This is a genomic window from Streptomyces acidicola (genome assembly GCF_009377235.1).
Classification (GTDB): domain Bacteria; phylum Actinomycetota; class Actinomycetes; order Streptomycetales; family Streptomycetaceae; genus Streptomyces; species Streptomyces acidicola.
In genome coordinates this window covers 1-42,432 of sequence record NZ_VMNX01000061.1, presented here as the reverse complement: position 1 = coordinate 42,432, position 42,432 = coordinate 1, and the positions used below count along the sequence as shown (strand labels likewise).

30 protein-coding genes, 1 tRNA gene and 1 pseudogene are annotated in these 42,432 nt (G+C 68.1%); 13 read left to right on the top strand and 19 right to left on the bottom strand.

Going from position 1 to position 42,432, the window contains the following annotated elements; translation table 11 throughout:
* The first annotated feature begins 102 nt into the window (after nt 1-102).
* Nucleotides 103-174: transfer RNA gene (locus FPZ41_RS18360), tRNA-Arg, on the top strand.
* Between the two features lie 314 nt (nt 175-488).
* Here the strand turns inward: FPZ41_RS18360 and FPZ41_RS18355 are convergent.
* Complete coding sequence (locus tag FPZ41_RS18355; RefSeq protein WP_152863952.1) at nt 489-2,174, bottom strand: TIGR04141 family sporadically distributed protein; 1,686 nt, start codon at nt 2,172-2,174, stop codon at nt 489-491.
* A gap of 307 nt (nt 2,175-2,481) precedes the next feature.
* Between FPZ41_RS18355 and FPZ41_RS18350 the strand changes: the two genes are divergently transcribed.
* The 8 genes from FPZ41_RS18350 (at nt 2,482) to FPZ41_RS18315 (ending at nt 16,822) form a co-directional block, all read left to right on the top strand.
* The gene (locus FPZ41_RS18350; protein WP_152863950.1) at nt 2,482-3,381 is read left to right on the top strand and encodes a hypothetical protein; all 900 of its coding nucleotides are present in this window, start codon (nt 2,482-2,484) and stop codon (nt 3,379-3,381) included.
* Between the two features lie 78 nt (nt 3,382-3,459).
* Entirely contained in the window at nt 3,460-4,578 is a 1,119-nt protein-coding gene (locus tag FPZ41_RS18345) for a hypothetical protein (RefSeq protein ID WP_152863948.1), read from the top strand.
* Nucleotides 4,575-6,086 (top strand): hypothetical protein, encoded by a 1,512-nt coding sequence (locus tag FPZ41_RS18340; RefSeq protein ID WP_152863946.1) that lies wholly within the window; start codon nt 4,575-4,577, stop codon nt 6,084-6,086. Before FPZ41_RS18345 ends, FPZ41_RS18340 begins: the two co-directional genes overlap by 4 nt.
* On the top strand, nt 6,083-7,462 hold the full coding sequence (locus FPZ41_RS18335; RefSeq protein ID WP_322620399.1) for an AAA family ATPase: 1,380 nt from the start codon (nt 6,083-6,085) through the stop codon (nt 7,460-7,462). Before FPZ41_RS18340 ends, FPZ41_RS18335 begins: the two co-directional genes overlap by 4 nt.
* Before the next feature lie 280 nt (nt 7,463-7,742).
* On the top strand, nt 7,743-10,919 hold the full coding sequence (locus FPZ41_RS18330; RefSeq protein WP_228022804.1) for a helicase-related protein: 3,177 nt from the start codon (nt 7,743-7,745) through the stop codon (nt 10,917-10,919).
* A gap of 5 nt (nt 10,920-10,924) precedes the next feature.
* On the top strand, nt 10,925-11,686 hold the full coding sequence (locus FPZ41_RS18325) for a DUF4391 domain-containing protein (RefSeq protein WP_194236136.1): 762 nt from the start codon (nt 10,925-10,927) through the stop codon (nt 11,684-11,686).
* A 45-nt stretch (nt 11,687-11,731) separates the two neighbouring features.
* On the top strand, nt 11,732-13,726 hold the full coding sequence (locus tag FPZ41_RS18320; protein WP_152863942.1) for a site-specific DNA-methyltransferase: 1,995 nt from the start codon (nt 11,732-11,734) through the stop codon (nt 13,724-13,726).
* The gene (locus FPZ41_RS18315; protein ID WP_152863940.1) at nt 13,727-16,822 is read left to right on the top strand and encodes a restriction endonuclease; all 3,096 of its coding nucleotides are present in this window, start codon (nt 13,727-13,729) and stop codon (nt 16,820-16,822) included. It begins immediately after the preceding gene.
* A 509-nt stretch (nt 16,823-17,331) separates the two neighbouring features.
* Here the strand turns inward: FPZ41_RS18315 and FPZ41_RS18310 are convergent.
* Together FPZ41_RS18310 and FPZ41_RS18305 are read right to left on the bottom strand one after the other, a co-directional pair.
* Entirely contained in the window at nt 17,332-17,541 is a 210-nt protein-coding gene (locus FPZ41_RS18310; protein ID WP_322620398.1) for a DUF397 domain-containing protein, read from the bottom strand.
* A complete protein-coding gene (locus FPZ41_RS18305) occupies nt 17,538-18,470 on the bottom strand; it encodes a helix-turn-helix domain-containing protein (protein WP_228022803.1) in 933 nt (310 codons plus the stop codon). The genes FPZ41_RS18310 and FPZ41_RS18305 overlap by 4 nt, the downstream gene beginning before the upstream one ends.
* 184 nt (nt 18,471-18,654) lie before the next feature.
* Between FPZ41_RS18305 and FPZ41_RS18300 the strand changes: the two genes are divergently transcribed.
* Nucleotides 18,655-19,080: an ATP-binding protein gene (locus tag FPZ41_RS18300; protein ID WP_228022802.1), complete on the top strand. Its 426-nt coding sequence runs from the start codon at nt 18,655-18,657 to the stop codon at nt 19,078-19,080.
* A gap of 557 nt (nt 19,081-19,637) precedes the next feature.
* Here FPZ41_RS18300 and FPZ41_RS18295 read toward each other — a convergent pair.
* The 10 genes from FPZ41_RS18295 to FPZ41_RS18250 all read right to left on the bottom strand — a co-directional run bounded on the left by FPZ41_RS18295 (nt 19,638) and on the right by FPZ41_RS18250 (nt 29,685).
* The gene (locus FPZ41_RS18295) at nt 19,638-20,918 is read right to left on the bottom strand and encodes a hypothetical protein (RefSeq protein WP_322620397.1); all 1,281 of its coding nucleotides are present in this window, start codon (nt 20,916-20,918) and stop codon (nt 19,638-19,640) included.
* Nucleotides 20,915-21,181, bottom strand: a complete 267-nt coding sequence (locus FPZ41_RS18290) for a hypothetical protein (protein ID WP_152863936.1) — start codon at nt 21,179-21,181, stop codon at nt 20,915-20,917. Before FPZ41_RS18290 ends, FPZ41_RS18295 begins: the two co-directional genes overlap by 4 nt.
* Nucleotides 21,178-23,847, bottom strand: a complete 2,670-nt coding sequence (locus FPZ41_RS18285) for an SUMF1/EgtB/PvdO family nonheme iron enzyme (protein WP_322620396.1) — start codon at nt 23,845-23,847, stop codon at nt 21,178-21,180. Before FPZ41_RS18285 ends, FPZ41_RS18290 begins: the two co-directional genes overlap by 4 nt.
* Entirely contained in the window at nt 23,844-24,605 is a 762-nt protein-coding gene (locus tag FPZ41_RS18280; RefSeq protein ID WP_322620395.1) for a class I SAM-dependent methyltransferase, read from the bottom strand. Before FPZ41_RS18280 ends, FPZ41_RS18285 begins: the two co-directional genes overlap by 4 nt.
* Nucleotides 24,606-24,908: 303 nt before the next feature.
* Nucleotides 24,909-25,394, bottom strand: coding sequence for a PIN domain-containing protein (locus FPZ41_RS18275; protein WP_322620394.1), 486 nt, complete (start codon nt 25,392-25,394; stop codon nt 24,909-24,911).
* Entirely contained in the window at nt 25,391-25,720 is a 330-nt protein-coding gene (locus FPZ41_RS18270; RefSeq protein ID WP_322620393.1) for a plasmid mobilization protein, read from the bottom strand. The genes FPZ41_RS18275 and FPZ41_RS18270 overlap by 4 nt, the downstream gene beginning before the upstream one ends.
* A 128-nt stretch (nt 25,721-25,848) precedes the next feature.
* Nucleotides 25,849-26,517, bottom strand: a complete 669-nt coding sequence (locus tag FPZ41_RS18265; RefSeq protein ID WP_322620392.1) for a response regulator transcription factor — start codon at nt 26,515-26,517, stop codon at nt 25,849-25,851.
* Nucleotides 26,514-27,800, bottom strand: coding sequence for a sensor histidine kinase (locus FPZ41_RS18260; protein WP_322620391.1), 1,287 nt, complete (start codon nt 27,798-27,800; stop codon nt 26,514-26,516). The genes FPZ41_RS18265 and FPZ41_RS18260 overlap by 4 nt, the downstream gene beginning before the upstream one ends.
* Nucleotides 27,801-27,916: 116 nt before the next feature.
* Entirely contained in the window at nt 27,917-28,750 is an 834-nt protein-coding gene (locus tag FPZ41_RS18255) for an ABC transporter permease (RefSeq protein WP_152863931.1), read from the bottom strand.
* Nucleotides 28,747-29,685 carry an ABC transporter ATP-binding protein gene (locus tag FPZ41_RS18250; RefSeq protein WP_152863929.1) on the bottom strand — a complete coding sequence of 313 codons (939 nt, stop codon included), beginning with the start codon at nt 29,683-29,685 and terminating at the stop codon, nt 28,747-28,749. The genes FPZ41_RS18255 and FPZ41_RS18250 overlap by 4 nt, the downstream gene beginning before the upstream one ends.
* Before the next feature lie 149 nt (nt 29,686-29,834).
* On the opposite strand from FPZ41_RS18250, the gene FPZ41_RS47105 reads away from it, so the two are divergent.
* A complete protein-coding gene (locus FPZ41_RS47105; protein WP_194236135.1) occupies nt 29,835-30,194 on the top strand; it encodes a hypothetical protein in 360 nt (119 codons plus the stop codon).
* Nucleotides 30,195-30,665: 471 nt separating this feature from the next.
* On the opposite strand, the gene FPZ41_RS18240 is transcribed toward FPZ41_RS47105, so the two are convergent.
* From FPZ41_RS18240 to FPZ41_RS18225, 4 genes are all read right to left on the bottom strand, one after another.
* Nucleotides 30,666-31,202: an SLAC1 family transporter gene (locus FPZ41_RS18240; protein ID WP_407698792.1), complete on the bottom strand. Its 537-nt coding sequence runs from the start codon at nt 31,200-31,202 to the stop codon at nt 30,666-30,668.
* Between the two features lie 416 nt (nt 31,203-31,618).
* The gene (locus tag FPZ41_RS18235; protein WP_152863927.1) at nt 31,619-34,345 is read right to left on the bottom strand and encodes a tetratricopeptide repeat protein; all 2,727 of its coding nucleotides are present in this window, start codon (nt 34,343-34,345) and stop codon (nt 31,619-31,621) included.
* Nucleotides 34,346-34,416: 71 nt separating this feature from the next.
* Nucleotides 34,417-37,242 (bottom strand): cation-translocating P-type ATPase, encoded by a 2,826-nt coding sequence (locus FPZ41_RS18230; protein WP_152863925.1) that lies wholly within the window; start codon nt 37,240-37,242, stop codon nt 34,417-34,419.
* A gap of 22 nt (nt 37,243-37,264) precedes the next feature.
* Entirely contained in the window at nt 37,265-38,224 is a 960-nt protein-coding gene (locus tag FPZ41_RS18225; RefSeq protein ID WP_152863923.1) for a polyphosphate kinase 2 family protein, read from the bottom strand.
* A gap of 343 nt (nt 38,225-38,567) precedes the next feature.
* Between FPZ41_RS18225 and FPZ41_RS18220 the strand changes: the two genes are divergently transcribed.
* Nucleotides 38,568-39,365, top strand: a complete 798-nt coding sequence (locus tag FPZ41_RS18220; RefSeq protein WP_152863921.1) for a VOC family protein — start codon at nt 38,568-38,570, stop codon at nt 39,363-39,365.
* A 277-nt stretch (nt 39,366-39,642) separates the two neighbouring features.
* Here FPZ41_RS18220 and FPZ41_RS18215 read toward each other — a convergent pair whose 3' ends face one another.
* Together FPZ41_RS18215 and argG are read right to left on the bottom strand one after the other, a co-directional pair.
* Nucleotides 39,643-39,996 carry a hypothetical protein gene (locus FPZ41_RS18215; RefSeq protein ID WP_322620390.1) on the bottom strand — a complete coding sequence of 118 codons (354 nt, stop codon included), beginning with the start codon at nt 39,994-39,996 and terminating at the stop codon, nt 39,643-39,645.
* A 428-nt stretch (nt 39,997-40,424) separates the two neighbouring features.
* Nucleotides 40,425-41,870, bottom strand: a complete 1,446-nt coding sequence (gene argG, locus FPZ41_RS18210; RefSeq protein WP_152863917.1) for an argininosuccinate synthase — start codon at nt 41,868-41,870, stop codon at nt 40,425-40,427.
* A 367-nt stretch (nt 41,871-42,237) separates the two neighbouring features.
* Here argG and FPZ41_RS48335 point away from each other — a divergent pair.
* A pseudogene (locus FPZ41_RS48335) lies at nt 42,238-42,432 on the top strand (DUF3152 domain-containing protein); the annotation flags it as partial.

Sequence of the window (42,432 nt, the reverse complement as noted above, 5' to 3'; positions counted from 1 at the left end):
CCCCCAGGTCAGCCCCACCCTCCACCGGAAACCCGTTCCTGATCTCCCCTCCGAAGCTGGTAGGGTTCTACCCGTCGCCGCGCACACCGCGCCGCCGACACCGCCCCCGTAGCTCAGGGGATAGAGCAACGGCCTCCGGAGCCGTGTGCGCAGGTTCGAATCCTGCCGGGGGCACTCACAGCATGGGAACGGATACGCGGCTTTTGCCGCTTTTGTCCATCCCGAGTGCCATGATCGGGTGCCAACACTTCGGTGGGGCGCCCGATTTTTTATTCCATGGCTGCAGCTCACGGGTGACGGACATCAGTCCATCAATCAGCCAACCCGGGATCGTCACCCGCAAGATCAGTCTTCTCGGGCGCGGCTGTAGCGGACCTCCAGCCCGATGGCGTTGTAGAGCCGCCGTAGGATCTCCTCCAGCTTGACGGCGAGACGACAGACCACAAGCGCCCCCACAACTCGGCACACGGCGTTGTAGTGCGCGGCAGCTACGCCGCCAACCGCCGGATCCCAGTCGAGGTGACTGCCGACGGAGTGGAGGCGATACCGACCACCTCGACCTGAACACCCCATGCTTCGAGCGCCCTGGCCGTCTGTACCAGGGTGACCTGCGAGAACGGGAACAAGGTATCGGCAGTGAGGTCGGTGCCGTCCTTCAGTAGGATCGCGAAGACGACCTTCGAGGGCCGGAAGCCTTCCGGCAGGCCGCGCCCCTTCCGGGCGGCCGCCACCTTCTCGGCGAACCGTTCCCTCGCCTCAGGGGAGTTCCGCAGAGTCTGCACGGCAACGAGCGCCTGGCTGAAGAGATGGCTCAGGGCGTCGGAGCCCTTGGCGCGCTTCACCATGACCAGGACATTCTCCGGGCTCAGCAGATCGCAGATCTCCACACCGTTTCCACGGTGCAGCACGGTCTGCACGTTGTCGCGGTCGAAACAGACGTACCCGGGCCTCTGGTCCGGCACGGACTCGTTGTAGCTGCGCTCGTTCTCTCCAAGGACCCACGGAGGCAGGTCGACCGACAAGGAGTCGGTGATCAGCCGCTCGGTGTGCGAGCGGATCGTCTTCAGATACTCCTGGTCGATCTCGTACCAGTGCTCATCCATCAGGAAGAACCGGCGAGAGTCGAGGAACACTTCCGCCTCGATCCACCGGAGCGCGCTGGACGTCCAGATCTCGTCGGCCCGGTCGGCGCGGCTGTGGCAGTAGAGGGTGACGCTCCCTTCCCGGAGTGCGGCCAGACGCCCGCCGGCGCGCTGGATACGGGCCCGGCAGAGGACGTAGTCGAGGTGGAAGTCGTCGGTCGACCGGCCGGCCGCGTCACTGTTGATCTTGGCCCTGAAGGCCCGGGCGACCGTGTAGTCGTCCCAATGGTCGGCGGGGACTGCGACGCGGATCCTCCCGTCAGGCTCCTGGCCCAGAAGGTCGTCGAGAGCAACCTCCAGGCGGGTAAGAAGGCCGGGATCGTCGACCGGCGCGACGTGCTCGACGAACTCCAGCTCCGGGCTAGGCTTCTCCTCACGCAACACACGGGCGATCGCACGGATGTCGGCAATCAGGTCGGTGCCCTCGACACCGAGCCGCATGCGAAGACCGGCACCACCCTCGGCACTGGAGATCTTCCCCGGGTTGTCCCGGGAGATGGTCAGCGGGATGTCGTCCAGGTGTCCGCCGAGACGGCGCACGATCTGTGCGTGCTCGACGATGCCCAGGCTCCATACAGAGGCCCCGCCCGGGATCAGGGTGATGTCGGTGCGCCCTCCACCGGGGGTGTGCGACACCAGGTCCCGGATCCTCCCAGGGTCCACCCGGCGAGAGGCGAAGCTCAGCCCGAAGCGGTGGTCCTTCAGCCGGTCGGGCACCAGGCGGAAGCCCTGGTCGTAGCCGATGGCGTACACCTCGGTGTCGACGGCAAGCATCAGCAGCCCAGCCGAGCGGTTGACCGGCCGGGACACCTCGATACCCGTCGTACGGAAGATCTCGTCACACCAGCTCGCGACGGGCTGCTCGAAGCTGCCAGTGACCAGAACCGCGGGTACGCCGAGGTTCTCAGGGACTTCGAAATTCGCGCGGACCCTCTCCAACTGGTTCGCATCCAAGGCATCGAACATCGCGTCGACGGTGGGAGTAACGCCCCTGAGCCGGTACAGGGTTCGCTTGGACGTACGGGTTGCCATGGTGCCGCTCCTTGTGCTGGGCGGCGATAACCGCCCTCGTGGTGATTCACGTGCTTCTCCTGTTGGCGGCGGCCCCCGCACCGCAGCGGATCAGGCCACGCCTCCCCTGTGTCCGACCCGACAGCTGCCGTCGGCCGGGCCGTGATCGGTGGGCCGTAGCGCAACGATTGGGTCGTGACAGCCGAGGCAAACAGACGGCCACGCCTCGGACTGACCGGGTGCACCGCCCTATTCGACCGTAGCACAGGAATATTGGAACTCATTGGAACTTCTTGGCTTTGATTGGCGGCCGCGCTAAGCTGCCCCCATGGCGGTATCACTGGAGGAGCTCGAGCGGCGCCTGTCCCACCTGCGCACCGAGCTGCGCGAGGCTGTGCGCGCACGAGACAAGGCCGAAACCACGCGCATCCGTCGCGCGCTGCGTGAGGCCGAGGCCGCGTGGGAACACGCCCTCGAGTCCGAGTCCGAGTCCGAGTCCGAGTCCGAGACCGGACCGGACGACGAGGCACTCCTGACCGAGCCCCCCGCTCCACGGGCGTCGGCAACCGCAGACGCACCACGCCGCAAGGAGCGCCCGACGCACGGCTCCATCCCGATCCGCGAACAGGTTCACCAAGCGCTCACCCTGCTGGGCGCCCCTGCCTCCCCGAAGCTCATCTCGTCCACGTACGAGGCGTTCTTCACCGAGTCGCTGGTCGCCACGAAACTCGCGTCCCTCCGCCGCGACGAGGAGCGCTCCTTCACGGCACAGGGCTATGCCCGCCCGTACTACATCTGCGCGGCGCTGACCCACGACCGCCTCGTCCCCGCACGCGGGCTCCTGGCCCTGTCCACCTGGCCCGTGGAACGGCGGATCATCGGCCCGCTCAGCCCGCGCGCCGACTTCCTCACCCACACGGTGGGAACCGCCGAGCAGATCCAGCGGCTCACCACCGCGGGGCATCCGGCCCCCGACGCGGCCTGGCGGCTGCTGCGCCGATTCGCCCTCACGATCCCGGGCGCCTACGACGCCGCGGCCCCGGAACCCGACCCCGCCCGCGTGATCACCGCCGCCTACGCCGAAGCGACCGTCCACCAGCAGGAGGACGGCCAGCAGCGGCAAGCGGCCGCGCAGCGCGCCCGTACCCAACTCGCGGACGTACAGCAACTGTTCGGTGCGGCACCGATGCGTGACGCCCTGCGCGACGCGAGTGGGACCCTGTCCTGACGACCCCTTCCCGACGGCGCTGACGTCAGACGCCTCGCACGCCGGTGAGCTCCCGACGACGTTCCCGAAGTAGAGACGATGCCCTCGCAGCAGTCCGAACCTCCCGACGCCCGACTCGCGCGGCTGCGCGGACCGCAGCCCCCTCAGCCGTACACCGCCCGCAAGATCACCGCCCTGACCGCCAATCCCGCCTGCGCCCGCCGCGCCGTCCTCGACGCCGCCGGAGTGGACAAGGCGTTACTCGCCCAACATGTCGGATACGAGCCGCGCTTCGGCCAGTCACCCTTCGCCCTCGCCCGCGAAAAGGCGTTCCACGGCCTCGTCAAGTGGGGCGGCTACGCCGAGCTCATCCGGCTGCTGCGCGAGCAGCTCTCCGTCCCTGTGGCAGAGGCCCATGTCACCGACCTCAACGAGGTGGGAGGCAACACGGCCCTGCAGGTGCGCGAGCGGGAGACCCGCCGCCTCATCGCGCACGTGGCCTCCGGTCAGGACGTACGACTCATCCTCGACCGCCCCGTGCTCACCCTCGAAGTCGCCGGTCAGACCGCGTACTTGGAGCCGGACGCGCTCACCCACCGCATCGAGGGAAAGTTCCACGTCGTCCTGATCCGCTCGTTCGCGGCGATCGACGGCCAGGCCAATCCGACCGCCGTCGCCGAGGCGGCCAAGCAGGCTGCGGTGTACGTCCTCGCCCTGCGTCGCGCCTTCGACGCCGCCAGCCTGCCCACCGAGCAGATCTCCCACAGGTTCCTGCTCGTCTGTCCCAAGGACTTCTCCAACCGCCCCTACGGCAGCCTGATCGACCTCCGGCAGGAACTCGACGCCCTCCAGTTCCAGCTCTCGCGGCTGCGGCGCGCCGAGGACCTCACGGCCGGGCTCCCCGAGACAGCGACCCTGGACACGACCCGAAGCACGGACGAACTCTCCTCCTCCATAGAGGCGTTGGACGCGTCGTACACACCTTCCTGCCTGTCCTTCTGCGAGATGGCGCGCTATTGCCGCGACGAGGCCGACGGATGCGCCTCGCCGGCCCGCCTGGGCAACGGCGTGCGCAACGACCTGCCGGGCATCGACTCGACCCGCACCGCGCTCGACTACCTGGACGGCGTCGCCGCCCCGGGAGAGGCCGAGGCGGAAGCCGCCGACCTGCTGCGCGCCGCCGCCCGGCTGCGCCGACTTCGCCGGGGGGCCGCATGAGTGTCCTGTCCACCGTCGCGGCGCTCACGGCGTCCCGCACCGGCCGAGCCGAGCCGCTGACGACCGTCCGCCACCAGCACCTGGACGATAAGCCGTTCGTCCTGGTGCCGCTCACCCTCGCCGGCGAGGCGTGCGCGCCCCTGGCCGCGCTCGCGGGTACGGACCCCGAGCACCCGACCCTCCTCACCGTCCGTCAGCCGCGCAACCGCGCCGAACGCTTCCGGTTCGCCGAGCGCCTCGCCGCGCTGCTGCTCGCGTACATCGACGGGTGCCGGACGGACACGGAGCCCTACACCGTCGGCCGCGGCAAGGAGAAGGAGGAACGCCTACGCTTCCAGCGGGCCCCACAGCTCCTCGTGCCGAACGGCGAGGGCATCGCGTACGTGCGCCTGCTCGGCCGACTGACCAGACTGCGTGCCACCGAGGGGCCGTACGCGGTCGACCCGTCCGTGCCCGCCCTCGGCAAGTGGCTGACCTGGTACGCGGAGCTGGCCGAGTTCCCGGACTCCGGTGTGCTGCTTGCGATGACCCGGCTGCTCGCCGCGCACTGGGCCACGGGCCAGAGCCCTTCCGAGGACTCCCACCTCGCCTCGCTGCTCGCCTGGATCGACCCACCGGAGGGCAGCGACGGCGCGCGGGCGGCGCGGGAGGCGGAGGACCCCGCCGTGTGGCCGCCGGCCGGTCCGTCCACGGACCCGGTCTTCGACCGGACCCTCCACGAACTGATGACGCGCTACGACGAGGCGTCCGACGACTGCGGACGCGAGGCGGTCGGCCGCCAGATCGACCGTGAGCTGAGCGGCCAGATGCTTCCCACCTGGCGGCTGACGTGGCGCGGCGTGGAGTTGCTCCGCGATCTACCGGAGGGCGCCCACGTCCCCGACCGCTGGTCCCGTGACCGGCGCTGGTTCTCCGAGTACGCCGAGTACCTGGACGCCGACGGCCGCCCGCAGGCCCGTCGCGACCAGGCGGTCAGAGCCGCCCGCCGCCTGGCCCGGCTGGAGGACGCGGTCGCCCGCTACGAGGCGGAGCGCGCGTACGACGACCCGCTGGTGATGGCGGAGTACGAGCTGACCGGCGAGGCGTTCACGGGCACGGTGACGGCCAGAGACGAGGACCGCTTCGCACCCGGCGACCGCCCCGGCTCCCAGGTGTGGCGTCCGACGATCACGCTCCGCACCGGCGCCCGCATCGGCCTCGCGGTCGGCACGGAGGTGAAGTCCCCCGCCCGGCCTGGCCAAGGAGCCCGGATCCTCGAAGTACGGCAGGAGAACGACGGCGGCCACACCGTGGTGCTCCAACTCAAGGGCGGCTTCGCGAACAAGCGCAAGCCTCCGGCCCCGCCCGGCACCCTCGCGGAGACCGGCGACGAACTGACGTACACCACGCTCAACCCCACCGCCATGCCGTCCGCCCTGCCCGACGAGGAGAACACCCCCTGGACCCACGGCGGTCCGCCCCAGCCGTACGAGCCCACCGACGAGGACGCAGAGGAGACCTGGGAGTGACCACCCTCCTCCCCGACACCGGGCAGCCCGAAGCCCTCACCCTCACCCCCGGCGAACGCGCGGACCAGGCGGTCGCGGGAATCCTGACCAGCCTCGACACCGCGCCCGGCCGGGGCGTCGTCGTGGACTCGCCTCCCGGAGCCGGCAAGTCGACGCTGGTGGTGAAGGCCGCCGGGCACCTGACGTCCGCGGGCCACCAGCTCATGATCGTCGCGCAGACCAACGAGCAGGTCGACGACCTCGTGGACCGCATCGCGCGGGAGCACCCCGGCCTGGCGCTCGGCCGCCTCCACGCCGGCAGCCACACGCTCCCGCCCCGCGTCACCCGGCACCCCAACGTCACCGGGAGCCGCCAGGTGACGGACCTGCGCGACCTGCCCGTCGTCGTGTCTACCGCGAAGAAGTGGTCGTTCATCACCCCGGACAAATGCGCGCCGTGGCAGTGGGCCATCGTCGACGAGGCGTACCAGATGCGCTCGGACGGGCTCCTGGCGACGGCCCCGCTGTTCGCCCAGGACGACTCGCAGGTCCTCTTCGTCGGCGACCCCGGCCAGCTCGACCCCTTCGCCACCGTGGAGACCGACCGCTGGCACGGCCTGACCTGGGACCCTCTGCGCAACGCGGTCGACGTCACCCTCGCCCACAACCCCGACCTCGTACGCCACCAGCTCCCCGTCTCCTGGCGCCTGCCGGAGACGGCAGCACCCCTGGTCGAGCAGGCCTTCTACCCCTTCTACGAGTTCATCCCCGGCACGACGGCACCGGAGCGCGTCCTCTCGTACGCCATCCTGTCCCACGGCTCCACCCCACTGGACGACGTCCTCGCCCGGGCCGCCAACTCCGGCTGGGGCCACCTGGAACTCCCCGCCCGCCACACCCTCGACCAGGACCCGGAGGTGGCGGACGCCCTCGCGGCGACGGCGGCCCGGCTGCTGGAACGCGGCGCACTGGTCAACGGCGAGCCCTTGACCGCGGACCGCATCGCGATCGGCACGGCACGCACCGTCCAGGCGGAGGCGGTCCGCTCCCGCCTCACCGCCCGCGGCCTGACCGGTATCACCGGCATCACGGTGGATACCGCCAACCGCCTCCAGGGCCGCGAGTTCGACGTCACCCTGGTCTGGCACCCGCTGTCCGGCCGCCAGGACGCCTCCGACTTCCACCTGGAGACGGGCCGCCTGTGCGTCCTGCTCTCCCGCCACCGCTTCGCCTGCATCGTGGTGGCCCGCGCTGGCATCCGCGACCTGCTGGACCGGCATCCTCGGAGCAGTCCTGTGTACCTGGATGTGCCGCCTAAGTTTCCGGATGGGTGGCGGGCTCATCAGGTGGTTATGGGGTGGCTGGAGCGGGGGGAGCACCGGGTGCGGGCGACGTAATCCTGGGACGAATGGGGTCTCAATGTCAGTGGCAGGATGTACGGTCCACGCAGATGTGGCGTGAGGGGGATATCTAGAGCATGGCAGCAGTGATCGGAGCCCGATCATCACCTCCCCACACGCGGAGCCGGCCTGGCACGAGGAACTGGACGAGCGGGGGCAGCCGACGGGGGAACGGCTTGCAGAGTCGCCGCCCGAGCGAGACCTCATGTCGATCACCGGTCATCCGGTGTGACCTACGCCAGTAAATCCACGTCCACACCCCGGAGGTTCCGTTTTCATGGTCCCCAGCGACGCGGGCCGCACGATCGACCGGTTGCGCAAGCATCTGACCGGCGCCACGCGCCTGGACTCACTGTCGGAGTCATTCTCCGTGTTCGTCTACGAGGCGCTCCAGGACGAGTTGGCCGATGTCGACCTGCGCCTGCTCCTGCATGGCCACAGCCTCAACGACTTCGCCCTGAACGGCCTCGAGGAGGAAAACCTCCATCGCGCCCGGCTGGACCAGCACCGCATCGCCCGCGCGTTCCTGACCTGGGCCGAAGAACATCTTCAGGCAAGGGCGCTCAAGCGGCGTACGCGCGGTACCTGGACGAGTGTCGACGGGCCGTTCCCTTATGTCGTCGACGGCGCGGGCCTTGAGGCCGAGAGCCTCGGTCTGGTGGCGTCCCAGGACCTGTACTTCCCTTTGGAGACCACAGAAGCGGATAAGGTGGCGCAGGCCGTGGTCCGCTTGGAGCGGATGTGGCACGACGACGGCACCAGCCGCACCGTCCAGGAGGAGTTCCTCAACGCCGCCCGGGCCCTCTTCACGGACAGGGCCCCCGAGTCCGTCTACCTGCGCATCCTGACGTCCCTGTTCAAGGACTTCGTCGAGGAGGCAGGTGAGGAAACCGCTGAGCGCGGCAGAACGGGCTTCTATGACTCCGTCGTATGGAAGAAGCTGTACAAGTTCCAGCGTGACGGCGTGCTTGGCGCGATCGAGAAGCTCGAGCGCCATAACGGCTGCATCATCGCCGACAGCGTGGGCCTCGGGAAGACCTTCGAAGCACTCGCCGTCATCAAGTACTACGAGCTGCGCAACGACCGTGTCCTCGTCCTGGCGCCCAAGCGGCTGCGAGAGAACTGGACCATCTACCGCGGCAACGACAGGCGGAATCCGCTGGCAGCGGACCGCTTCCACTACGACGTCCTCAACCACACCGACCTCAGCCGGCCCGGCGGGCTGTCGGGGGACATCGACTTGGCGAACGTCAACTGGGGTAACTACGACCTCGTCGTGATCGACGAGTCCCACAACTTCCGTAACAACCCTCAGGTCAAGGGACGGACAACCCGGTACGAGCGCCTCATGGACGAGGTCTTCAGGTCCGGCGTGAGGACCAAGGTCCTCATGCTCAGTGCAACGCCCGTGAACACGCGCCTGGCCGATCTGAAGAACCAGGTTCTGTTCGCCACGGAGGGAAACGACCGGGCACTGGCATCCGACGGGATCAGGAGTATCGAGACCACACTGAACAAGGCGCAGAGGCACTTCAAAGAGTGGCAGCGCCTCCCTGCGGCCACCCGGAGTACGAAATCCCTGGTCGGCACGCTCGGCATGGATTACATCCGGCTGCTGGACCTCGTCACGATCGCTCGCTCCCGCAAGCACATCGAGAAGTACTACGGCACCAAGGACGTCGGGAAGTTCCCCACCCGCCTGGCTCCGGTCAACCTGACGCCGCCCATCGACACGGCCGACAGGATGATCCCGCTGGAGGAGATCAACCGATCGATCCTGCGCCTGAACCTGGCAGCCTACAAACCCACTTCGTACGTCAGCGCGAGGCACGAGAGCAAGTACGCGGCCCTGTACGACCAGAAGGTACGCACGGGCGGCCAGCGCGTGTGGCGGCAGACCGACCGTGAGAACAACGTGGTCCATCTGCTGCGAGTGGGTCTGCTCAAGCGCTTGGAATCGTCGGTGAACTCCCTGGGCAAGACGCTCGGCAAGATCCTCGCCACCTTGGAGGGCGCGATCGCCAGCATCGACGCCTACGAGGCGGCCGGGGCCGAGGGAACGTCCATCGACAGTTTCGCCGACCTGGAGAAGATCGACCTGGACGACCCTCAGTTCGAGGACACCGTCGGCGGCAGCGTCAAGGTCTTCCTCGCCGACATCGACCGGGTGCGGTGGCGGCAGGAACTCGAACAGGACCGGAACACCGTGGCAGCTCTGCTCGCCGAGGTGACAGCGGTCGACGCCGACCGCGACGCCAAACTGGCCGAGCTCAAGCGGTTCCTGCGAGACAAGGTCGAGAACCCCACCAACGACGGCAACCGCAAGGCGCTGGTGTTCACCGCGTTCAGCGACACCGCTGAATACCTCTACGGGCATGTGGCCCGCTGGGCGCGCGACGAACTGGGCGTGCACGTGGCTCTGGCCACGGGACAGAGCACCCGGACTACCCTCCCGATGAAGCGCGTCCACATGGTCGACGTCCTCACCGCGTTCTCACCGCGGTCCAAGGACGGAGACCTGGACGACACCCAGATCGACATCGTGATCGCCACCGACACCATCTCCGAGGGCCAGAACCTCCAGGATTGCGACACAGTGATCAACTACGACATCCACTGGAACCCGGTGCGCATCGTCCAGCGTTTCGGTCGCGTCGACCGCCTGGGCACCACCAACACCAGTGTCCAACTCGTCAACTTCTGGCCCAACATGGACCTGGACGCCTACATCAACCTCGAGGCGCGCGTGTCCAGCCGCATGACCCTGCTGGACGTCTCCGCGACCGGTGAGGAGAACGTCCTGGACGTCACGTCCGGTGACATGAACGACCTCGACTACCGGCGCAAGCAACTGCAGCAGATGCAGCAGGCCGCTCCCACCATGGAGGACCTCGCCGGTGGTCTGAGCATCACCGACCTGACGCTCTCCGACTTCCGGATGGACGCCGCTGCCCGTGCGCGGAAAGAGCTTCAGGAGATCGCCGGGTGGCCCCTGGCCCTCTTCGGCGTCGCCCGCTTCGACAAGATCCTCGCCGACGACGGGCTCGCTCCTGGAGCGGTCTTCCTCCTGCGCGTACGGGACGACGCGTTCGCCTTCTCCGAGGGATACCCGCTGGCGCCGTACGTGCTGGCCTACGTGACCGACGACGGCAACCTCACCCATGAGATCGAGGAACCCAAACTGGCCCTCGACGTCCTGCGCCACCACTGCCTGGGCAACACTGACCCCGACGCCGCCGTTCTCGCGGAGTTCGACCGGGCGACCAGGTCGGGCAGGTCCATGAAGCACTACCGCGACCTTCTGGACGTGGCGGTCCGAGCCGCTTCCGGTAAAGCCGAGGAGAGCATGGTGGCCTCCCTGTTCTCGGCGGGCCCCTCACAACTAGGGACGGAGGCCGCCGCGCCCGGTCTGGAAGCCGTGGACTTGATCGCATGGGTGGCGGTGCTGCCGTGAGTGACATGCCCCACGAATACGCCGGTGCCGACCTGCTGGCTCTGCCCGAGAAGGCGCGGCAGCGGCACCGTGTCGCGAAGAAGATGCTCGCCGCCCAGTTCGAGGATCAGGCCCCTGCCGACGCCCGGCTACTCACCAAGGCGGTGACCTCGGCGCAACTGGTCGGCATTCTGCGCCCGGAGACCATACAGGTGCCCCGGTACCAGGACGGCGAGCGTACTGTCGTCGACGTCCCCGTCCTGGAGGCTTTCCTGGCCGACAAGACCTCGGCATCCGACAGGACCCGCGTGGCCGAACTCGTCCACCGCAGCATGGCCAAGCCGGTGGTACTGCTCCAGCACATGCCTGACGGCATCACGGCCCTCTCGCTGGCGCTCAGCCATGTGAGCCGCACAGACCCCACCAGGTCGACCTCCGTGATAGACGCGCACGTCATGGTGCCGACCGGAGACATCGAACTGGGCGCCCTACACCTCGACCGGCTTGACCGCACGGACATGTGGGCGCTGTACCGCGACCTCGTGCGCACCGCCGCCGCTGACGGCCGCCCTGCCGGCACTTCCCTCCGGGCAGCCGACGCGATCGAGCTGCGCCGACGGCTGACCGACCTGGAGAGCGAACTGATCACGGTCGTGCGGGACGCGAAACGCGCGAAGAACCAGCAGCAGCGCATCGATCTGAACACAACGGCGCGGACGCTACGTGCACAGATCGGACAAGTTAGAGGCACCCTATACAGTGCCGACGGCGACCACGACACCGCCTGAGCAGCCCATAAATCACCACCTATCCACACGAGAAGGACACCACCCGTGAGCCTGGACTTCGAACCGGTCGACGATCTGACCGGCCCCGGCGAGACCAAGTCGAACCTCGATGTACTGGCCCGCCTCTTCCCCGACGCCGTCATCGACGGCACCGTCGACGTCGAGGCCCTCCGGGACTTGCTGGGCGAGAGCGCCACCGCCACGGGTGCCGAGGCGTTCGGCCTTCGCTGGCCCGGCATGGCCGAGGCCCGGCGCCTGTCCACCCTCCCCGCGACAGGCACACTCTTGCCGCAGACCGAACAGTCCGTGGACTGGAACAACACCCGCAACATCGTGATCGAGGGCGACAACCTTGAGGTGCTGCGGCTACTGCGGCGCGGGTATACCAACAAGGTCGACGTGATCTATATCGACCCGCCCTACAACACGGGCAACGACTTCATCTACGACGACAAGCGCATCACCTCGCAGGTCGAGCACGAGACGGTAGCGGGGCACCGGGATGAAGAGGGGGTGCTCCAAACCGGCGCCGGATCTGATCGGGCACAGGACCGTAGGGCCGGTGCGTCCAGGCATTCGGCCTGGTTGTCGATGATGTATCCACGGCTGCTTGTGGCACACCATTTGCTCAAGGAGACGGGGGTCATCATCGTTGCGATTGATGACACCGAGCATGCGCGTCTCAAGCTTTTGATGGATCGGGTGTTCGGAGCCGAGAACTTCGCGGCGAACGTTGCATGGCAGGGGTCGGGACGAAATGACGCCAGGTTCACTTCCGCAGGAATCGACTACATGCTGATTTACGCAAAGTCGAGGATGAAATTGGTTCAGGAGGATGTCCGCTGGACCGAGAAAAAGGCGGGAGGATCGGAGGTCGCCGAGGCGGCACGGAAGGCTTGGGAAGAGAGCGGCCATAACCCGGCGGCAGCAACCGAGGCCTTGAAGAACTGGTGGAGGAACGCCCCGTCAGATATCGCTAAGGGCCTTGGCGGTTCCCGCGGATACAAAGAGATCGACGAGAACGGGCGCGTTTTCGCAAGAGGCGATCTGCGATCCCCAAACCCTCGAGAAAACCTCATGTACGACCTCCCTCATCCTGTGACAGGGCTTCCGGTGCGAATGCACCCGAACGGCTGGGTTTACTCACAAGAAACCATGGCCCGAAAAATTGCGGAAGGTCGAATCCTTTTCGGTCAAGATGAGACCGTGAGCCCTCGATACAAACGCTTCCTTGATGAGCTCGAGGACCAGCCAATCCGACCCGTTTTCGAGCAAGATCGCGCAGCTGCGGGGCTGTACCTTCGCCGCCTCCTCGAGAGCGACGTATTCGAGTACCCGAAGGATCACACCGTACTCGCCAAGTGGATCAATGCCGTGACGGAATCAAATTCCGACGCAGTAGTTCTCGACTTCTTCGCTGGCTCCGGTTCCACCGGCCACGCCGTAATGGACATCAACGCTACCGACGGCGGCAACCGTCGCTACATCCTGGTCCAGCTCGACGAGCCCGTCGACAAGGACGGTTACAACACGATCGCCGACATCACCCGCGAGCGCCTCCGCCGTGCGGGCCGACAGATCCCATCCAAGCAGAGCCCCGACGCCGCACCCATCGACACCGGCTTCCGGTCGTACCGCCTGGCCTCCAGCAATGTAAAGCCCTGGGACGGGACGCCCGACCAGCTGGACCTGCTTGAAGCCGTGGACAACCTCGTGGCCGGGCGTACCGCGGACGATCTGCTGGTCGAGATGATGCTGCGCATGGGGGTTGAGCTGACCACGCCGCTGGAGACACGCGAGGTCGCCAGCGGTCTGTTGTACAACCTGGCAGGCACGCTGTTCGCGTACTTCGATACCGACATCACGATCGACCGGGCGAACGAGGTTGCCAAGGCTCTGGCGGCCTGGCGCGACGAGGACCCGGGCGACGCAGACACCACGGTCGTCGTCCGTGACACCGCCTTCGTCGACTCCGCCACCAAGCTCAATTTCGCCGCCGCGCTCAAGCAGGCTGGCTTCACGACGCTGCGGAGCATCTGAATGAAGTTCTCCTTCGACGCGGACCTCGACTACCAACGTCAGGCCATCGACGCGGTCACAGGCCTGTTCAAGGGCCAGGAGGCCATGACCTCCCAGTTCACCGTGCACGCGCATCCGTCCGCGCACGCCGGCTTCGAGGGGCTGTCCGACCTGGGCTACGGCAACATGCTGCACCTGGACCGGGAGACGATCCTTACCAACCTGCGCGAGGTGCAGATCCGTACCGGTCTCGCCCCGGAGCCGGCACTCGACTCGATGAACTTCACCATCGAGATGGAGACCGGCACCGGCAAGACGTATGTCTACCTCCGCACCATCTACGAGCTCAACCAGTTCTACGGATTCACCAAGTTCATGGTGGTCGTCCCGTCAGTGGCCATCAAGGAGGGCGTCGAGACGTCCATCCGCATGCTGCGTGAACACTTCGCGACCCTGTACGGCAACCCGCCGATGAACTTCTTTCAGTTCGACGGCGGCAACCCGTCCCGGGTCCGCTCCTTCGCCACCTCTCCGAGCGTCGAAATCATGATCGTCACCGTCGCGGCGATCAACAAGAAGACCAACAAGATCTACCAACCTGCCGAGGACCTCGACTTCGAGGTGCCCGCAGATCTGATCCGGGCCACGAACCCGATCATCATCGTCGACGAGCCGCAGAGCGTGTACGGGGACACCGGCAACGGCAGGAAGAAGGGGGCGGGGCGCAGCGCGTTGGAGGACTTCAACACGCTGGCCACGCTGCGCTACTCGGCAACCCACCCGAAGGACGACAAAGCCAACCTCGTCTACCGCCTCGATGCCATCGCCGCCTACGAGAACGAACTGGTCAAGCAGATCGAGGTCGACTCGCTGGTCACGTCTTCCAGTGGGACGACCCCGTACGTCAAGTTCCTCGGGGCAAAGCGTGGCAAGCCTGGAGCGATCACAGCCCGCATCGAGGCGGACGTTGAGGAGGGAAACGAGCTCAAGCGTAAAGCCGTCACCGTCGATACCGGGTCGCGCAGCAACCTCGCAGATGTGACCGGGCGTGACCTGTACAAGAACCTCACGGTAGTCGCCATCAACGTGGCCGAGGGGCAGCAGAGCATCTCCTTCGACACCGTCGCGCATCAGCTCGGTGTGGGCGACAGCATCGGCGCCGAGGTCAGCCTCGGTGAGCGGGCCCGCCAGATGATCGCTCAGACCATCCGGCAGCATCTGCGCAAGGAGCAGGAGTTCGCGATCCACAGACGCGACATAAAGGTACTCAGCCTGATCTTCGTCGACTCCGTGGCCAAGTACCGTGAGTACGGCCCCAACGGGGAGGCCCTTCCCGGCGAGTACGCGCGGACCTTCGAGGAGGAGTACACGCGCATCGCCTCCGAGCCGGAATTCAACACCTTGCTCGGCGACTCCCCCGCGGACAAAGTCGCGAAGGAAGCTCACCAAGGCTATTTCTCCGTGGACCGCCGCAAGGGCGGCGCCGAAGTGCTGGTGGACACCAAAGAGACCACAGACAAGGGGCGCCAGCAGGCCGGTCTGGCCTATGAGCAGATCATGCGGGACAAGGTCGGCTTGACCACTCCCGGCACCCCCATCCGGTTCGTCTTCAGCCACTCCGCGCTGCAGGAGGGCTGGGACAACCCCAACGTCTTCCAGATCTGCGTCCTGAGGAACATGGGCACCGAGCGGTGGCGACGCCAGTCCATCGGCCGCGGCCTGCGCCTGTGCGTGGACGGATCCGGCAACCGCGTGCACGGCTTCGATACCAACCGCCTTACCGTGATCGCGAACGAGTCCTACGAGGAGTTCGCCGAGCGCCTCCAGCGCGAGATGGCCGACGACCTGGGGATCCGGTTTGGCGTCGTCACCGTGGACGGCTTCGCGCGGCTGACCTTCAAGACGGAGGACGGGAGCGTCGTCCCCGTGGGCGCGGCCGCCGCGCAACAGCTGTACCAGGCCCTGTTCTTCGAAGGGTACGTCGATGCGAAGGGGAAGGTACAGGACAGCCTGCGCGAGGCCGTGCAGACCGGTGACGCGAAACTCACGAAGATCGTCGACGACGCCGTGGATTCCGAGGCCGCGACCAAGGCAGTACTCGGGCACATCAAGCGCCTGGCCAAGCCGATCGACGTCAAGAAGGCTGGCGAACGCATCACGGTGCCAGTCGTCCAGGAACGGCTGGACAGCCCCGAGTTCCAGGAGCTGTGGAACCGCATCCGGCACCGCACGGAGTACCGCGTCGAGGTCGACGAAACCGATCTGCGCGCCGCGATGGTCAAGGAGCTGCGGACCATGCTCGCCGTGCCCAAGCGCCGCGGCGAGTGGCTCACGCACCGCGTGCGGCGCATAGACCAGAGCGGTCTGACGGCCGAAGCGGCGGCCGCGCGCCGCACGGACGTCACCTATGCGGACAGTGAAGACCTGCCCGACATCCTGTCCGTCCTAGCGGACCGCACCCAGTTGACCCGTGCCACGCTCGCCCATGTCCTCACCGAGTCGGGCACCCTCGCACAGTTCCGGAACAATCCGCAGGCGTACATCGACCAGGTGGGCCGCCTACTCAACATCACCAAGGAGCAATTCCTTGTTGAAGGGGTGCGCTACGAGCTGGTGGACGCCTCCCGCCCAGAAGCGGACCGCCGTTACCCGATAAGCCTGTTCCACGAAGCCGACCTCGCCGGCTACACCGGCCCCGGAGGAAACATCATCTCGGACGCGGACGGCAACGCGGTCTCGTTCGAGGACAAGTCCGTCTACCGCTACCTGATCATCGACTCGACTCCGGAGAAGGAATTCGCGCTCGCACTCCTACAGCGCCCCGAGGTCAAGAGCTTCGTCAAGCTTCCGCCGTCGTTCGAAATTCCGACCCCTCTGGGGAACTACAACCCCGACTGGGCCCTGACCGTGGAACGGACTGACGGCAGCCGCTACGTCGTTTTCGAGACCAAGGACGTCAACGAGCTGGCACTGCTGCGCCCCAAAGAACAAAAAAAGATCGTTTCCGCCCGCAGACACTTCGCCGCGGTGACGCGGGACACCGGCATCGACGATCTCGAGTACGAAGTAGTCAACGGCATCGGTGCGGCGACCGCCGTGATGGAACGGGACGCTTGAGGTCACGGTGTGTTGCGGGATCAGGCAGCGCCACTCCCGCAGCACACCGCTCGGCACTCGTCGCGCCTGCATGACCGCCCCAAACGTCCGCAGGCGGCTGTCGGAGGGATCGGGCTCCCGGTCCGCCTCGCCGCACGGCACGTCTTCGTCGTCCACCTCACCACCGTCGGTCATCTGATGCACCCCCGGTTCTGTATTCGCGCTGTTCGCCGTCCCTCACCCGACGGTGGAGTACGAATCCTTACCCCACCGGTCGGCAAGGGCGGCGATCAAGAGAACCGGAAGACAGCGCTCCACTGGGGTAAAACGGGGCTTTGAAGTTGGTCGGTGAAGTCGTCGCGCAATTGGCATATCCATCCCGCTCCCGGCCCCTGGACACCCTTGTCACGGCCGTTGGAGCTGGGACAGAAGTGCAAATCGTCGCCTTGGGGCGGGAACGTGGCCGCGGAACAGCCGACCTCGTCGGAGTTCGCGGCGGCGCCGGCCGTCGCCCATGCGAGGTCGGTCCCTCAGATAGAGAATTCCCCGCCCTTGACTCCAATCGTGAACGCCTTCCACTCGGAGGAAGTGAAGAAGAGGACTGGCCCGCTGGGATCCTTGCTGTCGCGTATCGCGCGGCCCCCGTCGGCAGTGTGCGCCACCTCTACGCAGTCCGTGTTCGCCCCCTGTGACGCCGAGGACTTCTTGAAGGCGGTGACAACGTCCCGGTTCTTGCTCACTCTTCCTCTTCTTCCTTAGAGATCTTGCTTATTGCCCTTTGGAGAAACGTGAGGCTGTCTCCGGGGTTCAGTGCAGCTGATCGAAGCGCGTCGAAGACATACGCATAGTTGGCCAGTTCGTCTGCATCCTCGATGATGACCGTGTTGTTCAGGCTGTCGATCGCCACTACCTCGGGCGCAGACTCGTTTCCGAACGAGAAAGTAACGAAGTGTCCCGCGATCCTGGCCGCCCCCCAGTCACTCTGTGGCAGCACTTGAATCGTGGTGTTCTTCTGTTGGGCGATCCGGATGATTTGCTCAAGCTGCTCACGGTGCGCTGAACGATCCGGCATGGGGGATGTCAACGCGGGTTCCCAGATGACGGCCGCGAACAACGCCCCCGTTTCCTCAATCGCCCGTCGGCGCTCTTGCCGGATCTTGACGATCTCTTCGATGTGCTCCTCAGGCACCACCAACGGGCCGGCTTCAATGAGTGCGCGGGTGTACGCCGGAGTCTGCAGGATCCCGGGGACGAACACGTTCTGCCACGTGCGGATGAGGGAGGCATCCTCCTCAAGCGTCACGAAGTCGGCGAACTCGCTTGTGATCGTGGTCTGGTAGTCCACCCACCAACCGCGCTTGTTGCTCTGGCGCGCCAAGTGCTCAAGTTGCGCTCGCCGTTCTGCGTCCTCGACCTGATAGAGGTCCAGGAGAATCCGCACGTCCCCGACGCGTGCCGCGGACTGGCCGGATTCCAGACGGCTGATCTTGGACGCTGAGCATCCGACGGCTTCAGCCGCGTCCTTCAGGTCAAGCCGCAGCCCTTCGCGGAACCTGCGCAGCGCGGAGCCGAGCCGTCGGCTACGGACCGTGGGCCGCCCACCTGATGGCATGTTGCCCCCTCTCTGCTGTGTCCAGTCTGCACGGCAACGAACCGTGGCTGCCAGCATGTTGCCACGTTGAGTAACTTGCAAGTTTGCATTAGAAGTCTCCTTGCGAATGAGTCACATGCCACGCTACGTTCCTTGCATTACGCCCCGTTCTCGTCCGAGTACGGGGAGTGACTCCAGTTCTGCGTGTCCATACACCCAGGGGGACATAATGTCCGGACGCACGCGCACCAGGAGGTTCCGGTTGCGCAGAGACTCAGTACCGATCGCTCGACGTCACGTCCGGGCGGTCCTGACTCAGTGGAAGCTCGCCGCACTCGCTGACGATGCCGAGCTGATCATGGGCGAACTGGCGACCAATGCCGTCCAGCACGCGAAAGGCGTTGGTGAGTTCTTCGAGGTCGAGTTACGGCGCCGAAACGGTGTCCTGATCCTCGAAGTGTCCGACTCGTACGAGTGGCAGATGCCCGAGAAGCGTGACGCGGCCCCCGACGATGTCAGCGGGCGCGGACTGGTCATTGTCGACTGCGTGTCCGACAACTGGGGTGTACGCCCTCGGGAGTCCGGCAAGACGGTGTGGGCTCACCTGGCCATCAACGGCAGAAAAGCGGCGGCCCCGGCCCCAGCCAACCCTGACACGGCACAGGGGGAGTCGTGCGGCGTCGCCTGATCCACCGCCCTGCGTCCGTGGGCCGTGCCGGCTGGTGGTGCGAGTTCGTCGCCTACGCGGCGGTGGGCGACGGCGGTGGTGAGGGCGGGGCGAGGATGCGGACCAGTGCGGTCGGAACCCCGGAGCATGCCTTGGTGTGGATGCGGCTTGCCGTGCGGGTCCTGCTGTCTGCGTTCGATCCGGAGGACACCGAGCGGGCGTTGCGCTGGCTCGAGCATGGCCAGTGGGAAGCGGTCATGCGCCTGAGGGCCGGTGAGCCGTACGCATTCAGCGCGTCCTCGGGGGACACGCGTGTCGAGTGGTCCGCCCGCCCCGTGCTGTTCCTGCCCATGGCCTGTGTTGCAGAGGGCCCGCCGGGGCCGTGCGGCAGACCCGCTCGGTGTCTCGTGGCGTCAGGGCTCAGGTCGGCGCCGCTTCCGTGAACGCGCCAAATGCTCAATCAGGTTGAGGGTGTGCCGCAGCCCCAAGTTCATCGGTGTGGCGGACGCAGAGCGCAGTTCGTCACGGGCGCCGAGGCGTGCCCGTTCGCCTGCCGACGTGGTACTCAAGCCTGTGGGTTACGCCTCACCATCGCCGCCGCGCAGCGACGACAGGACCAGGCGTCCGTACCGAGTCGTCAGGGCCGCCGCCGTGGCCGCGATCGACAGGCCGAGTGCGATCAGCAGATGGGCCACCGAGTCATCACCCAGCACTTGCAGGATGCTGAGGGCGGTGCCGAGTGGCAGGCCGAGAATGGTGAGGACGCCCAGGGCTCCGCTGATCTGCTGGCTCTCCTGAGTCTGTACGAGTCTGCTGTCGTCAGCGGCTTCGGCGAGGATCTCGTTGAAGCGGGCGGGAAGTCGGTGTTGGTTCTGGAAGGCGAGCAGCAAGTTGTTCGCTGGGCCGTGGGCGGTGAGGTGCTGTCGCCAGTAGGTGCTGCGGAAGACGGCGATATTCCGCTCCAAGGCGGCGACGCGGCGTGCCAGCCGTGCGGAGTCGAACACCGCGGAGAGTTCGTCCGTGAGCTCGTCGATGTGGTCGCGCTGGAGGGAGCCGAGGAGCAGGGCGTCGAGATAGACGGTACGGGAGTGCTGGGCGCCGAACTCGAAGAAGTCACCAGCACCTGTGTCCGGCCGGTGGCCCACGAAGGCGGTTCCCTGCCGAAGCACCAGGGCGCTCCAGTCCGCCGAGATCCTTATGACGTCCTTGAGCTGCTCGTCTGCTGTCTCGGGTGGGAGGGGGAAATCCTCCGGTGTGGAGCGTGATGCGAGCTGCCACAGCCAGCGGTCGGCACTGTCAGGCAGGGCTCCTTGAGGGCCGTCGCGGAGCACGGGGGTGTGCCGCTCCGAGGGGGTCATGAAGGCGACGGTGTAGGGCCTGGCGATGGCGAACGGTGCGCCCGTGGCACGGACGTCGGCGACCCCGGCGAGGAGCGCGGCCGGATCGAAGGAGCCGGTGAGCAGTTCGTCGGCTGTGCTCGACCGTCGGCCGGCGAGGGCACGGAGTACTGGCAGGAGTGCTCTCTCCACGCTGAAGTGCAGTACTGCCAAAGCGTGTTCGGGGTTGCGAGCGGTGGCCGCCCGCAGCAGTTCCATGCCGACCAAGTGGAGCCCGTCTTGCTTGGCGTCCTGCGGAAGGTGCCAGCGGCAGGGCCGTCCGGGGGCTCCGTACAGGGCACGCGCGGAGGCAGGGGCGAAGTACGTGGACCGGGTCGCGGCGTCGGTGCGGCGGCTGCCCAGCTCGAACGGGAAGGGACCTTCGGGCCAGTTCGGGGCGCGTTGTAGCCGGGCGGGAAGAACGACGGTCAGCTCCTGGCGTGGCCCCGTGACTTCGTCGAGCAGCGGCACTTCGGCGGTCACCGGTAGTACTCGGCCGGGTCGGGCTGGTCGAGACGGATGACGAACTGGGCCCGGTCGGGGCTCTCGGCACTGATGTGGAAGCGGACGCGTTCGCCGGGGCGGATGGTCCGGAATCCCTCGGTCACAATCTGCCGGTAGTCGAAGCCGTAGTACCGCTCGTCCTCGTCGTCCTGGACGACGTAGGAGCTGAGCGCACCACGTGGTCCGCCGCCGGTCGACCGGGTGTCGACGATGGTTCCGTGGCGCGGACCGCCACCGCTCATGCTGTCGTCTCCTCTGTGCCACTGGTGTCGCTGTCGACGTCCTGCACACATCGGAAGCCGACCGCGTTGCTCCCGCCGTGCTTCCGGTAGACGCCCTTGCTGCTGGCCTGTACCGCGCGCATCGGGTTGTCGTAGCTGCCGCCGGATATGACGGCCGTGGCCGGGTCGGACAAGGTAGTGGATGTCCACTCCCAGCAGTTCCCCACCATGTCGAGGATGCCGAACGGCGAGCGATTGAGGGGGCGTTCCCCGACGGGTGTCACCCCTGCCCGGCGTACGGCGTCGCCCGCGAAGTCCCGGTACCACGCCTGGTACGTCACGACAGGCCGGCCGACCCAGGAGTCGGCGCAGTTGACGCGGGTGTTGTCGGCTGTGTCGCCCCACGGGAACAATCGTCCGTCGGTGCCGCGCGCGGCAGCCTCCCACTCAAGTGCGGTCGGGAGACGCTTGCCTTCGAAGGCGGCGAAGGCGTACGCGCTCCACCAGGTGACGCAGACGGCCGGGTGTGCGTCGTAGCGAGGGTTTTCGTAGTAGTCGGGATGTGCCAGCCGGTTGGTCATGGGACGGTGCGTGGTGTGCGCGGGCTGGTCCGGATGGTCCCACCGCGAGGTACCGTCGCCGTCGAGGGCGTTGAGGAAAGCGCGGTAGCGGACGACGGTGACGGCATGGCGGTCGAAGCGCACGGGACGCTGGACGCGACGGATCAACAGTCTTTCGGCGGGACCCACCAGGAACGCCCCGGCGGGCAGCACGCAGTCGTCCGCCTCCGGAGTGCCGGGCATGTCGGCGAGGAAGGCCCGCACTTGCTCGGTGATGAAGGCGCCGCCTGGAATGTCCGCTGCCGCGTTGCGGGCTCCTGGGTCGGCGAGATGCCGGGCGGCCAGCAACTCCTGGTACGCCGTGTGGACGAAGGCGACGTGATCGGGCCCGGCAGGGCGCAGCAGTGGGGCGAGGCCACGGGCGTCGAGATCAGGGCACCTGCCCGTGAAGGCGTCGGCGCCCAGATGCCGGAACAAGTCGAGGAGGGAGAAGACCCTACGGTCCGTGAGGAACGCCTGCCCGAACACCGTCGGCAGCTTCCGCTCCAGATCCGGCTGCCCATGCTCGACCAGTGTCCGCGCGATATGTGCGCCAAGGAGCTCCGCCAGTGACTGCCCCGACGGGAGCCTCAGTTCAGCCGTGAGGCGCTTCTCCAGAGGAGTCGCCTCGGGCTCGGCCAGGCGTAGGACGTGGAAGTGCGGGACACGAGCCGGGTCGAGGCCGTTCGCGTACATCTGCTCGACCAACTGCTCGGAGCGGCCCGCGCCGCTGTCCAGCAACTGACGCACCTGGGGGGAGTCCGCGAGGAAGGACACCCGCGAACTCATGACCACCGCCGATTCAGCGGACAGGACGGCCGCGAGATCGGTGAAGAGCCGCAGGAATCCGGCGGGGCTCGATTCCTCGACCCCCTCGTCGACGGCATCGAGGACGCACAGCGCGGTCCCGGACCTGATCAGGTAGAGGAAGAGGTCGTAGGCACGTGAGCGGTCCGCCGACGTCATGGCCGGCGCCAGGAGACGGGCCGCGTACTCGGAGAACGGTTCGTCCTTCGGTTTGAGGCCGAGGTCGAAGTAGAAGCGGAAGCGGCGGATCTCCGGGTCGGCAGCCAGCGCGCGCAGGAGCGTGCTCTTTCCGCTCCCGGGGCGACCGGTGACCAGCACGTTCGCACTGCCGCGCGTGAGGTGGGCGAGCAGCTGCGCCGCATTTCCGGCCTGCGCCACCTGTGCCTCGCCGGTGCGCGGGTCGGTGGTCAGGGTCGCCGCGGTGACAGCTGCCCATGGCTCCGCCGGACTGGCGGTGGAGGTGAGCGGGGCGAGATGGTTGTCGAGATTGACAATGGTGTCGACGAAACCGTCGTAGCCCACGATCCGGAAGTCCTGGCCCAGCAGTTGATGGAGTGCTCCGGAGGCCGTGCCGCTGCCGCTGTCGTCGTCCAGGACGACGAACCGGGTGAGCTTGGGCAGCCGGGTGCGCAGTAGCTCGCCACCGCTGGAGGCGAGGACGGTACTCAAGTCGTCGGCGTCCCGGGAGAGCATCAACTCCACGTACTCCAGCCGCATGCCCGACTCGCGGCAGAACAGCTGGTACACGGTGTCCGGACTGAGGACGAAGCGCTTCGCCTGCCGGTAGCCCAGCGTGACGTACAGCCCGGCAAGGAACTCGCAGCGGCGCGCCACCTCCGGGGCCATGTCCGGCTCACCGCCGAGTAGGGCCGCGCTTCCGGTGTCGGTGAACCAGACCAGCACGTCGACGAGCCTGCGAACCGCCAGCAGCCCGTCCTCGTCGCTGATGTCGTACCCGTCGTGCGTGGACCGGTTGCGGAGCCGCCGGATGTCCTCGAGCGCATCCAGGACCGTACTGCTGCGGATGTGAGGACGACAGCGCTTGACGAGGTCGTTCAGGGCCTTCGTCGAAGGGTCACCCTCGACGCCGTGGTGGCGCCACAGCTCCTTGAGGAGTTTCTCGGTCAGCTTCCCGATCAGCGCGACCGCGTTCTCCGGATAACCGTCATTGAGGGACCGCAGCGGTCGCTCAAGGTCGAGCCCTAATCGGTCAGCGATCCGCGAGTGGTCGTCGAGTTCGCTCCGCAGGCGCCGCAGCCGTTCATCGACCACTGCGCTCACACACCCTCCCCAGGCCGCTCCCCCAGGACGAACGCGAACCGGTCGGGAAACACCAGGACGGGCTCGGGATGCTTGGCCTGCATCTCTTCGATGCCCTTCTCGATCTCACTGTCGCTGAACGTGGACAGCAACGACATGTACCGGGCGCGCACCATGCCGATGTACTTGTCCCGATCGATGCGTAGTTCGTGCTCGACGTGGTTGAGGTCGGCTTCCAAACCGGCCGTGCTCAAGTGCTGTTGGACGTGGGCGGGGTCCGGCTGCAACTCCGCGAAGCGGTCGAGAGCCGCTTGGAACAGCGGGTACTGGATGGTGGCGGGGAGCATCACCACCAGCAGCCGTCCTCCAGCGGCCAGCCTGTCGGCCAGGCCGTGCAGCGTGCGCGCCTGATCGGTGAGGTGGTGGACCGACTCCTTGAGCCACATCGCGTCGAGTTGTTCGTACGGCAGATCGGCACGGCCTTCGGCGATGTCCTCGGCCGCCGCGACGATCGGTGTCAGCCCAGGGGGAGGCGGTGTGCCGAGCTGGCGGAGCATCGCCTCGGACGGATCGACGCACAGGATCGGATGGCGGGGCTTGAACTGCCTGGCCACTTCCCTGGCGCACAAGCCCGTTCCGGAGCCGATGTCGGCAATCCGGTCCGTGGGGCTGAGCCGCAGCGCCTCCGCGATGCGGCCAGACATCCACGGAATGCAGTCCGGACCGTAGACCCAGTGCTCGTCGTACTCGGCTGCCAGTTCCTCGTAATGCCCCCGCACGTCGCCCGCTCCACGGTCCCCTCGTGCCCCTCGCGTGTTGCTGGTTGTGCGGATGGTGGTGCCGCACAGGACATGTGCAGGCCATCGCGGGTGACTGGACGGCAACAGGGTGTCATTCGGCGGCGGTTGGTCCCGTACGTGTTGAGACGGCGGACATGCAGGTGAACGAGAGCCCTCTGCACCGCTTCCCTCGTCAGTGCTCCCAGCACCCCGCGTCGTCCCGCCAGGCACGCAGCTCCACATGCATGGTGCGGATGTCCTCACCGCGTCCAGCTGGACGGTGCGGAGCGTGGCTCCCGGTTGTCAGACGGCAACCACGTGCACGTCCGTCGGCGCGAGGACCGTCAGGTAGGCGTGGATGTCCCCCGGGTCGGTGGTGAAGATCACCGCGCTGCCGTGCCGGGCCGCTGCCAGTGCCACCCAGGCGTCCACCGCGTCCGGCCGCTTCTTCGCCGGCAGGGCCGCCCGCCCCAGAGCGGTGCCGATGCGCCGCCAGTCCGCGAGGTCCGGGCCCGTCGCACAGGCAAGACACTCCGGACGGCCCGCCTTCGTCTCGCGCACGGGCGGCTCGGACGTACGGGCCTGGGGGACCGTGCAGTCCTTCAGGACGCCGGACAGGGCGTGCACCAGCGCCGGCTGGGGGCGCCACACCTGGGCGAGGACCGGGCCGAGCACCAGCGCCCGGTGCGGGACCGTGCGCAGTCCCTCGTGGAGAGCGACCGCCTTCGCCTTGCGGTCGGCGAGTGCGATGAGCATGCCGGTGTCGTAGACCGGCACCCGTGCGCTCACGCGGCGTGTCCCGGACGGCGGCCTTGCCGGTCCCGGCCGTGGACGAGACCCAGGGCCTCCTCGACCTCGCGGCGTTCCTGCTCCGTCAGTTCCGCGCTCGGTTCCGGGGCGGGTTCGGCGGGCAGTCCGTCCGCTGCTCGCTCCGCCCGGGCGATGAGTGCGTCCACCTCGGCGAACTGTTCTTCTATGGCATCGCTCTCAGCCATCTGGCGCGTTGCGGCATGCACCAGGTACGCCGAGACGTCCATGCCCGCCCGTTCCGCGTGCTGCCTGATGCGTTCGGCCTGGTCCTGCTCCAAGCTGATGGTGATGCGCGCTTTTGCCACGAGGGCATCGTAATACGCGTATGACGGCAGTGCGAGTGTGGTCGAGGTGGGCAAGCGGGTACGCCCCCCTCTGCCCGGTGCCCCGTTCCGTACAGCTCCCCGCCTGCATGTTCGGCTCGTCCGTCGGCTCAGCCGGTCTTGGGGCGGGCGAGTCCGAGGTCGTAGGCGAAGATCACGGCCTGGATGCGATCGCGAGCGCCGATCTTGGCCAGGATGCTTCGGACGTGGCTCTTGACGGTGGACTCGGCCACGACGAAGTGGGCGGAGATCTCGCCGTTGGTCCAGCCCTTGCCGATGGCGACGAGGATCTCGCGCTCCCGTTCGGTGAGACCTCTCAGCCTCGCCTGCTGAGCTGTGGTGTCAACGGGCTGCGGGACATGCTGGGCGTACTCGTCCAGGATGCGGCGGGTGAGTGCGGGAGCGATCACGGCGTCGCCGGCCGCGACGGCCCGGATGCCTGCGAGGAGTTCCTCGGGGCGCACGTCCTTCAGGAGGAACCCGCTGGCTCCTGCCCGGAGGGCGGCGTGGACGTATTCGTCGAGGTCGAAGGTGGTCAGCACGAGGATACGGGAGCGGTCGCCGGCGGCCACGATACGGCGGGTGGCCTCGATCCCGTCCATGCCGGGCATGCGGATGTCCATGAGGACGACGTCGGGGCGCAGTTCCGCCGTCAGGCGAACGGCCTCGGAGCCGTGTGCGGCCTCACCGACCATGGTCACCTCGGGTGCGGACTCCAGCAGGATGCGGAAGGCATAGCGCTGGAGCGACTGGTCGTCGACGATGAGCACGGTGGTCACAGGTCACCGCCCCGGGGAGTGAGGACAAGGGCGGCCTCCACGCTCCAGCCTCCGTCGGCCGTGGGTCCCGCGCTGACGATTCCGCCGTAGAGCGCCGCTCGTTCACGCATGCCCACCAGGCCGTGTCCTTCCTCGCCCTGTGGTTTGGCCGGGCCCGTCGGGCCGGTGTCCTGGACCCGGATCTCCAGCCGCGTGTCCTCGACGACGATCGACAGGCTCACCCGGGTGTCGGAACCAGCATGCTTGAGAGTGTTGGTGAGTGCCTCCTGGACGATGCGGTACGCCGTCAGCTGCACACCGTGGTCAAGGGTGTCCATGTCACCGCCGGTCCGGTAGGCGACCTCCGGGCCGGCAGCCCGCACGCCGGCACACAAGGTCTCGATGTCCACGATGCGGGGCTGCGGACTGAGCATGGGTCCGGACGACGGGGTGTCCGCTGCCTCGCGCAGCACGCCGAGCACCCTCCGCAGCTCGCCGAGAGCCTGGCGACCGGTGTCGCCGATCAGGTTCAGGGCTTCCTTGCCGCGTTCGGGAGCGGCATCAGTGGCGTACGCGCCCGCGTCGGCGAGGCTGACGATGATGGCGAGGTTGTGTCCGACGATGTCGTGCATCTCGCGAGCCACTCGGGCTCGTTCGGTGGCGGTCGCCAGTCTGCTGCGCTGGTCGCGCTCGATCTCCAGCCGGGCCGCCCGCTCCCGCAGCCCCGCGAGCTGGGCCCGGCGGAACCTGATCACCAGGCCGAGCGCGAGGGCTGCGGTCGCCGTGCTCAGGAGGAAGAACAGCGCGTCCCAGACGGAAACGGCCCGAGATGCGCGGACCGCGACCAGGACCATCGCGCCCGCCATGACAGCGCCGGCCCACGGCAGCTGCGGAAGCCTCCCGTGCAGGGCCAGGCTGTACAGGGCGATGAAGAGGGCGATGTCCGCGCGCAGGACGGCGCCCAGTGACCACTGGAGAATGAATACGGCCGCGATGACACTGAAGGCCGCCATCGGTCTCCGCCGCCGCCACAGCAGGGGCAGCACCAGCCCTGCCTGCAGCGCCAGCGTCGCCGCCAGTGGCTGCTCAGTGAGCAGGAGGCGCAGCTTGGGCGGGCCGTCCGAAAACGCGCCCTTGCCCAGCAGGTCCGGCAGGCAGAACATCACGACGGCCACCACGACCACCAGGGTGTCCAGCGCCCATGGATGGGCGCGGTCAGCGAGCCGCAACCGCCGGCCGCCGCGGCTCAGCCGGGCGACCAAGGGTCCCATGCCCCCGGTGTCGTCGATGCTCACGGATGTCACCTGCTCTGTGGTCCAGTCGGTTGTCGGTGGTCCAGTCGGTCGTCTCTGGCGGCAGTCGGTCGTCTGGGGTCCAGTCGATTGTCGGTGGCCCAGTCCGTTGTCCGGGGTCCAGTCGGTCAGACGTCGTTGCGCTTGAGCCGGTACGCCGCGCCCGCCAGCACGAGGACCGTCCAGCCGAGGAACACCGCCAGGCCTGCCCCGGGGGACAGGGTGGAGGAGTCGTGCGTCAGGGCGAACATGGACTCGCCCGCGGTGCTCGGCAGGTAGGGGCTGACGTTCTGCTGCCAGGAGCTCGGCAGGAGCGAGGTCAGCCCGGGTACCAGGATCAACGTGCCGACCAGCACCGAAATGCCGCCCGCCACCGACCGCAGCAGCGCGCCCAGGCCCGTACCGATCACCCCGACCAGGCCGAGGTAGAGCCCGGCCCCCAGCAGGCTCCTCGCGACGCCCGCGTCCGACAGACTCTGGGACGCCGAGGTGCCGGAGATGAGCCGGCCACCGACCAGGAAGGCCACGAACGCGCCGACCGTGCCGACCGACAGCGCCACCAGCCCGTACAACGCCGCTTTGGACCACAGCACCGGGAGTCGGCGCGGCACGGCCGCCAGCGTCGAGCGGATCATGCCGGTCGAGTACTCGCCCGCAGTCACCAGTACGCCGAGGACGCCGAGGGCCAGCTGTGCGAAGGGCACACCGAACAGGGACAGGTCCACGGCCGTGGAACGGTCGAAGTCGCTGTCCAGATTGCCGGCCGCGAACTGCCAGGAAATGATCAGTCCGAACACCAGCAGGAACAGCAGGCCGAGGGCCAGCGTGATCCACGTCGAGCGCAGGGACCACAGCTTGGCCCACTCCGAGCGCAGCACCCGCCGTCCGGTCACCCTGTAGCGGGGGCGAGTGGGAGCCGTCGGCGCCGCCTGGGGGTCGGTGGTCGCGGTAAGGGTACTCATGCCACCCTCCCGGGGGTGTCGATGCCGGTCGTGGTGCCGTGGTACTCCACGGCATCCCTGGTCAGGTCCATGAACGCCTCTTCCAGCGAGACGGTCCGCGCGCTCAGTTCGCACAGCGGGATCGCGTGTTCTGCGGCCTTCAGCCCGATCTCGCGGGCGGTGAGCCCGGTGACCTGCAGTTCCTCGGAGCCGACCTGGCCGGTGATGTCGACGCCCGGCCCCACCAGTACGTCCCGCAACCGCGCCGGATCCTGCGTCGCCACCTTCACCGTGTTGCCGCCCGCCTCGCGGACCAGGTCCCGCACGGTCGTGTCGGCGAGCAGGCGTCCGCGTCCCACGATGATCAGGTGGTCCGCGACCAGGGCCATCTCGCTCATCAGATGGGAGGAGATGAACACCGTCCTCCCTTCGGCCCCGAGTCCCGTCAGCAGATTGCGGATCCACAGCACGCCCTCCGGGTCGAGACCGTTGACCGGCTCGTCCAGCATCACCGTCTGCGGATCGCCGAGCAGCGCGGCCGCGATGCCGAGCCGCTGCCCCATGCCGAGGGAGAAGGCTCCGGCGCGCTTCTTCGCCACGCTGCCAAGACCGGCGAGGTCGATGACCTCGTCGACGCGGCGGCGAGGGATCCCGTGCGTCAGCGCGAGCGCGTTGAGGTGCTGGTACGCCGAGCGGCCCGGATGGATCGACTTCGCCTCCAGGAGCGCACCGACCTCCTGAAGCGGCGCCCGGTGCTGCCCGTAGCGACGGCCGTTCACCGTCACGGAGCCGCTCGTCGGGGCGTCCAGTCCGACGATCATGCGCATCGTGGTGGACTTCCCCGCGCCGTTGGGCCCGAGGAAGCCGGTCACGGTGCCCGGCTTCACGGTGAAGTCCAATCGGTCCACCGCGGTCTTCTCCCCGTACCTCTTGGTCAGCAGCTGTGCCTCGATCATTGGTGCGCGCCTTTCCTCGGCTCCGTGCGCCCGTCGGACGCCCCACCTCAACGTTAGGAACCGGGTGACCCGGATTCGGTCGCACCGGGGGCTGATCCGCCGGGCGGACGTCGTACCGCGGTACGACGACTACAGCGACCACCGGGCCGGTGACCGTCCGGGGCGTGTTCTTCGGGGCCGTGATCTGCGGTTCGCCGGCCTTCCGGTGGCGCCGGCCGTTGGCGGTGCTGGTGGTTGCCGCCGTCGCCACCCTCCTGACGGGGACGAGCCTGGTGTTCGGCCGTCACGGGTGGCTGGGACCGGAGATCATCGCGCTGAACGCACGGAGCGCGCCGGCCATGGCGGCCGGGCTCGCCGTCCGCAACCGGCGTGCGTACGTCGCCGCGGTCGAGGGGCGGGCCCGGCGCGCGGTGCTGTTCGCGGGCGGCACCGTCGTGGTCGCCCCGTCCGGCCTGTTCGTGCTGGGCGGCATTTCGAGGCGAGCGTCGGCCTGGCCAAGTGGGCGATAGCCCCGCCACGTGCCCCCTGTCCCAGGCCCGCCGCCTCCACGGCGCGGAGAAGCCACTGTTGCGCGCTGATCAGACGTGAGGGGCATGTGGGCCACACGCGGGGCTCACGCGCTACCCGGCCCCCACCCAGGGGCTTTTCGACCCGCATGCCGTTCTCCGCCTCGCTGTCGTCGACGCCCCACGCACCGCGACGGTGGATCACCTCTGGGGAGTTACCCGCGCGCCGGGCCACCTCAGTGTGGGGCCGGAAGCGCGTCGGCGGCCGGCCCCGTCGCGTCGGCGCGCGGGACGTGGGTCCCAGGGTCTTCTGGGCGGCGAGTTCGAGGCGGAGGCCATTCGTCATGTTCCACTCGGCGGCCTTGGCCACGGAGTAGGCGCCCGCTTCCTCGGAGGCGAACCAGGACAGGACCAAGAGGATGTTCACGATCCCGCCCCCGCCGTTCGACGCGAGAACCGGTGCGAACGCGCGGATCACGCCGAGGGTTCCGAAGACTGGGCGAGGTCTGCGGTGGCGACCGCGAGGGACTGCGTGGCCAGCGCCCAGATCAACCACGTACCGTTGACCCGACGCAGTGGCAGTGTGTGACCGGAGCAGATCAGGAAGAGCGGCACACCGTAACCGAGCACCAGCCACCCGGCCGCGCCGATGGCGGTCAGCGTGATGGCGGCGCCGTAGTGCTGGTCGAGGCCCAGCCGGGCGGCCAGCACCTCGGACGCGGCGACGACGGTGAGGAAGGCGAAGGCGCTCGGAACTGCGAGTTCGGCGCGGAAACGCTGCCACCGGTACGCCATGCGCCACAGGTAGCCCACCCACAACACCACGTATCCCACGATCGCGATCCACAGCAGGATCGCCGAGCCGGCCGTCGCACCGCCCTCGGCCAGCAGGGTGGACACCGCGGACGTGGCCATGACGAACGCGAACGCCCCCGGATTGAGGTCCTCCGCCACACCGACCACCGCACGCCGCATGCTGGGTGGCCCGGCGGGCACCGCGGCATTCGTCATAGCCTTCGCCTCCGCCTTCACCGGGCTTCACCGGGACGGCAGGTCACACACGCCGGACGTCGTCATCGACCAGCGCGTCAGGCCCACCATGGGGCTTTAGGTGAGGTCTCCTCGTGGACTCGCCGGTACGTGATCTGTTTCGCCATCGCGGCACCTTCCAGGTCCGTCGGTCACCTCGGAGCCCGCTGAGGGCCGTGTGGTCCGCCGCATAGCAGGCGCGTCCGAGGGTGTCCGATTTTCGCCCATTTTATCGGTGGACGGTCACGTGAGCCGCTCAAGCACCTGTCGGGGAGCCTCCCGCGACCGCTCGGTACGGCCGACACGTCGCACTTGGTCTCGGCACTTGGTCTCGCGGTCGGTTCGTCCTCGGCGGGGTTCGGCGGGGCATCTCCATCAGTTCTCGGCGGGCGTCGCCATCAGTCCTCGTCCGGGACGGCCTCCGCGCCGTTCCGGCCGTGCAGGCGGACGAAGATCGGGTTGGCCGCTGCGGTGGCCGTGTTCAGGGTCTCGGCCTCCTCGGTACGGCCGTCGGACCGTAGGGCGCGGACGAGGTCGTGGACCACGGCCGCCTCGTTCCACTCGTAGTCACCCGACCGGTAGACGGTCAGGGCCGCTTCGAAGTCGGCGTACGCCTCCGGGTAGTGGCCGAGGTCGCGGTGGGCGACTCCGCGCAGGTGGTGGGCCATGGCGCCCGCGTAGGCGTCTCCCGCGCGGCCGGTCACGTCGACGGCGTGGGTCAGCGGTTCGAGGGCCTCGCCGGGCCTGCCCGCCTTCAGGTGCAGCCAGCCCACGTCCCGCTGGGTGTGGGCGGACCACATCTCGTCGCCGAGCTGCTGGAAGATACCGAACGCCGTACTCGCCGTGGCGGCGGCCTCGTCCAGGTTGCCCATGCCGGCCAGGACACGGATCTTCGCGTTGGTGACCCGCCCGACCCAGTGGCGCTCCCCCATCGGTCCGAAGATCTCTTCCGCCCGCCGGTAGCAGTCGAGGGCGTCGTCACGGCGGCCGAGGAGACGGTAGATCTTGCCGAGGGCGTAGCGGCAGGCGCCTTCCCATCTGCGGTCGTTCAGGAACCGGAAGTCGTGGACGGCCGATTCCAGCAGTGGCGCCGCCTCCTCCGGACGGCGCAGGTATCCGAGGGTTTCGGCCAAGGTCCGCTGAAGCCGGGCCCGTGCTCGGAGGTCACCGGCGTGCTCGGCCAGCCGCAGCGCCTCCCGCTGGCTCTGTTCGGCGAGTTCCGGCTTGCCCCGCCATCTCTGGAACTCGCCCAGTTTTTCGAGGGAGTTGAGGACGTGCCAGGAGTCCTGGGCGGTCCGCAGCCGCTCCACCGCCGCGGTCATGTGGCGCAGGGCCTCCCGGAAGTCGTTCTTCGCGGCGTGAGCGCGGGCGACGACCATTTCGTCCCTCGCCCGGTCGACCGGGACCGGGTCCGTCACCGTCGTCTCCCCGGCATCCGCGTCGCCGGTCGCCAGCAGCGTCAGTGCCGTGTCCGGCGCGCCCTCGGCCAGTGCCGCCGCCGCGCGGGCACGGCGCAGGCTGCCCTGCACCCGCGGCCTGGCCCCGGACGGCGTGCTGAACAGCCAGTCCGCGGCGCCGGCTGCGAGGGTGATGTCGTCGAGGAAGTAGGAGAGGGCCTCGCCGATCTCGGCCGCCTCCGTGTCCATGCCAAGACTGCGGCCCCGGGCGACGGCCCACTGGAGCCGCTCCTGCTCGTCCGAGACCCAGGCGGCGGCCGACGACCGGTCCAGGTCGTCGACCTGCTCCGGGGACACTTCCGCCGCGAGTTCCGGGGCACGCCGTGCGGCCAGATGGACGACGGTGTTCCGGAAGGCCCGCACCAGTCGGGCTTCCAAGCGCTGTTGCTCGTCGGGCGGCAGGTGGTCGTACTGCTCGGCCGCGTAGACGCGGATCAGGTCGTGGACGTGGTAGCGGGCGTCCCCTCCGTCGTCGTCCCGGGCCTCCATCAGGCTGACCTCGATCAGCTCGTCGCAGGCCGCGACTCCTGCTCTCCCCGCACCCACGACGGATGCGAAGTGCCAGTCCGTGAGCCGTCCGACCGGCAGCGTCGCGATCAGTCCGAAGGCCGTACGGGTGGACTCCTCCAACTCCCGGTGGGTGAAGCCCAGGCAGGCCTCCAGGCTCTTGTCGTCGTGGACGAGTTCGCGCAGCCGATGCCGCTCGTCCTCCAGGCGTGTCCGCATCCGCGCCAGGCTCAGGTCCGGCCGGTGCTTCAGCTTGGAGCCGACGATGCGCAGCGCCAGGGGAAGCCGGCCGCAGAACAGGGCGATCTGCAGGGCGACGGCCGGGTCGGCGGCGATACGGTCCTGGCCGGCGTAGTGCGCGAGAACGTCCAGCGCCTCGTTCTCGTCGGGAAGGAAGACCTGCACAGGGGGGCGCGTGACGTCTCCGGCGGAGAGCGCCTTGCGGCTGGTGATCAGCACCGCGCACCCCGAACCCACCGGGAGCAGCGGCCGTACCTGTTCGGTGCTGTGCGCGTTGTCGAGCACGAACAGCAGCCGCCGGTCATTGGTCAGGGTGCGCAGCAGCGCGGCTCGGTCCTCGGCGTCGGCCGGGATGTCCTCGCGTGCGACATCGAGTCGCAGCAGGAGCCGCTCCAAGGCATCGGCGCTGGTCCGGGGCTCGTCGCCGTCGCCCCGCAGTTCGAGGTACAACTGGCCGTCCGGGTATTCGTCCCGCACCCGGTGCGCCGCGTTGAGGGCGAGCGTGGTCTTTCCTGTCCCCGGCGCCCCGTGGACGACGAAGATCTTCGACTGACTGTCCATGGGACGGACGGCGAGCGCCCCGCCCGTCGGTGCCGGAACGTCCCGGAGCAGGGCGAGTAACCCGTCGAGCAGGACCTCCCGCCCCACCCAGGGCTCGGCGCCCGGCAGATCGTGCCGCGGCACGCTCCGCGGGGCTGCGGGTGCGGGTGCGACCGTCTGTTGCTGGGTGCGCACCATGAGGTACCAGGCGAGGCCGCCTACCAGTACGGCCACCCCGCCGCACACGGCGATGGCCGTCGGGCCGTTGAAGACGTTGAAAATGATGTCACCGGTCATGCTCAGCGCGGCCACCGTGCCGCTGACGGCGCCGGCACCGGCGACCCAGTACGGCGCGCGACGTGAACTGACCTGCTCCGCCATGGAATTCCCCCGTGAAGTCAGCGTGGCGTGAGCCGATGATGCCACGACCACGCGCCCCGCGGACAGCGGCTTCACCTGGCCCGGGGAGCGCCTTGGGAAGCAGCGTCGGTGTGTGGGTGCGTGCGTGCCGTCTTCTGCGCTTCAGTCGCGCTCCCCCGCCCGCGCTGTGCGTGACGGGCCATGAGTTTGCCCAGCTCCCAGAGTGCGAGGAGGACGAGGGCGGAGAGAAACGCCCAGCCGAACTGGCGCAGGGAGATGTCGGTGGTGCCGAGGATCGTGCGGAAGCCGTCCAGTTGGGTCGCCAGGACCGCGAGCACGAACTGGGCCAGGGCCACCCAGTTCATCTGCTTGCTGTCGAACGTGCTCGGGGTCAGGACCGAGCCGGTTTCGCTGCGGCACTCGAACGCGGCCACGATCAGACAGAGCGCGAAAGCGGTGAACGCCATCGAGTTGCCGGTGTGGAAGCTGCCGTAGCGGGATGCGCCCAGTTCTGTCAGGCCGAGGAGGATGACCGTGATGGCCAGTCCGCTGAGTACGACCGTCAGCAGCACCGGGCGGGTCAGGACCGACTCGCCCCGGGGACGGGGCCTGCGCCGCATCAGCCCGGGGGTCTCCTTGTCGAAGCCCAGGGCGAAACCGAAGGACGCGTTGACCACGAAGTGGATCCACAGGACCTGGGGCGGTGTGAAGGGTTCGCCCGCCGCGATGTTGAGGATGGTGGCGCCGAGGAAGGTCAGGACGAACGTGACCAGGAGGAGCAGCACGAAGCGGATGTACTTGGTCAGGTTGTCGTAGATCTTCCGGCCCTGTTCGACGGCGTACACGATGGTCGCGAAGTTGTCGTCGGAGAGGATCATCCGGCCCGCGTTCTTCGCCACGTCCGTGCCGCTGCCCATGGCGATGCCGATGTCGGCGGACTTGATCGCGGGTGCGTCGTTGACTCCGTCGCCGGTCATCGCGACGACATCGCCCTTCTTCTTGAGTGTGTCGGCGAGCAGCACCTTGTGTTCGGGGGCGACTCGGCCGAGGACGCCGATGTCGTCGATGCGGGCCAGGCGTTCGTCCTCCGGGAGCGCCGCGAAGTCCGTGCCCAGGACGGCCTCGCCGGGGATGCCGAGCCGGCGGGCGATGGCCGCGCCGGTGGTGACGTCGTCCCCGGTCACCATGCGGACGCGGATGTGGGCGGCCTGGGCGTTCGCGACGGCGGCGCCGGACTCCTCGCGCGGTGGGTCGACCATGCCGACGAGGCTGGTCATGCGCAACTCGGTGACGTAGGAGAGCAGATCACCGTCGGGGTCGAAGCCGGCGGGGTCCAGGTCACGGGTGGCGGCGGCCATCACCCGGCGGCCCTCACCGCCCATGCGCTCGGTCTGCGCCTCGGCACGCCCGCTGAGGCCGGCGTCCCACGGGATGGTCGAACCCGCGGAGAGCGCGGTCGTCGCGCGGGACATGACGGCGGGGGCGGCGCCCTTGACGAAGCACCGCACCACCGGGCGGCCCGTGACGTCGGCCGTGGAGTTGAAGGTGGCCATCAGTTTGTAGCCGGGGTCGAAGGGGAGGGTGGCGAGGCGGGGCAGCCGCTCCCGGGTGGCCTCGATGTCCAGGCCGGCCTTGTGTGCCAGGACCAGGAACGCGCCCTCGGTCGGGTCGCCCACGACATCGCCGTCCACCAGCCGGGCATCGTTGGCGACCAGGTACGGCAGGACCGCGTCCTCGATGCCCGCAGAGGTGCCCGCGGCGTGGTGGACGCGTCCTTCGAGTCCGTAGCCCGTGCCCGAGACGGTGTACCGGTCCGTGGGGCTGACGACCTCCACCACGGTCATCTGGTTCATCGTCAGGGTGCCGGTCTTGTCGGAGTTGATCGCCGAGGTGAACGCCAGTGTCTCGACCGACGGAAGCTCCTTGACGATCGCGTTGCGCTTCGCCAGGTTCAGGCTGCCGATGGAGAGGATCGCCTGGGTCACCGTCGGCAGCGCCTCCGGAATCGCGGCGATGGCCAGGGAGACCGCGCTGACGAAGAGCGCGTCCCACTGCAGACCACGGCTGTGCCCGAGGACGAACATCACGATCATGGTCAGGCCCGCTGCGGCCGTGATCCACAAGGTCAGGGCGTTGAGTTCCCGGGTGAGCGGCGGCTCCTCCTTCTCCGTCGCCGACAGCATTCCGGAGATCTTTCCGAGCTCCGTGTGCGCGCCGGTCCCCGTGATGACGAGGACACCGCTGCCGTGAGTGACCGCGGTGTTCATGAACGCCATGTTCGTCTGGTCCCCCGGGCCCGGCCGGGCGTCCGGCAGTGTCCGCAACGTCTCGGTGTCCTTCACCGCGGGAACGCTCTCGCCGGTCATCGCCGACTCGTCGATCTGCAGGGCGTGCGCCTCTACGATCCGTCCGTCGGCGGGGACCTGGTCGCCCGCGGTGATGAGCACGACGTCGCCGACGACGAGTTCCTCCGCCGGGATCTCCGACTCGGTGCCGTCGCGCCGTACCCGGGCCGTCGCCCGCATCATCGACTTGAGCGCGTTCATCGCGCTCTCGGCCTTGCCCTCCTGGCGCAGGCCCACGACCGCGTTCAGCAGCGTCAGCACGATGAGCACGACAGCCGTGCCCCACTGGGCGATCAGCAGCGACACCACCGCGGCCGCGACCAGGACGATCTGCATGTAGCTGCGGTACTGGCGCAGGAACCGCCGCCATGCCGGCTCCGGTTTCTCCTCCGGCAGGGCGTTCGGCCCTTTCCCGGCCAGCAGTTCCGCGGCCCGGACCGCGAAGAGGCCGGCCGCCGGGTCGACCCCGAGAGCGGTCGCGACCTGCTCAGGGGAGCGTGCGTACCAGGCGCCGGGGCCGGGGGACCGTTCCGCCTCGTGATTCGACGCCGCGTGATTCGACTCTGCCGTCATGGCCGGACCTCCGGATGCGCGCCTACCTGCCGCGCTTCCCCACGCGTGGGTGCGCGGCCGCATAGGGGTCGGCCGCGGCACCCTTGGGGGCCTCGGCCTCCAGATCGCGCCGTGTCGCCTGGAGGGCCTTGCGGGCCTCCTTGCTCACCGTCGGGTACTGGGGGTCGATGTCCATCAGCACATGTGCCAGCACGGCGGCGGTACAGATGCGTGCGAACCATTTCCGGTCGGCGGGCACGACGTACCAGGGTGCCCAGGCCGTACTGGTCGCCGAGAGCATCTCGGAGAACGCGCGCTGGTAGTCGTCCCAGTACCGGCGCTCGCGGGCGTCGGCGGCGGAGAACTTCCAGTTCTTCTCCGGCCGGTCGATGCGCTTCAGGAAGCGCACGCGCTGCTCCTCCTTGGAGAGGTTCAGGAAGACCTTCACCACCTTGAAGCCGTTGTCCGTGAGATAGCGCTCCCAGTCGTTGATCTCCCGGTACCTGCGGTCCCAGATGTCCGGGCCGCGTGAGTGCTCCGGCAGTTTCTGTCGTTCGAGGTTCTCCGGGTGGACGCGTACGACCAGGACCTCCTCGTAGTGGGAGCGGTTGAAGATGGCGATCTCACCGCGCGAGGGCAGCCGGGCGGCATAGCGCCACAGGTAGTCGTGGTCCAGTTCCTCGGCGGAGGGCACCTTGAAGCTGCTCACCTTCACGCCCTGCGGGTTCACCCCGCTCATGACGTGCCGGATCGTGCCGTCCTTGCCTCCGGCGTCGAGTCCCTGAAGACAGAGCAGGACGCCGTACGTGTCCTGAGCCGCGAGCCGTTCCTGGTACTCGGCGAGCAACTCCACGCCCGTACCCAGGAGCTCGACTCCGTGGCTCTTCTTCAGGCCGCCCTTGTAGCGCGGGTCGAAGTCCCCGCTCAGGTCCACCCGCGATCCGGGTGTCACCCGCAGCGGCTCGATCAGGCTTGCGATCCGCTGGGCCCTCGGGTCCGCCATCTCACGCCCGCCCTTCCTGCTCCCGGCCCTTTCCCGGCTCTTTCCCTGCTCTATCTGGGGGGCCTGCGGCCTCCCGCGCGCACGTCGTGTCCGATGGTCCGGTGTTGTGGGCGCGGTGTTCGACCGGGAGCCGCCGGGCTCCTCCTCAAGGATCACCCCGGGAACGCCGCCCCGCCACAGCGGGCGGCGGGGCCGCGTCACCCACGGAGAGCGGTCGGCGGAGCCGGGTCGCCCACGGAGAGCGGTCGGCGGGCGGTTGTCAGTGGTGGGTGCCACGCTGGGCACACACGTAATGGCACACACCTGAAGGCACACAGAGGATCCACGGAAGGACATGATCAGCATGATCACCACGGACTTCGTCCCCGGCTCCCCCTGTTGGCTCGACCTCGGCGCTCCCGACGTCCGCGCCGCGGCGGCCTTCTACAGCGCCGTGCTCGGGTGGGACTACGAATCCATGGGTGAGGGAGAGGACATGGAGGGCGGCATGTTCCGGAAGGACGGCAAGATCGTCGCCGGGCTCGGCAAACTCACCGAGGAAGGCGCCCGTCCGGCCTGGATGATCTACTACAACGTCGCCGACGCCGACGCCACGACCCGGGCCGTGGAGCGCGCCGGCGGCACCGTACGGGTGGCCCCGGCGGACCTCGGCGACTGGGGCCGGATGGCGCAGTACAGCGACCCGCTTCAAGGCCAGTTCGCCGTCTGGCAGCCGGGCACGGACAAGGGTGTCGAGCTGGTGGACAAGCCCGGCTCGCTGTGCTGGACCGAGTTGTACACCACCGACGCCGCGGCCGCGAAGGAGTTCTACGGCGGTATCTTCGGCTGGCAGTTCAGCGATACGGAGCTGCCCGGTGGCGGGGGCACGTACTCCCTCATCACCCCCGCCGGGCTTCCCCCGGAGCGCATGCACGGCGGCCTCATGGAGCTCCCCAAGGAGCACCTCGCCCTGGCGAACGGGCGGCCTTACTGGCACCCGGTCTTCGCCGTCGCCGACTGCGACGCCACGGTCGCCAAGGTCACCGAGAACGGCGGCAGCGTGCAGATGGGGCCCGCGGACGCGGAGGGCGTCGGCCGGCTCGCCGTCTGCCTCGACCCGTCGAACGCGGACTTCGTGGTGCTCACCTCGGCCGAGAGCTGAACCCCGACGCGGAGGCGGCTCTCGGGCTCCGAGTGCCCTTGGGCCAGATCCTCTGTCCGCCCACGAGTCGTGGCTGTTATCGCCTCGGCCAGTCCGGTCGGCCGGCGTCCTCTCCTGCCAGCAGTTCTGCCGCCTGGTGCTGGGTGTGTTCTGCCGCGATCCGGGCTTCCGCTACGACATCTCCACGTTCGCGTACCAGGTCTTCATAGATCGGCAGGTGATCGCTTTCAGCGTGCATGCCTGAGGTCTTTTCCGCGAGCTCGCTCCTGTTATGCCGTCAGACCCGGTTGAGCCGAGCGGCGATCCCGTGACCGATCAGCAAATACACACCGGCCGGAAGACCATAATTAAGGGCAACGCGTAGACCTTCTGTGTCCATCGTGAAGATGTCCCGTGCCCACCCGGACAGCCAGTCCGCCGTTCCGTGCACGAAATCGACGAATGCATTCGCCTGGTTGGCGTCAAGCAGGTAGAGCACGATCCACAGACCCAGCAAGCCCGCCGCGACGTCGGCGATCGTGCAGATCGCGAGAGCGGTCCGCCGTGCGGCGACCTGGTTGCGCATGGACCGTTCGGGCCTGGAGGAGTGGTCGTACGTCTGGTATCCAGGAGCCGGGTCGATGTTGCTCACAAGAAATCCAATCCGAGGCGCTGTCGTGTCGAAAGGTCGCCCGGCGCCGAGATTCAGCCCGCGGGCAACCCACTTCTTTCTGCCTCAGCGTCACGCATGCGCGACCGTGTTACACCCCGTCCGTTATGGACCAAATATGACTTCCTATTCGGGCACTTACCCAAATGTTTGCGCGGGAGGGCATATTGCGGATGGCATGGAATAAGCGTCGTGCGCCATACGTCATGCGTCATGATCACGCGGCATGCGCCAGGGGGCCAGGGAACAGATAACAGGTAACACATGGGGGGGGGAATCAAGGAGCGGGGAATGGGTAACAGGGAAGGCCGGCTCGACGCTGTGGGCGTCGAGCCGGCCTTTGCCGTTGTGTGTATGTGCGTATCTGTTATGTGCGTCTGCCGTCTACCGTCTGCCTCGGGCAGGGCTGGTCAGTCCGTGCCGAGTTCCATCGCGGCGCGGTCGAGGAGTTCGTCGTCACCGGAGACCTCGCCGCGGGAGGCGATGGCCTCGGCGCCGCCCTCCGGGAGGGTGCCGATCAGGCCGGTCGCGGCCGCCTGGGCGGCGCCGATGGCGGGGCCCGAGGTGCCGATCAGGCCGAGCCCGGCGTACTGCTCCAGCTTGGCGCGCGAGTCGGCGATGTCGAGGTTGCGCATGGTGAGCTGGCCGATCCGGTCCACCGGGCCGAACGCCGAGTCCTCGGTGCGCTCCATGGACAGCTTGTCCGGGTGGTAGCTGAACGCCGGACCCGTGGTGTCGAGGATCGAGTAGTCCTCACCGCGCCGCAGCCGCAGCGTGACCTCGCCAGTGACCGCCGAGCCGACCCAGCGCTGCAGCGACTCGCGGATCATCAGCGACTGCGGGTCGAGCCAGCGGCCCTCGTACATCAGCCGGCCGAGACGCCGCCCCTCGGTGTGGTACTGGGCGAGGGTGTCCTCGTTGTGGATCGCGTTGACCAGGCGCTCGTACGCCGCGTGCAGCAGGGCCATGCCGGGGGCCTCGTAGATGCCACGGCTCTTGGCCTCGATGATCCGGTTCTCGATCTGGTCCGACATGCCGAGGCCGTGGCGGCCACCGATGGCGTTGGCCTCCATGACCAGGTCGACCGGGGAGACGAACTCCTTGCCGTTGATCTTCACCGGGCGGCCCTGGTCGAAGCCGATCGTCACGTCCTCGGTGAGGATCTCGACCTCGGGGTCCCAGAACCGCACGCCCATGATGGGCTCCACGGTCTCCACCCCGGTGTCCAGGTGCTCCAGGGTCTTGGCCTCGTGGGTGGCGCCCCAGATGTTGGCGTCGGTGGAGTACGCCTTCTCCGTGCTGTCCCGGTAGGGCAGGTCGTGGGCGAGCAGCCACTCCGACATTTCCTTGCGGCCGCCGAGCTCGGTCACGAAGTCCGCGTCCAGCCAGGGCTTGTAGATCCGCAGGTGGGGGTTGGCGAGCAGGCCGTACCGGTAGAACCGCTCGATGTCGTTGCCCTTGAAGGTCGAGCCGTCGCCCCAGATCTGTACGTCGTCCTCAAGCATCGCCCTGACCAGGAGCGTGCCGGTGACGGCGCGGCCGAGCGGCGTGGTGTTGAAGTAGGCACGCCCGCCCGAGCGGATGTGGAACGCCCCGCAGGTGAGTGCGGCCAGTCCCTCCTCGACCAGCGCCGCGCGGCAGTCGACCAGGCGCGCGATCTCGGCGCCGTAGGTCTTCGCACGGCCGGGCACCGAGGCGATGTCGGGCTCGTCGTACTGGCCGATGTCGGCGGTGTAGGTGCACGGGACGGCACCCTTGTCGCGCATCCACGCGACCGCGACCGAGGTGTCGAGGCCGCCCGAGAAGGCGATGCCGACGCGCTCGCCGGTGGGAAGGGAGGTGAGGACCTTGGACATGGGAAGAGTATGCATGCTTTCGCATGATCATGCAAAGCCCGAGTTCTCAGCTCTGCGCCCTGAGCTCCGGGCTCCGGGCTCCGGGCTCCGGGCTCCGGGCTCCGGCCGACGCGGCGCTACGGGACATGCGCGCCCCAAGGTGCCAACAGGTCCACGACGAAACCGCGCCACACCTCCACCGTTGATCCGTTATCGTTTCGTGATCGGTTCGGTCTGATCCGATCACTTCCTCATCACACTCTGAAAGAACATGAGCGCGCACAACACCAAGCCTTCCAACGCCCGCCGCCGTCAGAGCGACCGCGTGTACGCCTCCAGGCGCCGAGGGAACCGAGGAAACCGGGGAAACCCAAGGAAGGGCACCTGGTTGGGAGGTCTGGCAGTGGTGGCCGTGCTCGGGGCCGCCGGATTCGCCGCGATGGGGTGGGCATCGGGAGGCGCGGGAGAGTTACCGGACAACGCCGGTTCCACCGAGCAAGCCAGGCCCACGTCCGCGCCGTCCCGGCCCGCCCCCGGCCCCAACGGCACCAGCAGCCCCTCAGCCACGGGGAGTCCGTCCCCC

Coding starts and splice junctions, on each gene's coding strand:
- FPZ41_RS18355 (WP_152863952.1), bottom strand. CDS start 2,174: ATGGCAACCCGTACGTCCAAGCGAACCCTGTACCGGCTCAGGGGCGTT.
- FPZ41_RS18350 (WP_152863950.1), top strand. CDS start 2,482: ATGGCGGTATCACTGGAGGAGCTCGAGCGGCGCCTGTCCCACCTGCGC.
- FPZ41_RS18345 (WP_152863948.1), top strand. CDS start 3,460: ATGCCCTCGCAGCAGTCCGAACCTCCCGACGCCCGACTCGCGCGGCTG.
- FPZ41_RS18340 (WP_152863946.1), top strand. CDS start 4,575: ATGAGTGTCCTGTCCACCGTCGCGGCGCTCACGGCGTCCCGCACCGGC.
- FPZ41_RS18330 (WP_228022804.1), top strand. CDS start 7,743: ATGGTCCCCAGCGACGCGGGCCGCACGATCGACCGGTTGCGCAAGCAT.
- FPZ41_RS18325 (WP_194236136.1), top strand. CDS start 10,925: ATGCCCCACGAATACGCCGGTGCCGACCTGCTGGCTCTGCCCGAGAAG.
- FPZ41_RS18315 (WP_152863940.1), top strand. CDS start 13,727: ATGAAGTTCTCCTTCGACGCGGACCTCGACTACCAACGTCAGGCCATC.
- FPZ41_RS18305 (WP_228022803.1), bottom strand. CDS start 18,470: ATGCTGGCAGCCACGGTTCGTTGCCGTGCAGACTGGACACAGCAGAGA.
- FPZ41_RS18290 (WP_152863936.1), bottom strand. CDS start 21,181: ATGAGCGGTGGCGGTCCGCGCCACGGAACCATCGTCGACACCCGGTCG.
- FPZ41_RS18255 (WP_152863931.1), bottom strand. CDS start 28,750: ATGAGTACCCTTACCGCGACCACCGACCCCCAGGCGGCGCCGACGGCT.
- FPZ41_RS18250 (WP_152863929.1), bottom strand. CDS start 29,685: ATGATCGAGGCACAGCTGCTGACCAAGAGGTACGGGGAGAAGACCGCG.
- FPZ41_RS18240 (WP_407698792.1), bottom strand. CDS start 31,202: ATGACGAATGCCGCGGTGCCCGCCGGGCCACCCAGCATGCGGCGTGCG.
- FPZ41_RS18235 (WP_152863927.1), bottom strand. CDS start 34,345: ATGGCGGAGCAGGTCAGTTCACGTCGCGCGCCGTACTGGGTCGCCGGT.
- FPZ41_RS18230 (WP_152863925.1), bottom strand. CDS start 37,242: ATGACGGCAGAGTCGAATCACGCGGCGTCGAATCACGAGGCGGAACGG.
- FPZ41_RS18225 (WP_152863923.1), bottom strand. CDS start 38,224: ATGGCGGACCCGAGGGCCCAGCGGATCGCAAGCCTGATCGAGCCGCTG.
- FPZ41_RS18220 (WP_152863921.1), top strand. CDS start 38,568: ATGATCACCACGGACTTCGTCCCCGGCTCCCCCTGTTGGCTCGACCTC.
- argG (WP_152863917.1), bottom strand. CDS start 41,870: ATGTCCAAGGTCCTCACCTCCCTTCCCACCGGCGAGCGCGTCGGCATC.